The following is a 56377-nucleotide window of genomic DNA, read 5'->3' on the forward strand; positions in this document are numbered from 1 at the left end:
GGCGGAACGGGTAGGGCGCGTGCAGGCGTTTAGAGATGCGATTGAGCGTGAGGTGAAGCATGTGGTGGAGGCCATGGCCAAGCCGCTTGCGGAGGTAGGGGCGACGACGGGCAGGCCGATTGCGCATCCGCTTTATCTTTCTGAAATGTTGGTTAATTGCGCGTTTCAGGCGGGGGTTGAGAGCCTGTCCGCCAATACGGAAAAGCGCAATGAAATCATCGAACGCACAATTATTCAGGCGCGTATGGCTATTTATGGTTCGGAAGTCATGGCGAAAGGCGCTGTGACGTCAGTTTCTGCGGAGTAGTTCGCCGGCTTGCGGCAATGCCAGAAGAAAACTCTAACAATTGTTCGCATCGGCGTAATCCCTCTTTGAAGTGCAAAAATTGCGCACAAATTCAATATAAGGCCAAATTTAAGCGCATTTAATGTGTTTTTTGTGCCGAATATCTCGCTTGTGGACATATTTCTCATTCTTCTTCTTGTTTAAAAATTAACAAGTGTTAGTTTTATTTTTGTCGAACAAAGGCCATCAGATTGAGCGCGAGCGATAACCGCCTGTTCGACAGCAGTAGGCATAGTTGGAAGTGCAGTACTGAATGAATAAGAATAAAGAGGAACGGAGATGGACCTTATACCCCAAGGAACGTGGAGAACTCTGTTGTGTCTGCTGCCTGCGTTGGGCCATCCTGTCGCCCATAGTGAGCTGAAGCCGATGGCGGACCAGGAAATGGGCGAAATTTCCGCCCAATCCGCATTGGAGTTTTCCGCAACGGACATCAACTACAACTTGAGTCAGTTGACCGGCGTCGAGTTCATCAAGAATCCCGGTATTGGATTTACCCGGGTGGAACAGCGCACTCAAACTGAGTCTGTGGATGCTACGGTGTACCGGCTTCAGCTGAACGGTTCAGGTGAACTGCACGCCTTCGCAGAAGAGCTGACCCTCGGCGACTATGGCGGCGCCAATAACTCCATTTATAAAGACGAAAACGGTCAGGGCGTGCCCGATGTGGCGTTGAGGAACTTCGGTTTCGGCAAATCGGCGCAAGAGCCCTTTGTGTTTGAAGACCCTTATCTGGAGATCCAGAAGCAGCATCATGCCGACGGGACGGACACTATTCGCGGCATTCGCTTTGGCTTCGGCAGAGTCGATGGTTCGACGCCGGTGACTATCGATTCCATCTCCGGTTACATCCCGGCATTGAGCATCATGGCGGATCTGGGGGGGCTGGTGCGCTCACAGATCTATGGCAGCGGCACCAAAGACACCTTCGTCAACATTATCGGATACATGCCGGATGGCTCCGGCAACTATCCGCAGACGCCGGCGCCCGGCGAGTGGGTGTGTAATGGCGGCATGTGCGGTTTTACTCCGGACAATGTCGGCCTGACTGGTAACGCGGGGATTGGTTATAGCTATGGCGGGAAGGAGTTGAACCTTTCGAATGTGACCAGCCTCGACTATCACAACGTTAAAAACTTCTATATTTCCTTTGTGCAGGGCGCGGGTAATCTGATGTCGAATCAGAACGGTTCGATTAACGGAGCCATGTGGTCACAGCATCTTGAAGGGATTATTCCTGATTCCCGGCCGGATTTGCCCGGGTGGAACTTTGGCATTCCCTTCAACGACCCCAATAATCCGACAGACGGATATCTGGAGGCCCACACTGATGTTGGGCCGACGTTGCAGCAGATCTTTTTCGGCGTTGGAGATGACAATCCCCGCATGGGATATCAGAACAATAAGTTGTTTTAAAACAGCGATGAACTGTATCGGGAGGGAACCATGAAACATCCGCAACCTGTGCTGGCGCTCTGTTGTCTGACGCTCAGCGCCGCCGCCATGGCGATGGAGGCGATGACGGATGAGGAGCTGGGGCAAGTGGATGGCCGCAGCGGGTTCAGCTTTGCTTTCGATAACGTCAGGTTTAAAGGGATGGCGATAGACGGCGCGGAAGCGGGCAGCATCAATATCATTGCTGCGGATGGCTCCAGTTTGGGGTTGAAAGAGTTTCAGCTGTCCGCTGACGCGATCGGCACATTTGAATCGCCGTTGACCTTCAGTCTGGTGGAAATGGACGGCTCACTGGTGAATAACTCGAGCTCCGGCCTTCCCATGTTGCGCATAGGTCTGCCTGGAATGGAAGGCTGGCGCAATCTGGACGTGCGTTTCAATGAAGAGTTCGGCAACCCGGATGTTCCTAATCCCGATAACCCCAATATCCGCGCAGGCGGAACGCCATCGGAACACACCATGCTGGGAAGCGTGTCGATGAATGATATTTCCATTCTTGGCGGCGTTGCGTATAGCGGCATTCCCGAGGGCTATAAGATCGAAAGCGTCCGGGTTGATGACGGCAGCAGTGGCGCGGATTCGCGTCAGGGAATGTTGCTCAATGTGGACATCAATGAACTTTTGATTCCCGAGTGGCTGGTCGAATCTCAGGTAGGCGATGGCGTATTGAACCCCGCTACGGACTTTATTCTCTACAATTTCAGGCTGGAAAATCTGCACCTGCAGTCCGCCACGTTTGAAGCTGCGCCCAACGGCTTGCGCTTCGCTTATTCCGACCCACAGCCCTTTACGGAAGACGGCGGCATTATCCCTTCAGGAGGCGGGCTGCCGGATACGCAACACCCGGATTATGACCCCAACTTTCCCAAAATTGATTTGACGTTTCAGGCGCAGATGACGCAATCGAAATTGAATGAATCCCGCATTCATGGCGTCACCTTGGATCATCTTATATTCAACGTGCGTAACTGAGGGAAGGAGCGGATGAAAGGCGCAATAATTAGAAGTCCTTGGGGGCGCATACTATTGGCGGGCATGGCGATGTCTTTCTCTGGTGCGGTCGCGTCGGAAATGCGCGGTCTGGAAGAAGGGGAGCTGTCGCAAGTATCAGCGCAAAGCGGCTTGATCATTGAAATACCCCGGGTGCGCATCAACGCCCATGACGGCGGTCTGGACGACCCCGACACACCGCAGGATGAAAGCGACGGCCGCCGCACCCGAGGATTTCGCTACAACTACATCACCACTGAGCATGACGGCGGCGCCCAGACCTACTATTTCACTGACGAAATCTCCATCGCCATGGATATTGAAGGCCCTCTGAAACTGGATGTGGACGATGGCGGCCACATGGTTCTGCAATTGCCTGAGCGGGTCAATTTCGTCGGCGACGGGTACAGCATGAAGGGCATTTATCTCAACAATACTGGCGACCCGGCCAGCGGCGGCAAACTGCTCAACGAGATCAACATTCAGGGTAACTTTGAGACCGGCGGCCAGGTATTTGTGTGGGGTTATGACCCCTAGGCGGAGGCTCCGTTCCATTTAACCAGAGTGTGGTCTTCGCCTTGTAGCTCCTCTTTACTAGCTTGTCCCAGGCGTTTTTTCCATTTCAAGATCCGCCGTGCAAGCATCCAGAAACCTATTTCTGATTGTCAGAGCGCTCCCACGTCCCTTCTGACACTGACAATTGCAGCATGATTATTGGCATGAAAGTGACCGGCTTGCGCTAACGCCTGTAAGTCGCCTTCTACTATCTTCGTATTTTGTGAAAGCACGCTGGAATGATTGATTCTGTAGAATTCTCACTAGAACTAAAATTAGTATTTTTAGAAAATTTTGTTTTTTGTGTACAATGCTTTGATGTCTTTTCATTAAATAGTTTCTTATTGATGATCCCCCCTTTTAGGGAGGTATGTATTATGAATACTAAATACCGATGAGAAATAAAAAATATTATTTTTTTTGAATGTTTTTTGTACGTCGGCTACACGGAAGAGTGTATAAGAATGAAGATGATAGTGTTTGTTTTTTTACTGGTAGGGGGCTCGCAATACGCTCACTCTGAATGCTCTAACTACAAAGAAAAAAGATGCATAAAACTGTGTAATGATACTTATGAAACGGTTTATTGGGCAAAGGAGTATGATCATGTGGGGCCGGGGGAGAAGAAAATAGGAGTGTCTACTGGGTGGGAGGCGCTTCAACCTATGAGCTGTTATAACGATATTCCCATTGTTGATTTTTCTTGGCAAGGAGGGACTTTGCCAGGAAATAGGTTCATCTTCATGACAAAGGACAGAAAATGGGAGTGGTTTGAAGGAGATGGACGAGGATATGTGTGTGCTTGGCTTAGAAGTACCACTGAATTTAACCTGACCCATGAGCAGCATAGAGATAACTCACCTTATTATCCTGAGTGTAACCAAGTCGATGGTTATAAGGCTGTGCCAGGATACACAATTAACGCCGGCGGCATTTTTCGAGTGAGAGAGAGTAATGCTTCCAAAAAGCCGTCTCTAGAGAAAATACTTGACGGTGTTCGGGAGTATTATGTAGGCATCGGAAAAAAATATAGAAAAGAAGGTAGGAAATATGCCGAAGTTAGCAAGCTTGGCTATGATAAATACTATAATGTTGCGAAGGATTATAAGGAAGCTATGGATGCTATAGATATCGTCGCTAGAGCAGATAGACCTCTTAGGAAAATAGAAGGTGTGATAGAGGGGTATTATGGATATGCAGGCGAATCTGTTGATGTAAGAATAAAATTTGTCACACATAAAGTGGAAAGTTATATAAATGAAAAAATAAGAATACCGTCGGAGTATCTAGAGTCTACAATAGCAGGTCCTTCAGAAATTGATGGTGAAATAGCAACAAGGTCTTTTCTGCTCATTAGTATGGGAGGTCATAATGTTGCGACGCCTGATCCACTCGAAAAGCTGGTAGGCCTTCAAGAGCAACCTGATGGAGTATCTGTTTATTTACTTACCTCAGGAGGTTTCATTACGCTGGAAAATCTTGAAAAAGCTGTTAACGAGCTTTTATGTGAGAATCATAAGGACCGTGATTTACTTGCATTTAAGAGAAACTTGACCAGCGCCGGTTTGGTCGATTTTAGTAAAGATTACTCGTGTCGTTCAAGCTAGATGAAAGAAATAGGTTAACTGTAAATATGAATTGCGCCTTGGCGATGTCTGCAGCACGAAAGGCATTTTTCTCAAATGCCAGACCTGGCCAACGGCGGAAAATTACTCAACGAGATCAACATTCAGGGTAACTTTGAGACCGGCGGCCAGGTATTTGTGTGGGGTTATGACCCCTAGGCGGAGGCTCCGTTCCATTTAACCAGAGTGTGGTCTTCGCCTTGCAGCTCCTCGCCGATAATGGCGGCTATCCGCTCCCAGTTCCCACCCGCCAGGCCCGCGCCAATCAATGGATAGCCGATGCGTTTCCCGGAGAAGTCAGTCTTGATCTTTCTCATGACAGACCGAATCGCCTCATAGTCCGCCAGATCGCCCTCGCCACGCCAGTGGAACTGGGTATAGGCGTTCACAACGGTGAAAGACGCGTCATTGCTGGTGATCTCGGCGTAGGAGTAAGTCCCCAGCTTTTCTTGAGCGCCTTTCTTCGTTTTTAAATCCGCCTTGTAAGCATCAGGAAACGTATTCTTGATCGACAGAGCAATTCCCCGTCCCATTCGACACTGACAATTGCAGCCATGGATAATGACATCAAAGTGACCGGCTTGCGCCAGCGCCAGTAAATCGCCTTCTATTGTTTTCATGTGGCCTCAAATTAAAAAATTTCGGGTTTCGATAGAGTCAGCATTTAATTTGGTTATGCTCAATTAGAACAAATATTACGTGGGTGAAGCGACATGAGCGGAATGGTTTCCCGATTCAGTATCGTCGGCTTTGTCTACGTTGAAATGACGGTGGGACTCAAGGTCCAAAAAGGAGAGGGCGGAGATCTGGAGCGTGCGGAAAGGGAAAATGACAGGAAGTTGGCCGTGCTGCAGCAACAGGTCGATCATCTAGCTGACGTGCTTCATGACGCCATCCTGACAGCGCACGCAGAGTCTCAGTTTGAGCCCATTGCGGCGCAATATCGACTGTACCAGCCGGGTATGACGGGGTTTACGCAGTTCCCGACGCGCCGCTTCTACGATGAAACTCAACCAGGCGATGACGGTTACCTCCTGCTCCATGAAAACCCTGCCGTGGCGCTACGTTTTCACGCATTTCCTGGGCGGGAGGAGACGAAGGCGGTGCAGGATTTGATTGCCAGGCTCGTTGTTGAGGCGTCGGGAGAAGGTTCTCTTTTATAGAGCCTTCATTATTTCCTTCAGGCGCACGGTCTGATGAAGCGGAGAATAATTCGACGTCATATACGGGCCGAAAGCGTCGTGTTTCATTTTTCGATAATCAAGATCCCCGTTATTAACCAAGTCAAAGGTATGCGTGATCACGCCTTCCAGTGAGACTAACTCCACATTGCCCTGATCATCGTAGCGGGCGCTGAAGACTGGCGCGCCGGAATTTCCCCAGAAGGCGGGGCAGTCCGTATCGAATAACAGGCCGTCGTACCCTGGAGATTTGGGCGAGGGCAATAGCTTTCCTGATCGATGCTTGCGCTGGCATCTAGCGGAGCCGACCCTCAAGGTGTTCTGCGTTTTAACAATGGGGTAGCCAACTGAAAACAGCGGCGCGCCTGCTTCTGGAGCCGGACCGAAGTTTAGCGGGATATCCTTAAGCGTCAGCTTCCCCTCGGTATAACCCGGGTTATAATGCACGATCGCCAGGTCGTTGATACCTTCAACCGGGCTGTCATATTCGAACGAGGCGACGGGGATATAAAGGTCGTTTTGATCAATCGAGCCGTCCTCAGAGTAGGCGAGATAATAATTGCCTTTCTTGGAGTCGTCCCGGAAACAGTGCTTAGCTGTAATCACTAGTCCGTGTTTCAGAATAAGGCCAGTGCAGATGCGGAAATGATCCTCATCCAAAATCGGAACAATATAGTCAAAATCATCAACCAGACTTCTTTTCGGACCTTTGGATTGCCCAGCAACGCTTTCGCTCATCGAGGTGCAGGAAGCAACTAGCGTCGTCGTGAGTATGCAGGCGCCCATTTTGGCTAAGTGGGCTGTTAATTTTGATAGGACTAAGCGTTTACGCATCATTTCTCTACTTCTACGGAAAGGGGCGGTTGTGATTGCAGGGGCTTTCGCTTTTTAGGTCCCTTCAGGAAAACCAATCACCCTGTTTAGATCCCCAAGCGTTAGCTCGCGACTGAATTTTAAAAAACGTGGCGGATGATAACATGCCATGGTCGTTGTAATAGCGATGGTGAGGAAGCCAGTTTCGCATACGAAGGAGGTAAAGCTGGACTGGTTCATCTCTCATCATTTGGCTTTGTATTGCTATCGTGTATATTTTGAGAGCAAAGGCAATGCCCTAAATATCCATGCATAGGGCTTAGTAAGCGTTATATGGTAGTTTATCTTTTTCAAATGTGGTTGATATGAAATATAAGAATATAAAAGGTATGCTACACAACCTATATCACTCTTTTATGGAGAGTCTTCACCACTTAACTTGCGGAGAAGGCAGGGCGATTGATGAACTTTGTAACCTGCTTGATAGAAGTGAACATGACCTTATATCTTTTGACTTCCATAATGGCGTGTCGATTCCAGGAACGCACTCTGATGAAGTAATGAACTTATTTAGAGCTTATTCTGATGGATATGTGGATTTGTTGTTGGCGCATCGCTTGAAGAAAGAAAAGCTGCAGTACGTTATGTTTACAATAAGAAAGGGTAAGTCTGCGTATAAATTTAAAGTTGAAGCTTTGGATGATCGTGGTTTTTCTCATGAATACAGCTGATAAGTCGCTACTCTGATGAAAATCAGGTTGCTCCATTGTGATTGCCTGTTCTAACGTTAACATTGCCTGCAAAAGCATCCCGTCTCTGCTCTTTTCACTGGCTGATAAGTATGCGGTTATTATGTTGCTCCAGCTGGCAACTTCTTCTGTAGTTTACCGCTAGGCGCAGGAAGCTTAAGTTGTTTAGTACGGATTACTGACCGAATGACTGTTATTACAGATATCCCACGGGGTAACGATGATTAATTTTAGAGATCAAGATCAGAAGAAAGTATTTATACACTTCGCTAAAGTCCTAAACGATGACTTGGCGTTGGCTGTTGCGGAACATGAGAGAGAGATTGCCACCAAAGAAGAAGCTGAACGCTTCGCTAAGCTCTATTGGCGTATGGTTGATCTATCGGTTATCGCAGATAGGAACAAGCAGGAAATTGATGGTGTGCTTGGAATGCAGGCCATTATGGAGGACTTGATTAACATCATGGGTGGATATCTGGAGCGTAATGGATTTGCTGAGCAGTGGGAGGCTGAAGATGGGGATTAGTACCTTTTTTCTTGTACTATTGGCGACAGGTAATTTGGGTGCGACTCCTTCCTGAGAATATATGAGGGAGGAATACTCTCAGTCCCTTACGGCAGGCGGGAAAGGGCTGATGAGGCGCGAAGACAGGCCGCTGTGGCGAAAGTTACAGCGGCAGCGAGGTAGATATTATATTGAGTTCTGGATTCCTGTGAGAGGAACGACATGGAACTTCTAATGTTCCGTAGTTTAAAACGGACGGCTACGGCGTAGGCTCGCGCGGTTCATCCAGAGACTTTAGATATCCCCCTTTATTCTTCAAATGGAGGACTTCGCCATCCCAGCCAGAATACTGGGTTTTATCGGAAGGATCGAAAGCAATATCGCCAACCAGCTCTAAGCGCCCGTCGTACCAGATTGAGGAATCGTGCTCGAAATAAATTTTCCCAAGATAGATGCGGTCATTGGGATTGCTATCCTCTTTTACGCTTACAAAAACGCCGCCGTCCGCACCTCCTGCCCATACGGCGCCTGCAGGACCTTCTTTAACTGGCTCAGGCCCAAATTCTACAGAACATCCGGTAAGTGAAAGTAAAAGAGTTAAAAGTAAATATCTCATGCTTTTGTATGTGTCCTACGTAACAGGTATGCGTCAAACCAGGCTAAAATTTTCGCAGCTTTTTCTGACTCAGCGGCGGCTCGGAGCACCCTCGGGTGCTGATAGTGGCCGCATCTCCACAATGCGGCGGCAGACTCAAACGGCAATTCAAAAGCATCGTCGCTGAGTCGCTTGGCAAGTTCTACTACCGATGTCTCTTCTAGAGAGCCTAGAGCCCCCAAAGCTCTTGCGGCAGTAGGGTCTCCCATTTTTAACTCAGACAGAATATACGGCTCAAGGGGTTTGGCTGTGGGGCCTAATCGTATGGCCACTTCAAGCGCACACCGAAGCGGCAGGCCAATTGCGCGATATGGAACCCCCCCATTTATTCTTTGCATCCCCATTAAGCAATGACTCTATAACGGCAACCGCTGCCTCACCTTGCTCGAGTAACTCTAGCTCTGCCTCCATCATTGTGGCTGGGCTTGTAAAACGCTCGAATATAGACTCTGTCATACCAACTCCAATTCTGATTGCGATGGCTGGTCATTCTTTGTTCACAGTGATGTTGATGGGCTTATGCTCGTCAACGAGTGTGGCTATGATAACACCTGACAAAATAATCATAAGGATGCCAGGCAGCATCCCACAATGAGGCGTTAGCTGAAAAATACGGAGCATTGAATATGAAACACGAAGATCGAAAACCTATATTATTAGCGCCAGGCCAAGGCCGTTCGTACTCTATGGGGCCTATTTCAGCCATATTCAAAGCGGATGGCGAGGAGTCTGCTGGAGCTTATTCAATTTCCGAATGGTGGTTAGAGCCATACTCAAAAGGACCGGGGGCTCATAGCCACAATGAAGATGACATATTTTTTGTTATAGAAGGAACAATGAGCTTTCTCATTGGCGAAGCATGGACGGAAGCGCCAAAAGGAAGTTTTGTTCTCGCCCCCAGTGGCGTCACTCACGACTTTGAGAATCGAAGCGCGTCCCGCGCAGGCGTTTTAAACATATCAACTCCAGGCAACTTCGAACAGCATATGCCTCAAATTGTCTCCTGGTTTGAGCAACACCCTCCCGGTAAAACTGGCGGTAGTTGACCCATTGCCCCCACGACGCAATAGACTTCGCAGTTTACTGTGTAGGTACGACGTTATATGCACATATGAATGCAATAGAATTTAGAGAAAGTTTTAGAAAATTCCTAAAAAATGATGAGCGCTATAAGAAGTTTATCGCGATCATCAACCGTGGGAGAGAAGAGCGCCTTCTGTTTTGGCAAGAGCACGCCGTTGAACAATTTTGCGACAAGCATGCGCTGGATATACCTTCATTTGATGTGCTACAAGAAATCTTATGTGTATGTGAGTTACACGGTAATACACTGGAAGACGGAAAAGTTAAGGTGTTTTGTGGCCATGTTGATTATTCCCCGGATTACAAACAAGCGTGCGCGAAACTGTTTCCGAATAGTTATATATCAGCAGTGAATGGGCCAGAAGAAATGTATGGCGAGTACTCTGATATTCGCTTCTGCAAAGCATGCAGAGAAGCGGAACAGCAATGGAGAGATGAACATGCATAGCACGGCCAAACAGCATTAAAGAGTTAGTCGATCTGAAATAGAAATTATAGTAATAAGACGGTGCTCGTAGTTCTAGGCAGAAGTTTGCTTAAGGGAAAGGAGAGAAAAAGTGGACGATAAAATTAAAGGCTTGCTTGAAAGTTTGGTTATGCTTCTTGTCAACTCAAAGTTTTCTGAAATAGTCGCCAGGAACGAAAATGGCCGCCTTTCACAGTCTGAGATAGAAGCAGCATTAAGCGACTATCCTGGGGTAATAAGTTTGCCTCCAGAGTCCACTTATAGCTCAGCATATATTTACGATATATATGATGACGTTACGGAAGCTCGAAGGATTGAGTTTGATTTGTGGTATGACGGTGAAGTCAGTGATTTAACTTTATCTGCAGAAATTAAAAAGAATTCGTCAGGGAAGCTTGTAATCACCATAGATGATATTCATATTCTGTAGTTATTCAGGTGGCAATCACCACTTTTCATGTATAGAGAAAATTCTATGATAAAAGATAGAGATAAGATCATCGTAAACTTGCTACGGGCAATAGATAAAGATTGGGCGGTTTGCGATGATAGCGATGAAGATGACTTTATGGTTTTAGTAAACGAAAGCAGGGACGTACACAAGAGACTAAGGCCTCCAAAGGAGCTGGTTACTGAGCTGGAGGAAAAAGGTTTTATCAAAATTGATGAAAAACGCTCCAGTCCAAAAGGAAGCAATAGAGAGTACTGGGAAATAATGGGGGAGAAGAGACCGGTGCCTATTGTATATATGTACACTGTTACACCAAAAGGTCGAAACTTATTGGGCCCGCCAAAGATAGTAGCCCCTAGAAAACTGGTTAAGCGTGAGTGACCAAGCTTAGCCCAGCGCTGGAAATTTTGAGTAATGAGGCTGCCATCTAAGAGTGAGTGTGCTTTTGCGGGGCGCTGAATCAGAGTCGATTGAGGGCGCAGCCAAATCTGTGTTCATCATCGATAATACTGGAGTTGTAATGAGAGAAAGTTTGAGGAAGAAGATCATTTCTGTCTGTGATCAGAAAATTGCGGCTAAAGGAGTCAATGTCGGTGTGTCGTTTTATGCTTTTTTCGCCAATAAAAATGATGACCCTGAACTGTTAATGGAAGCCGCTGAATGGTGGATTTTAACCAATAAACTGGACCACTTCGAAAAGGCGGTAAAGATAAAGGAGATGGTTCAACAGGGGGCGTGAAATACATCGCCTCCCATTCCGATGGCTCGAAAGCGAGGCGGCTAACCTCTTCAATCATATTGTCTTCAAGTCAGTCACTCGACATGGGCGAAGAACGCGCCAATAAGGCCAGCCTGGTAAAAGGGAATGGGCATCGTAAAGCCGCCCGCTTTAATGATGGTCGCGACATTGTCTGCGGGCAGCACGGCGACATCCTGGCTATAGGCGGCTTTTATGCGCTGAATGTCCTCTTGCGATACCGCTGCGTTGGCCATCAGTCGCAGCCATAAATTTAACTGTTCCTCATAGACATCGCTGTGGATGTTCGCCACTAAGTCGGCGCTAATAAGTAGACCTCCTGGTTTTAGTCTGTCGGCGATATGGCGGAAAAACTCACTTCGGGCCTGTTGATCCAGTATGAACTGGGAAACCAGCAGACTGGTGGCGCCATCAAACTTTTCTTCACCGGGAAGTGTCTCCACATAGCCCTGATAAAAGTCGCACCTGGAAGTAAAACCCGCCAGCTCAACGGCTTTGCGGCACTGATTCAGCATTTCGCCAGATGGTTCAACGGCGGTAAAACGCCACTCAGGAAAATGCCGGGCTAAGTGCAGCAACTCTTTACCCGTGCCGGCGCCCACGCATAGGATGTGGGCTCTTTCTGGCAGGACGCCAAGAATGGTCTCCATGAAGAAATACAGCCCACTATTAATCGGAGACATTCGTCGCCACTGCGTGTCGTAGTTGGGCGCCTGTTGATCGAATAGCTGTGTCAGTTGCTGTTTATCCATTTTGGGGTCGCTCGCTTTGCTGAATGTGTGCTCTCATTTTTACGTAACTGTAAATGTTACATATATTGGGCGGGCGAGACAATTGATGTAACGTTAAAAGTTGCGTGATACGATTGGGCGTCTATTACACGAGATGCAAGATGAGAAAAGACAGTCGTTTATCCCGAGTGTTGCACGTGCTGATTCACCTGGCCGCCAGCGACAAACCTATGACCTCCGGGCAGATTGCTGAGATGCTGTCGACCAACCCGGTCGTGGTGCGCCGCACCATGGGTATGTTGCGAGTGCAGGGATATGTTGACTCCGCCAAAGGCCACAGCGGCGGCTGGACGTTGATTAAACCGCTGAACGAAATCACCTTACTTGACGTGCATAATGCGCTTGGCGGGCCGACCCTGTTTACGCTGGGTCTCACCGACGAACACTCAAATTGCTTTATTGAAAGGGCCATCAATGAAGCGCTAAAAACCGCCATGGACGACGCGGAAAAGAAACTACTGAGTCGATTTGGCGAGATTACGCTGGATATCCTGGCGAAGCGTTCTTGATGGAGAAATAGAGATTGAAGCATGTTAATAATCAGGCGCATTCATGCGCCTGCGCGACGGCTAGCCGCGGGAGGCAGGGTTGCAGACAAATAGAAGGAAGCTCTTTGCCTGCCTGATTAATAGTTAAAAAATAACTTGGCCTTCTGAGCATCCTCTATTCGTTTTCCGCCTCTAATTATAGTGGCGTCTAAATAATCCTCGAAAACCCCTGCTGCGCCTGTGCCCGGTAGCGATCGAACACTTTGCAGACGCCGCGGATCAGTAGTCTTCCTGTTGGATTGACGTGCATGCCGTTGCGGGTGAAGGTGACCAGTCCGTCTTCCTCCATGTCCTGCAAGATGTTTAATTCTCCGTGGAAATACTGGGCGAAATCGATATTGAACAGGGCTTCGATACGGCGGTAGTCGATTTTGAAGTTGCAGATCAGTTCGACAATGACTTTGCGGCGGATGACGTCGTCATCATTCAATTGTACGCCTTTGATGATCGGAAGCCGGTTCTCGGCCATGGCCGTTTCGTAGCTTTCCTGATCATAGCAGTTCTGGTAATAGCAACGATCCAGCATGCTGATGCTGGAGGCGCCCATCGCGATGAGGTCGCAGTCGCCATGAGTGGTGTAGCCTTGGAAGTTGCGATGCAGCTCTCCCTTCTCTTGGGCGATGGATAGCTCATCGCCTGGCTTGGCGAAGTGGTCCATACCGATAAACCGGTAGTCCGCCGCGATCAGCTGGTCGACGGATTGCTGCAAGATAGTGAGTTTATCTTCCGGGCGCGGCAGATCTTCATCGCGAATGCGTCGCTGCGGCATAAAGCGTTGCGGCATGTGGGCGTAGTTGAACACCGACAGTCGGTCCGGGGCGAAATCGATGATGGTGTCTACGGTTTTTCTGAACGAGTCTGGCGTTTGCAGGGGCAGACCGTAGATCAAATCAATGTTAATGGAACGGAAACCCAGCTCCCGGGCCTTGTGTAGTACGCCCAGAGTCAGTTCCTCGCTTTGAATCCGGTTCACTGCTTTCTGTACGGCGGGATTGAAGTCCTGCACGCCAAGGCTGATTCGGTTAAAACCGATCTCACGCAGTGTGGTCAGCGTTTCGTCGTCAGCTTCCCGAGGGTCGATTTCAATGGAATAGTCGCCTTGATCATTGTCCATAAAGCGAAAGTGAGTGCGCAGTTCATTCATCAGGTCCCGCATCTGCTGCGGCGCCAGAAACGTCGGCGTGCCGCCGCCCCAATGCAGTTGCTCCACCAGCCGGTCCGCGCCGAAAAGCTCGCTTTGCAGGGCGATTTCGCGATACAGGGCGTTGAGATAGGGGATCGCTTTTTCCCGTCGTTTGGTGATGATTTTGTTACAGGCGCAGTAGTAACAAAGGCGCGCGCAGAAGGGGATGTGCAGATACAGTGATAAAGAGCGGTTTGTCGCCCGGCTGGCCGCGGCCGCTTCATGAACGGCGGTAATGGGGAAATCGTTCTGGAACTCTACGGCGGTGGGGTAGGAGGTGTACCGAGGGCCCTGCAAATCGTATTTGCGGATGAGATTCTCGTTCCAGTAAATATTTTTCACAACGGCGCTCACACTTCTACCAAGGATAAGAAGCCGTCATTGTATATCCGAGCCATTTAGTCGGGCTTGATATGGGTCAAGGCCCGCTGTGGTGTGTGGACGAGGAGGCGTCGTGCTGATGCTCCATGCCTTGTCCTCCGAAGAGACCGGCGAAATGTACCGGCAGCGTCCAGAGGCCGAACAGAATAAGCAAGGCGCCGAACACGCGTCTGACTGATAAGTTACTCAGCCAGCGCCTGAGGTGATAAGCGAATAGTCCGGCGGCCAGCATGCTGGGGAGTGTGCCGAGGCCAAAGCAGAACATCAGCAACGCTGATAGCGAAGCGTCCGCATTTGACATCGACCAGGCGAGGGCGCTGTAAACCAGTCCGCAGGGCAGCCAGCCCCAGAGCAGTCCCAGCGCGAAACTGATATGCGGCCCCTGGCGTTCGCCAAGAGACTTACTTAAGGGGGAAATTCGGCTCCAGAGCCGCCCTCCGAGACGTTCGATATGGGTCAGGCCCATCCACCACTGGCCTACGTAAAGTCCCATCAGGATGATCATGACAGCTGCAAGGGTGCGTAACGCCACCAGCAATGTGTCGCTCAATGCCAGCGCTTCGCCCAGCAAGCCGGCGAATAGCCCGATCAGCGCATAACTACTGAGGCGTCCGAAATTGAACAGGAACAGCCAGGAAGCTCGTGGCGAGCCGTCTCCGCCCTGGGCGAAGGACTGCGCGCCGGCGATGCCGCCGCACATGGCGATGCAGTGACCGCTGCCGAAAAGGCCGATCAGAAACGCGTTAGCGATCAGCAGAAGCTCATGCATCGTGGTTGCGTGGGGAGTCCTCGGAAGGCTTGGCGGACGTTTCCGGCTCGTCTTTCTTGTCTGTTTTGGCGCCGGGAATCATCTTTTCGTCGTCATCGAACAGGATGCTGTGCGCCGGACCTTCCAGGTCATCGTACTGGCCGGAGCGCACGGCCCAACGAAATATAATGACGGCGACGGTGATGAGCGCGATAGAGAGAGGAATCAGGACGAACAGTATCTGCATAGCGGGGCCCTATGGCTTTTGGACGCCGGACAGTCTAAGAGCGTTGAGCACAACAATCAATGAACTGACCGACATGCCGATAGCGGCGGCGTAGGGGGGCACATAACCGGCGGCGGCCAGCGGCAGGGCGAGCAGGTTATAACTGACCGCCCAGGACAGGTTCTGACGGATAATGCGATAAGCGTCCCGCGCTTTCTTGACGCCGAATGCGAAAGTGCGCAGATCGCCGTTGAGGATAACCGCATCGGCGCGCACCTGGGTAAGGTCCGTCGCATTGTTCATCGCCACCGCCAGGTGCGCTCCCGCCATAACGGGGACATCATTCACGCCGTCTCCGACCATGACAACAGTATCGCCTTCTTGCTGCCACTGCTTCACACGCTCCAGCTTGCCTTCCGGCGAACAGGATTTTTCGGTATCGGTCACCGCCAGCGCCGACGCAATGGTCTCGACGGCGGCGGAACTGTCGCCGGATAAAATGGCGGTGCGCAAACCCTGTTCCTGCTGCAACTGTCGCAGTGCTTCTTTCGCGGACGGGCGCAGACTGTCGGTAAGATAGAACAGCGCCAGAAGCTGTTTCTCATCCGCCAACGCCACAGTCTGGTAATTCTCTGGCGCCACGTTCTGGGATTGCGGCAATTTTTCGATGGCGAACTTCAAGCTGCCCAAGCGGAAACGGGAACCGTTATGCTCTCCCTCAACACCTTGCCCGGTATGGTTGCGAATCTGTTGCGCCGGTTCCTGAGCATATCCCTGGAAGGCTTTGGCGATGGGGTGAGGGTTATCCCATTCCAGTGATCCGGCGAGGGCGAGAAGTTCCGCGTCGGAATAGCTTGAGCGGTTATCAATTTTCACCAGATTCAGTTCGCCCTGGGTCAGGGTGCCGGTTTTGTCGAACACGATTCGTGAAGCGCGAGCCAAAGTCTCCAGCGCATGGCCCCGGGTGATGATCAATCCGGACTGCCGTAACGCCGTGGTGGCGGTGGTGAGCGCTGTGGGCGTCGCCAGCGACAATGCGCAGGGGCAGGTGACGACCAGCACCGACAGCGTAATGGCGAAAGCGTGAGCGGGATCAATGCGCCACCAGATGAAACCGACAATCGCCGCTGTTAGCAGCACCCCGGCGACAAAGTAACTGGCGACTTTGTCCGCCATGGCGCTGAGCTGCGGGCGTTCCTGCAAAGCCCTTTCCACCAGTCTATTAATGGTGGAAAGGTGGGAGTCCTGATCGAGGGCGGTGACCCGCACCACCAGCGAGTTGTCAATGTTGACGCTGCCGCTGAGCACTGCGTCTCCTGTGCAACGGGGGCGCGGCATGAACTCTCCGGTCAATGCGGCTTCATTGACGGAGGACTCGCCTTGCACGATCTCTCCGTCAACCGGGATCAGGTCGCCCGCTTTAAACAATATCAGGTCGCCGACGCGAATATCCCGTAATGGCGTCAGTTGCGCTCTTGTCAGATCGATTTGACTACCCTGCGCGCCCTGACTGGGCAGTAAATCCACAAACTGCGGCGCCTTTTGCTTGAGGCGGGCGTTGGATTGGGCGGCGGACATGCGCGCGCGGCTTTCCAAATACCGGCCCAGCAGCAGGAAGAAGGTAAACATACAGACTGAGTCGAAGTAGACCTCCGGCCCACCGCGGAAAGTGATCCAGGCGCTGGCGGCGAAGGCGCCGCCGATCGCCAGGGAGACCGGAACGTCCATGGTCAGGTGGCGTAATCTGATGTCCCGCAACGCCGCTTTAAAAAACGGGCGCGCTGAATACAGAATCACCGGCATGGCGACAATCAGGCTGATGAAGCGGAACAAGTCGACGTATTCCGGAGTATCTTGCAGCAGGCCAAAATACATCGGCACCGCCAGCATCATATTTTGCATCATGCCTATGCCGGCGACGCCCAGGCGCACCAGCATGGTTTTTTGTTCGTCGGCGAGCCGCTTTTCCTCTTCCGTGGCGGAAAAGGGATAGCCGCGAAAGCCGATGGACTGCAATTGCAATAACACTTCGCTGAGTGGCGTTGCGTCCTGTTTCCAGGTCAGAGCGGCGCGATGGTTACTTAGATTCACCCAGAACTCGTCAACGCCAGGCAACTTGCGCACGAACTGCTCCACCAGCCAGACGCAGGCGGCGCAGGTAATACCTTCGAGAGACAGGGACAGGCTGCGTTTACCGTCGGAAGTGGGTTGCGTGGCGACAGAGGAAAGCACGTCGTCTCTGTCGTACAACGCGTACTTGGAGCGATCCAGACTGGAGATGGGCTCTGGCGCTTCCAGTCGGTTGTCCCGGAAGCGGTAAAACTGTTGCAGCCCGTCATTGTGGATCAGGTTAGCGACCGCCTGGCAGCCGCGGCAGCACACTGCATACTCTTCGCCGCCTACATTGATATTCAGATTGAGAGAGGCGGGAACCGGGTTACTGCAGTGATAGCACTTTTCGGCTTCACTCATTCTCAGTCGGCACAGCCGGGCTCAGCGTGATTTTGGCGTCAGTGGGAAGCCAGCTTTCACCTTTCAGGCGCCAGGTTCCGTCAGCGTCGGACAGTTGAATGTAACGTCTACCTTCGATTGGGCTGGGCATAATGCCGTAATAACCGTCTTCCTGTGCAATCAGGGCGACTTTGTAGTCATGCTCCGCCAAAGTAGGGTGAATGAACTGAATGTTCAGACGCTCAGCTTTCTTGATGGGAATTCCAGACGTCAACATCAGCTTTATGCGGCCTTCTTCATCAATGCGGGTCTGCGCGGAAAGGCCATAGTTTTGCGCGATGCGATCCTTGGCCAACTCCTGGTTGATCGCCAGACCGTCCTTGTAATAATCGTCTTTAACCAGCGTATCTTTGCCCTGTACGGCGAGGGTGACCATTAAAATACTGAACAAGACGGAGGAGGCGGGCAGGCCGATCAGCAACCATACCCACTTTTCTTTGTACCAAGGCAAACTAATACCAGCCGACATAGTAGAACCACTCATTAGAATTTAACCGGCGCCGGGCCAAGGAAACGACTTTCGGATTCGATCTTCACGGAAGCGTCGTCAACGGCCTGGGCTTTAAATACGATATCATGATTACGCTCTGTCAGCGCACTGGGTTTAGCCTCAACCGCCATAGGGATGGAGCGTACTTCAGATGGCTCCAGCGTAAATTCGCTATTGCCGGAGATGCTGACGCCGTCCATTCCCGCTACAGTGATGACGAACGTGCGCACCTGGTCGGACATATTCATCAGTTGCAGGGTGTAGGCGTTTTCTATGTAGCCTTTGGCGTTGGTCTGGAACAGCGCGCCCCGGTCGCGAATGACATCCAGCTCAACGGGAAGGCGCGTTCCCAGTTTGAAGGCGAACGCAGACATCATGATAACCAGGGCCAGACCATAACCGAAGGTGCGTGGACGCAGCAATTTAGAGTCTTTGCCTTCCAGTTTTTGTTCTGTGGTATAGCTGATCAGGCCTTTGGGGTATTCCATTTTTTCCATGACGGAATCACAGGCGTCAATACATAGAGCGCAACCTATGCACTCATACTGGAGACCGTCCCGGATATCGATGCCGGTCGGGCATACCTGCACGCACATGCCGCAATCCACGCAATCGCCGAGGCCGATTTCCTTCGGGTCCGCAGAGCGCTTACGGCTTCCGCGAGGCTCGCCGCGATTGGGGTCATAGGAGACAACCAGGGTGTCCCTGTCAAACATGACCGATTGGAAACGAGCGTAGGGGCACATATACAGGCATACCTGCTCACGCATCCAGCCAGCGTTGATGTAGGTGGCCAGGGTAAAGAAACCAATCCAGAAATACGCCCAGCCGGAGCTGATATCAAAGGTGAAGAAGTCAGGAACCAGCTCGCGGATAGGGTAGAAATACCCCACGAAGGTCAGACCTGTGGCGAAGGCTACGAATAACCAGGAGGCGTGTTTGGCCGCCTTTTTCAGCGCCTTTTGCTTGTTCATGGCGGCCTGATCCAGCTTCATGCGCTGATTTCTGCTGCCTTCAATGCGTTCTTCCAGCCACATGAAGATGAACGTCCAGACTGTTTGCGGGCAGGTATAGCCGCACCAGACCCGTCCGAACAGAGTGGTGATGAAGAATAGCCCGAAGGCGCAGATAATCAGCAACCAGGACAGCAGCACAAAGTCCTGGGGCCAGAAGATGGCGCCGAATATGTGGAACTTGCGGTTCGGCAAATCGAACAGCACCAGTTGCTGCCCGTCTACGCTGATCCAGCAAAACAGGAAGTACATTCCCATCAGGAACCAGAGTGAAAAGGAGCGCACTTTCTGGAAGACGCCGGTAATTTCCTTGACGTAAATCTTTTTGCGGGCTTCGTAAAGTTCGACCGTTTTGACTTTCGCGGTGGAGGGGTCTTGCGGGTCGATGTTTTGGACCGGGATCTTAGTACTCATGATGCTGTCCAAGGTTTAATCACTTTAGCTTTGTTCAAACGACAGATGAGCAAAGCTAATGAGACTAAAACCGCCGGAGCCCCGTAGCGCGGGCTCCGGCATCGCAACACTTACTGATGAGACAGGGAATAGATGTATGCGGCCAGCAGGTGAATACGCTCTTCACCCAATTGATCCTTGAATGCTGGCATGACGCCGCCTCTACCGTTGCGCACGGTGGCCTCTATGACCGACTGCGTGCCGCCATATAACCAAATGCCGTCAGTCAGGTTGGGCGCGCCCATATCATGGCTGCCTTTACCGCCTTCACCGTGGCAAACAACGCAGTTCGCAGTAAAGATTTCAGCGCCTTTAGCCGACATTGCCGCATCAACATCTTCTTGACCGCTCAGAGAGCGAACATAATGGGCGACTTGTTTAACGCCTTCTTCGCCAATCTCGTCTTTCCATGCGCGCATGGCTGAGCCGTTGCGACCGCCAGTGATAGTCTCTTTGATCTTCTCTGGCGAGCCGCCGTACAGCCAGTCGTTGTCCGTCAGGTTAGGGAAGCCCGTTGCGCCGTGTGCGGTGCTGCCGTGACAGACGGCGCAATTGTTGGCGAACAGGCGCTGACCGATTTTCATGGCGTTTTCATCTTTCGCCAATTCCTCGATGGGCGTGGCCGCCAGCTTGGCGAAAATAGGGGCGTAAGTTTCTTCCGCCTTTTTCACTTCCGCTTCCCACTGGTTTACGGAGGTCCAGCCAAAAAGGCCTTTGTAGCCGCCCAGACCAGGATAAACAACCAGATAAGCCAGCCCGAAGAAAATGGTTCCCATAAACAGAACCAGCCACCAGCGGGGCAGGGGATTATCATACTCTTCGATGCCGTCAAACGAGTGACCCATGGTCTGCTCGGTTTCGGTATCGAACTTCTGGCTTTTGCGGGTGATCCACAGCAACCAGGCGCAACCAAATATTGATCCCAGGACGATAAAAGATATCCATCCGGTCCAGAAACTAGTCATGTTTTTTAGTCTCCGCTTCGCGTACTGACTTAGCGTCCGCTTCGTCATCTTCAAAGGGCAGGTTCGCAGCTTCGTCAAACGTCTTCTTCTGTTTGGAGCTGTAAGCCCATACCACTAGGCCGATGAACGCCGCCATGATGAACAGGGTGGCTAACCCGCGGACAGTATTAATATCCATTGAACTTACCGTTTGATTGCTGTGCCCAGTTGCTGCAGGTAGGCAACCAGGGCTTCAATCTCATACTTGCCTTCAACCATTTCCGCTGCGCCGTCGATGTCCTCTTGGGTATAAGGTACGCCGACTTTGCTGAGAGCGTTCAGTTTGGCTGCAGTCTTTGATGGGTCCACCTTGGTGGTGAACAGCCATGGGAAGGCAGGCATGTTGGATTCCGGAACCACGTCGCGGGGGTCATACAGGTGGGCCCGATGCCAGGCGTCGCTGTATTTTTCTCCTACGCGGGCCAAGTCTGGACCAGTACGCTTGGAGCCCCACAGGAAGGGGTGCTCATAAACGGATTCACCAGCGACAGAGTAGTGGCCATAGCGCTCGGTTTCCGCACGGAACGGACGAATCATCTGTGTATGGCAGACGGTGCAGCCTTCACGAATATAAATGTCGCGTCCTTCCAACTGTAATGCGTTCAGCGGCTTGAGGCCTTTAACCGGTGTCGTCACTTCTTTGGTGAAGAACAATGGTACGACTTCTACGAGTACACCGAAGCTGATTGCGACCACAATCAGAGGGATCATCAAGCCAAGGTTTTTCTCGACGACTTCATGATTCATCGAATTCTCTCCCTCTCAGTTAAACAGCTTGTGGAACGGAGTCAGCTTGCGGCAGCGCATCAATCGCTTTGGCGTCGCGTTGTCTGACGGTTTTCCAGGTGTTGTAGGCCATGACCAGCATACCGGTCAGGAATATAGCGCCGCCCAGGACACGTACTGCATAGCCAGGGTAGCTGGCGTTCAGCGCTTGCACGAAGCTGTAGGTCAGGGTGCCGTCTTCGTTAACTGCGCGCCACATCAGGCCTTGCATGATGCCGTTGACCCACATTGCCGCGATGTAAAGTACGGTGCCAATGGTCGCCAGCCAGAAGTGAACGTTGACCAGCTGCACGCTGTACATTTCTTTCAGGCCGTACAGACGGGGAATCAGATGGTAAAGCGCGCCAATAGAGATCATCGCAACCCAGCCCAGAGCGCCGGAGTGAACGTGGCCGATAGTCCAGTCAGTATTGTGGGAAAGCGCGTTGACGGTCTTGATGGACATCATCGGGCCTTCGAACGTGGACATGCCGTAGAAAGACAGAGAGACAACAAGGAAGCGCAGAACCGGGTCAGTGCGCAGCTTATGCCAGGCGCCGGACAGGGTCATCATGCCGTTGATCATACCGCCCCAGGAGGGCGCCAGCAGGATCAGAGACATAACCATACCCGCGCTTTGCGCCCAGTCAGGCAGTGCGCTGTAGTGCAAGTGGTGCGCGCCGGCCCATACGTAGATGCTGATCAACGCCCAGAAATGAACGATGGACAGACGATAAGAATAAACAGGACGCTCTGCTTGCTTGGGAACGAAGTAGTACATGATGCCCAGGAAACCGGCGGTCAGGAAGAAACCTACTGCGTTGTGGCCCCACCACCACTGTACCATCGCGTCGATAGCGCCAGCGTATACAGAGTAAGACTTCATGGCGGAAACTGGGATCGCCATGCTGTTGCCGATGTGCAGAACGGCGACAGTAATAATGAATGCGCCAAAGAACCAGTTGGCGACATATATATGTTTGCTTTTACGTTTGGCGACAGTTCCAAAAAAAACAATAGCGTACGCCACCCAGACAACCGCGATCAAAATGTCGATCGGCCATTCCAGTTCTGCGTATTCTTTGGAAGTGGTGTAACCCAGAGGCAGCGTAATCGCGGCCAATACGATGATTGCTTGCCAGCCCCAGAAGGTGAAGCTGGCCAGACCGTTGGAAAACAGAGAAGCCTGACTGGTGCGTTGGACGACATAGTAGGAAGTTGCGAAAAGCGCGCAGCCGCCGAAAGCGAAGATAACGGCGTTAGTGTGCAGTGGTCTTAAACGACCGAAATGGAACCATGGATAGTGAGTATTTAGCTCCGGCCAGACCAGCTGTGCTGCGATAAGCACGCCGACAGCCATGCCCACTATACCCCAAACAACTGTCATGATGGCGAACTGACGCACCACCTTGTAGTTGTAGGTTTCGTTAGCACTTACTGTATTCATTAGTGACTATTCCTACCCTGAGTTGATTAATACGGCGCAAACCTGCTGGCGAGTTCGTTATGCTTTTGCAATTTTGAGTTGTCGCCCAGTTCGAATGTCAGGCTTTCAGGATCCAGAAACCAGGGGCCTCTTTTTCCTCCCCCTCGACAGCGGGCCGAAGCATAAGAGTTGCACAATAGGGCTGTCAACTTAATATGCTTGGCCAAGTCATTATCTCCACGTATTTTTTCCCCTGCTTGATATGCATCAAACGCGTTATAAACCGGAGGGCGGATGCGTTAGTTCAGAAGGGGAGCGTCTGTCTTCGACTTTACTGCAAGGGAAGTCTTAGGGCATGTGAAACAATGACCAAAGGACAGGAAATCCCTCTCACCCAATACCTAAATAATTACTAGAAATAATAGATGATTTTCGGCTGATTTCTGGTCAATTTCATATGGAATGACTCCTTCCTTTAATAAAGGAGGCGAGATCGTGATAATGGCGGCCTTCGCGCAAAGATGAATATTTTGTCAGATCACAGTTTACGCGTTGTTTATTGGTTGATGGTTGATGGTTGATGGTTGATGGAGGGCGCATGCGCTTTATGGTCGACGGTCCGGAACAGGCCGGGAAGGTTCTTTTATTCGCTCATGGCGCCGGCGCGCCGATGGACTCCGATTTCATGTCCTTTATCGCACAGGAGATCAGCATTGGCGGCGTCAAAGTCGTGCGCTTTGAGTTTCCCTATATGCAAGAACGTCGCGACTCAGGAAAGAAACGTCCGCCAGACCGGCAGGACAAGCTGCTGAATTGCTTCGCGGAGGCGCTGGAAAATTGCTCTCCTGATGCGGAAGTCTTTCTGGCGGGCAAATCCATGGGCGGGCGCATGGCCAGCATGCTGGCGGCGGACCTGCCGGAAGGGGAGGGGCGAGTGCGAGGCTGGCTGGCGTTTGGTTATCCCTTTCACCCTCCAGGTAAACTGGACAAACTCCGGACGGAGCATCTTGCCGGAATTCAAGTCCCGGGATTGATACTGCAAGGAGCGCGCGACCCCTTTGGCGGCAGAGCTGAAAATATGGCGCAGTATATGGGAGAGCGGTGCGTAATCGAGTGGCTTCCCGATGGCGACCATGATCTGGCCCCGCGCAAAGCGTCAGGCTTCTCTAAAGAAGAGAATTGGCGGACTGCGGCGCAGGCGGCGTTGACCTTTATGCTGCGCTGATTTGCCCAGGGCGAGCGGATAGACGACAATAGCGGCCTTTACCCAGCCGCGCATTGGCGCGTCGATGAATTGATGATTGGAAATGCCCGGATGTCGCAAAAATACCCTACCAGCTCCTCCCGTAAACGTTCTCCTTTAAGTTCCGGCAAATACTCCGCGATCGGACTGCTCGCCTATTGCCGACCTGGATTTGAAGCAGAGTGCGCGCAGGAGCTGCAGAACATCGCCTCGCTGCAGTTCGTTTACGGATACTCGAAAATAGATAAGGGGACGGGCGTTGTATTCTGGCGTTGCTCTCAGGGCAACCCGCTGGATGTCTATAAAGAGATAGAGGTGAGCCGCTGTATTTTTGCGCGGCAAGTATTTTGCGCGTTGCATGATATCGAGATCGAAGATACTACTGACCGTGTCTCGCCGGTGGTCGAAGCGCTGCGCCCCGGCGGCGCATTTGGATTCCTGCATATAGAAACGCCGCTGGAGGATGAAGCCGGATCTCTGCAGAAATTAGCCAAGAAGCTGACGGCGCCGATGAGCGCGGCATTGCGCAACGCGGGCGTGCTAAGCAAGGCAAAAACGGATGAGCTGCCTCAGTTGCACTTAGTATGTCTGTCTGGCCAACACATCATCGCCGCCTTGGCGGTGCATCCCAATAGCAGCGCCTTACCGTTGGGCATTCCCCGGCTGCGGTTTCGCAATGAAGCTCCAAGCCGTTCGGCTTTAAAAATAGAAGAAGCGTTTCTGACCATGCTGACCCCGGCTGAGCGGGAGTTCGTTCTTAAACGCGGACAGCGGGGCGTGGATCTGGGCGCGGCGCCGGGGGGCTGGACCTGGTATATGGTCACCCAGGGCGTGAAGATGACGGCGGTCGATCATGGCGCTTTGCAGCAAGAGCTACTTGAAGATCCGGCGGTGACTTACGTCAGCGACGACGGATATGTCTATAAGCCGCAGCGAAAAGTCGATTGGGTGGTGTGCGATATCGTGGATAAGCCAAAACGGACAATGGAGCGAATGGCGGATTGGTTGTGTTACGACTGGACCACCTATGCGCTGTTCAATCTGAAGCTGCCTATGAAGACGCGGATGGATGAAGTGGAAGCCTGCCTGCAACGCCTGCAGGAGCGCCTTCTCGGCGCTGACATTGAGTCGGAGGTGCGCGTGAAGCAGTTATACCATGATCGCGAAGAAGTCACCGTATTGGCGCTCACAGGACATTTTCTGACCGCTTTCCAGAAGCACTAGGGGGCTCGGAGCGCATCCGGGCTGGTTGAGCTTGGGCTTTTAGACTCAAGCTCTTTTGTCCCGTCTCAGCCCGGCGATTGCCTCAGGAATGCTCCAGGATGGTGACTTTCTCCTCTCTGTCCATCATTGGAATCAGCTCCGCCATCAACCCTCTGCGTTGCTCTGAAGATTGCCAGGATTGCCAGTCCTGGACCGAACGCCAGGTTGACCAGATCACCCGGTAATTGGGTTCGTTGGCGTTGCGCAGTGATTCGCCAGAGAGAAATCCTGGCGCCTGCACTGCCGCTTGCAAGATCTTTTTCGCGGTATATTCGTAATTGGTTTCCAGGGTCTTGGCGATGTGGCGTTCGATCAACACGCGGATCATGAGGCTCCCCTCCGGTTTTGTAGTATTTATTGGTATGAGTATAACAAGCAATCCCAAGCAATTGAGGCTCGTGCTGCATTGAGAGTGTATAATCGCCGCCACGTAATGGAGAGGTTGCAATGAACGACAGCAAGAACGAAAACACAGAATACTCAATCGACAGTGTCATGGATGTGTGCGGCTTGTTTTGCCCTGAGCCGGTCATGATGCTGCACAACCGCATCAATGATGTAGAAGTGGGATGCGTTATCGAGGTATTGGCGACAGATCCCTCCACCCAGAGAGATATCCCCAAGTTCTGTCAGTTTCTGGGTCATGAATTGCTGGCTTCAGGTGAGCGGGACAAGCAGTTTTTTTATCATATCCGTAAAGCCGGGGGCTGAAGCGTCAGTCTTGGGCGGTCGCAATCTCCGGCTTTCTGGGCCGACTATAGAAGAAGGTCAGTGCGCCAGCCAGGACAATCAGGCCGCTTCCGATCCAGAGCTCCAAATATAGCTCTTCACTCCAGATCAACCATCCCAGCAGACCTGCAATCGGTAGCGAGGCGTAGCTGTACAAACCTATTTTGCCTGGCGACGCCAGTGTATAGGCGTGGGTGGTTGATAGCTGACCTATTGTCGCCAGTATGGCGAATAGAAGAAGCCAAACCAGGGTGATGGGCTCCAGCGCCCGCCAATACCAGAGCATGGGAATGCAGGACAGTATGGTGCTGAACAGGTTGAAATAGAAAACGATACGGACGCTGGGCTCGGTAGCGCCCAAGCGTCCGATAACCACTTTGGCGCCGGCGGCGAATAAAGCGCCCCACAATCCGGCGAGAATGGCTAGGCGCGCTGCGGCGGCAAGGCTGTCCGGTTGCAGAATAATAATGACGCCGAGAAATCCCAGGCCCAGTGAAAACGCCAAAATCGGCGTCGGGCGCTCGCGTAGCCAGGCCCAGGCGATGACCGGAATAAATAGCGGCAGCATCAGTTTCAGCATGGTGGATTCCGCCAGGCGAATGGACGCGAAAGTGTAGATCAAACAGGAAAAGGCGGCGACGCCAAGGGCGGCGCGGAGAAAATGAAGCGGCAATCGCTGGGTCTTGAAAGCGCTACGCCCTGAGCGGAGTAGCAGGGGAGTAAGAAACGCCAGGCCGAAGAGATTGCGGAAAAACACCATCTGCCAGACATGGGCCTCCACGCTGATATGTTTCACCACCATGCCGGTAAGCACGAAAAAGCACTCGCCGAGAATGATGAACGCCACTCCCCGCAGAAAGCGATCTTGCGGCATGCGCTGACAACCCCTGATGATGGATGATTGCGACGCCGCGCAGTTTATATGTCTTTAACGTGATTAAGAAGCGCGTTTTTGGAGATTTCGCCCAGGAAGCGTTTGGACTCTAACTCTTTCCCTTGAGCGTTGAAGAAGACAAAGGCGGGTGGGCCGAATATGCCGTAACGCTTGAGTAGCGCCTGGTTGCCTTGGTCGTTGTCAGTGACGTCCGCTTTAACAAGGTGAAAGCGGCTAAGTCCGGACTGTACTTCCGGCAGGACAAAAGTCTCCCGCTCCATGATCTTGCAGCTGATGCACCAGTCCGCATAAAAATCCACCATGACCGGCTTGCCGGTGGCGGCGGCCTGGGCGACCTCCCGGTCAAGCTGTTCCGGTGATGTGACTTTTACGAACGTTAACGCCTGCGCAGCCGGGCCGCCGTTTGCGGCCACCGCGGATTTGATGGCGTAAGGCGCAAGGGGGCGGAGTGGATCGTTGGCGCCCGCCGCTGCGCCCAGCATCAGGGTGACGGCGTATACGAAGAACACCAGTCCCAAACCTTTGTTGAGTTTCTGCCAGCCGCTCCAGCCGGATTCGACATTGGTGAAGGCGCCCATGTAAACCGCTGAAACACCGATCAATACCGCCCACAGCGTCAGAGTCGCTTCCGGCGGCAGGATGCGCTCCAGCATCCAGATGGCCACACCCAGCAGGGCGACGCCGAACACATGCTTCACATGCTCCATCCAGGCGCCGGCGCGGGGCAATAGTTTGGCGCCGCCCGTGCCAAGAATGAGTAATGGCAAACCGATGCCCAGGCTGAGTCCGAACAGTGCGACGCCGCCTTTGAACGCCGAGCCCAGATAGGCGGCGTAGCCCAACGCCGCGATCAAGGGCGCTGATACGCAGGGGGACACCACCAGTGCGGACAGCAAGCCCATAATGAATACGCTGAAGATTTCGCCGCCTTGTTGTTTGGTGTTCATACCGCTGAGCTTGTCACGCAAAAACGAAGGCATCTGAAGCTCATAGAAGCCGAACATGGACAGGGCTAGCAGTACGAACAAACCGCTGAACGTGATCAAGATCCAGGGTTTCTGCACCTGCGCCTGAATGTTGGCGTCCTGACCTAGTTCACCGAAGTGGCCCGCCACCGCGCCCAATGCGGTGTAGACCGCCGCCATGCCCATGATGTAGCTCAGGGACAGCACGAAAGAGTGAAGCATAGTGACTTCTTTTTGCCCGACAATAATGCTGGACAGGATTGGCACCATGGGGAACACGCAGGGCGTAAATGCTAAACCTATACCCACCGCCATCAGGATGAAAAAGCTGAACAGCAAGCCCTGAGCGACGAGGTAGTCCGTAATCGATGTGGAGGAAGTGAAATCGACATCTGCGGCCTTGCTCGGACCCGGGACGCTGGAGCTGGTTGAAGAGCCGCTTTGACCCGTTGAGGGAGAGGGGGATTGAGTCGAGTCGTTTGTGGTTGCGGCAGGGGAAATGCTGTCTGAATCCGTTCCGGTGAACAGCGCCGTTTCCGTTTGCGGCGGATAACACAGGCCAGCTTCCGCGCACCCTTGGTAGCGTACTTTGAACTCGACTTCGGCTCCTTCCTCCGCCGCCACCGGCACGCGGATCGTAAGCTCATCGTGGTAGACATAGACCATGCCGAAGTAGGGATCTTCCTTCTCCTCGCCAGGAGATGAGTAAGTCCAGCGCCCTTGCGCTACGCCCTCTGCGTCTGTCGTCACTGAGGTACGGTCTTTGTAAAGATAATAGCCGTCGGCGATCGCCCAATGCAGGACTAGCTCGTCTCCCTCTACCGATGACGTGAACCGGTAGGCTTCCTCTACGGGCAGGAATTCCGGTTCGGCCAGAAAGCCGTTGTTGTCGCCGAACAGGTTGCTTTCCGCTCTGACCGTGGCGCAGCAAAACAGCGTCAGTATGAATAGGGCTCTGAGTAGTTGGGGCATGTTTCTCGCTACAGGTGCTTAAAATTTAAATTGGCGCTATCCAGCGCGCCTGTTCCCCGGGCGTCCCTTCGGTGCGCGGGTATGGATTGGTTCAATATGACAATTTACTGGGTCGAAGGTTCAAAAAACTTGAACTTCTCGTTGAAATTACAATTGATTACCTTATTCATAAAATCGATAATCGGCCATCATAATCCAAGGCCCCTGTCTGCGCGACTTTCTGCGGCTAAGTTAAACTATTTTTAAGATCCGCCTGAATGTGTCGCAACGCCTATACTCTAAGTGCTTCGCACAGGCGATGGGGCGTTCATGAGACGGGCATGCCGGCGGCCACGTCCCTTCTCCGTCATGCACTGCGTTCATTGTATGCAGCTGCTTTATAACTTCGGCGATTCAGGGGCCTCCTGGAATTTCAATAATTATTGATTGTGGCTTAATTGATCAGGCTATTAGCCTATGGGCCAGCTGTACTCAGGGTTTCATTAATGGTTGTTGGTGATGATGAGCGTTGTCAATATTTGATCGACGCATTTTCAGGTATTTTCCCCGGCCTAAAAATAATAGGAGGGGCGGAAGAGCCGTTTTACGTGGCGTCTAAGGAAAATGTAAGTGCAATAATTTACTTTAGGAGTAACTATCCGAGAAGTTTATTGCACGAGATCTCGCATTATTGTTTAGCCGGCGATAGGCGACGAAATATCGATGACTTTGGTTTTTGGTATTCCCCTTGCGGAAGGACTTCTGAAGAGCAAGCAATGTTTGAATCTGTTGAAGCCAGACCTCAGGGATTGGAAAAGGCCATGTGCGAGATTGTCGGTATCAAGTTCTCACCCAGCCTGGACGACTTTTCAGGGCGCCCCCCCTCACAAGGCTTTTTGGAAGACTTGGATACTGCGTATCGAGAAATGCTGACCAGCCCACCTCCTACAGCGGCGAAAGCGCTATGCGGATTAAAAACCTATAGTGAAGCTAACGGCCGTTTATTGGTTGTTTGAGGAAAGTGCGCTTCCCAGCCGCCCGAGACAAGACGGCTGCTTTCCAGACAAAACGGCGCGATCCAGATAGCCAGCGATTCTGAATAGTGGAACGGCGGCAGTGGTTCGGTAAACGCCGGGTGTTTAGGATAAATAAGCATCATATGCCCGCGCCCGTGCTGATATTTATGGCCATAGGCGAACATCTGGTACAGGTCGCTTTGAGCAATGTTGTACTTTTTATCGGATGTCCAGGCGCACTGATCCAGCAACTTCCATTTTGTATCCAGCACCTGATCTCCCAATGGCGTTCTTAGCAACAGGTCCGGTTTTAACTGGAACATAGTCGTGGATATGTCGCTGCCTTGCGGTTTGTGCCGCAGCAAATATTGGGAGCTTGCCTGTGCTTTCAGTTGAATGCCTGCTGGTAATTCGTGACGCAAAGACACTTCAACGTATTTTTCAAATAACTGCTCCATTGGAAATAACAAAGCAATGCCGCGATGCTGACCTTGCTGGAAATTGGGGTTTAGCTTTGCCAATATCAGCTCGCACCAAGGGCGGATTGCATCATAATCCTGCATTAGTTTGTTGCTTCGCCAGTTGTTCATCGCACGCAATGGCTCTTGTTCGGGGGGAATATCCGCCATTCTGTGCGTTAGCTCATTCGCCCGTCGCCAGTTTTCGCCGCTTTTGCAATTGGCCAGCACATAACTGAGAGTGGTTTTAAGCAAGCGATTTTCCAGGCGGTCGGGCGTGTAAATATCGTGGCTGATCTGAAAGAGATGCCGCCGCCCAAGAGGTTGGCGCTGTTGCTGACTCAAGCGAAGCTGACCGCGGATGAAGCGGCTCTCTTCGTCAACGCGCTGGTAATCGAAGCGCAGCCCCCTGCCAACCAACCGTTGCAACTCTGTCAGAAACTGCCTGAATATCCATTCGTGCAATGGCTGGCGCATGCGCCTCAGTTTGGCGTCGCCAGCAGTGCGTGGCCGCACATCGAGCGATGTCATTAACATGCGTTGCAGAATACGCCGGGCGGCTTGAGGATCTTCGGCGCCAAGGCCTGTTTTCGGCAAAATTTCGATAGCTTCCCCCGTAGGGCTTTGCAGGTAACCCACGTAGCTGCCGAGTCTTAATGAGCCATGGCCGTCAATCAGAGCAATCGGCTCACTCTTATTCCATCTGGACGCAAGATCCTGCAACCAGGCGAAAGTAGATGAGTTTACAATACCGCAATCCAGCGAAGGCGTTGCGTTGGCGTCGGTCGTCAGGCGGGCGTATTCACGTACCTGAATCATCAGGCGGCCGCTCCGGCTTTTGGCAGAATGCCGCGATAGGCCTCAGGATTACCGAATGCAGTTTGGTTAAGCCGGTACCTGCGGTCGGTTAATTCGCTGGCGATATCACCTGGAAACAGGCCTTCTAATGAATGGCCGATTTTGCCTGCCTGAATAAAACGGACCGAGGGCTCTTTTGCCGGATCATTCAATACCCAGCTGATGCGTTCCCAGTCAGCAAAAAAATACTCCTGCAGCAAGGGAACAATGCGCCTGGCGAAAATATCGGCCAACAGGCTTTCTCTCTCGTCGTCCGAATTCGCGTCTCTGAGAGGCCAAAAATAGGCGTGTCCCAGCATGTGGTCTCGGTCAAGCAGCGCCTCTATGCGCTGGTTCATCACGTCCAGCAGCTCTCCCATATCTACATCGTGCACGGAGATACCCGTCAGCAGTTCCGGTTGCGGCATTAACTCCACGAACTCAAAACGGCGACGCAAGGCCAGATCCAGCTGGGCCAGCGACTTATCGGCGGTATTCATCGTGCCCAGCACATACAAATTATCGGGTACAGTAATGGGCTCTTTGGAATAGGGGAGCGTCACCGAACGCTCATCCTCTCCGCCTTTGCGTTTATCCGGTTCCAACAGCGTGATCAGCTCGCCGAAGATACGGGAGATATTGCCCCGGTTGATTTCATCAATAATCAACACATAGTTGCGCTTTTTGGCTCTGCTATTGTCCGTACCCGAAAATAAATGCGGTGCAATGTTCTGTCGTTTCAGCTCGGCCAGCAGTGAATGCCAACTGATGCGAGACAATAGATAAACGGTTTGTTGAACCATCCGCCGATCACTGTTTAGAGGAAGAATGTTCAGTTCGATATCTTTTAGCAGCCAGTTCACTTTGCGAACATGCGCGTATTCATTTGGCTCATCGACCACCGTTTCATCAAATATATAGTCTGATGTCACAACGCCAATCGCCTGAACCGCTTCAGCGTTTTTCAGGCATAACAGGATGTCGCCGACTTTTATTTCCTCCGAAAAGCAGTTAAGGGCCGCATGGTTGCGGCCTGACAGAGAATCCCAGTACTGTTGTTGCTCCGGTGTGCGGTCATCAGGCTCCTGCGACAGATCCCCCGTTTCATTCCAGCCAATACGGGCTTCACCGGCCTGAATGTAGCGATCACGCATTTCTTTCTCAACTCGGCGACCAATAGAAATTTTCCAGATATTGGGAGATTCCGACAGGCCCAGAGGCTGCTCACCCACAACCGCTTTCTCGGCTCGATCGGCAATTTCCTTAAAAACGCCTGGTTCGACGCGGTAAGTGATGTGGCTGTTGTCGCCATCCGTTACAGCCCGGATGCCTTCAATGAAGTCCTCATAGGAGAAACTTTGGTGGAAGGTGGTAAATGCAATACGTTTATCGGCAACCAGTTGATCATAGCGCTCTTTAACCTGGACCCTCTCTGCGTTGGCATTTAAGCCCTGTTGCTGTAAGGCGATAATCCAGTCTGGTTCCGCCAGTGACACAGCGCGCAGGGTTGTGTCATACGTCTTGCCTGTGCCTGGCGGGCCATAAAGGATTTGGTTTAAGAAATGACGCTGGCGATCTGCTCGCTTATCACTGCTTGCTGTGTACTGACGAGGTCTGCGCTCTTGAACCGCCGGCTGATTGGTTGGCGTTGCTGAGCTGTTTTGTTGATTGACGCGCCAAGCCTCATAGGAAATCTCATAAAACGGCTTATCGGTATTAGTCTTCAACCAGTCTAATAATTCCTTATAGCTGGCCCAGTTTTCTTTGGGTAGTTCACGCCCGTTTGCTTTTATCCAGGGTTTGGTCTGGGCGTCCACAGGAAAATAGGTGTCCGGCGCAAAGTAAAACATGCACTCCGTCAGTTTGGCGAACCCGGTATGAGGAATGCGTAAGATCCGATTAAACAATTCGCCGTCAATGCTTCCCGCCAATACTTGTTGGAAAAGCTTCCACAGGCTTGGAACCATATCCTCCTTGCGTTCCTTTGCGTAAGGAAATAACCAGACCTTCAGTGGCTGGGCGCTGGGAACGCCGTTAAAATCCATTGGCGGAGCCACAGGCAAGTCGATGCGTCGCAGCAAGGCGGCGAATAGCTCCCTTCGTTTATCGACCCCGTACTTCATAAAAGTGGCGAAAAAAGTGAAGGGGTCAATCACTGTTAATGGCGTCTTACCGCCATCAGCCAGCTCATCCTCCAGTCCTCTATCAACGCCAATTTCCCGCAGAATCTGAATCAGATCCGGCTGGCGATCTTCATAGTTGTTTATCCATTCGCCAATGGCTTTAAAAACCGGAACCCAAGTGTAATTTGGCATCGGCAACCTCCTTATTATCAATTTTTACCCGGCGCTTTCCGGTTTGACCTGTTCATAGTCAACGTTGCTGAAATAATACTTGAAGGTAGCTTGAAGCAAAAATATATTCTGCAACATTGGCAATGATGTTATTCGCCATAAAGGCATGCGCTTATGGCGGGTATTTATTGTTGGTGAAATAACACCCTGTGCGAGCCTTGCTTGGTCTCATTTTTATGTTGTTTCTTCTGAGCGTGTTTCCTTTAATGCTCATCATTGGATCTTATATTGATCTGTAAGCTTTCTAATTAACGCCATAGACTTATGGCGGTGGATCATAAAGATGTACAATGGCGCACTTTGCGCGGGTTGAAGTCAAACGGCAGGCGTTGGAGTGGCTTCTGGCGGATGCCTGTGGCGTAAAGTTCTTTATCAGTTTCGACCATCTCGACGGTCAAGGCGCCGCCGGGGAAGAGGCCTTCAAGGCCGCCGTCCATGAACAGGCGCGACGCTATTTGCAAGAAGGTGCGCCGCCGCGCGACCAGCAACTTCTGGACTGTTTTTTGGACGCATGCATAGGGCGGGAAAATTTCGGACTGTCTCTGTTTACACTGGATAAACTATGAATGTTTGCGGAGATCCCGGAATAACCCAAATAAGCGGTGCGCGATGGAGCGTCTGCGGATAAGCTTCTCAATATCCCATTCACCGGTCCTTTCGCTAAGAGCGGGCGGCTGGCGAATGAGGCGTTGGCGGGCTTGTTTTAAACAACTTATTGCAAACATTGCAGGTCCAGTCGCTCATCGCATAAAGTATGGGGTTTGGACTACGTCGGTTTGCCGGGAATATCTTCAAAAATCATGACAGTTAGTGATCAAACGACGGATAACGCCGTCCTCTTTTCTTCTCTGAACTTACATCCAAAACTTGAGCAGGCTATTCGCGATCTGAATTTTGAGCGCTGCACTCCGATTCAGGGGCAGACGCTGCCGCACACGCTGCAAGGCGCGGACCTGATCGGTCAGGCGCAGACAGGCACCGGCAAGACCGCCGCGTTTCTGATTACCATTCTGCAGCGACTGGTTTCCAATCCCATCCTAACGGAAGAACGCTTCTCCAGCGAGCCGAGAGCCCTGGTGGTGGCGCCGACCCGGGAACTGGCGCTACAGATCGAGAAAGACGCCTGCGCGCTCGCCAAACACTTGAAACTGAATATTATTTCCGTCATTGGCGGCACCCAGCTTGACCGTCAACGCAGAAAGCTGCGGGACGAAGCCGTAGATCTGCTGATCGCAACTCCGGGCCGTCTGCTCGATCATCTCACTAGCGCTGATATCTATCTGGATCAGGTGGAAGTGCTGGTGCTGGATGAGGCGGACCGCATGTTGGACATGGGCTTCATCCCCGACGTCAAGCGTATTGTCCGGGCGACGCCGAGAGAGCGGCAGACTCTGTTGTTCAGCGCCACATTCAGTGAGGACATCAAGAATCTGGCGCGGCGCTGGACCGAAGAGCCCGTAGAGGTCATGCTGGCAGTGGATCATCTTCCCGCCAAAACCGTGGATCAGCGTGTTTATATGGTGGAAAGCAGCGCCAAGCGCAAGCTGTTGGTGAATCTGTTGAAGGACAGCGAAACCCGCCGTGTGATCGTATTTTGTAACCGCCGCGACGAAACCCGCAGTCTGTCGGAGGCTTTGAATCGTCATTCCATCAAGAATGAGCTGATATCCGGTGAATTACCCCAGCAAAAACGCTTGAAAACACTGGAGCGCTTCCGTAGAGGCGACTTCCGCGTGCTGGTCGCCACCGATGTCGCCGGCCGTGGGCTGCATATTGATGGGGTGACTCACGTGGTCAATTACAATCTTCCCGACGACCCGGAAGACTACGTTCACCGTATCGGGCGCACCGGTCGCGCAGGCGCGACAGGAGTCTCCATCAGTTTCGCCTGTGAGGACGATTCCTTCCTCATTCCGGAACTGGAGAAATACCTGGGTCATGAGCTGGCTCTGATCCACCCGGATGATGATTTACTGCAGTAGCCGAGCACACCGACCAAGAGGAAAGGGAAGATGAAAATAGTTGCAGATGAGAATATTCCGCTACTGCAGCCGTTTTTCGGATCAATGGGAGAAATTCATACACTTCCGGGGCGTGAGATCAGCAACCAGCACCTGCGTGACGCGGATGTTTTGTTGGTGCGTTCCGTGACCAAGGTGGACGAACGCCTGCTGGAGAACACTGGCGTTAAGTTTGTCGGTTCCGCCACTATCGGCTGTAACCATGTCGACCTGGATTATCTCACTTCACGGGGAATAGGGTTCAGTAATGCGCCGGGCTGCAACGCCAGCGCTGTGGTCGAGTATGTGGTGAGCTGCCTGTCCGTACTGAGTGAGCAGTTGGGCTTCGAGCTGGAAGACAAGACCGTGGGCATTATTGGGCGCGGTGAAATTGGCGGGCGTCTTGAGCGCGCGCTGACCTTGTTGGGCCTGGAAGTGAAATCTAATGATCCGCCCAAAGAGGCCGCCGGAGAGCAGAACCTGTTTTCTCTGGAGGAGGTGTTGCAGTGCGACATCATCACGCTGCACACGCCATTGACGGACTCAGGCTCCTATCCGACGCGGGAACTATTGAACGCGACAATAATAGAGAACCTGCGCCCGGACCAGATACTGATCAACACCTGTCGCGGCGAAGTGATTGACGAAGCGGCGCTTAAGGGCCGTCTGCAAAAAGGGGATGGTCTGACTGTCGCGCTTGACGTCTGGAACAACGAGCCCGCTATTGACGTTGAGTTGGCGATGCTTTGCCACTTCGCCACGCCGCATATTGCGGGCTATACCCTGGATGGCCGCACGGCGGGAACGGAGATCATCTATCAGCACCTGAGCCGTTATCTCGGCTTGCCGGTAAGGCATAAACTGGGGCAGTTTTTGCCCGAGCCGCCTTTGCGTAGAATGGCCTTCTCTTCTGGAGTTGATCCGGACTGGGCGTTGCATACGGCGATCAGAGCAAGCTACGACGTGCGCCACGACGACAGCCAGCTAAAGCGCACATTGCGTTTGGATGCGCCCATGCGGGCTCAGGAGTTTGATCGTTTGCGCAGAGAATATCGCGTGCGCAGAGGGTTTGATCGGATCAAGATTGAACTCAAGGGCGGCAAAGCGGATCTCCTGGCCACCCTGAGTGCGGTAGGGTTTAACCTCAGCTCGAAATAACTCAGCCCTTTTGCCGCTGGCGCATGCTCATGTGCTGGCGGCTCCACGGATTCCAGTTCTCTTCCATCGCTTTTAGCGCTTGCTGAATCATTGCTTCGGTAATGGGGATCTCCTCACCGTTCTCTGTAATGATGGCGGCGCCGTTCATCGCTTCGTCGTCGCCGGTTTCGCTTGCTGATTTACGCCAGTTGTTCGCTTGCATTTGCCCGGACCTCCAGAGTTTTCACCAGCCTAAACTTGTCTCATGACGATCCTGTGACACGAGATAGACGCCTGTTTTCGGGACAGGTTTGTCCATTGCAGACGCCTTTATCTCTAAAGCTAGCCTATGGCGTCAGGTTGGGCCATCGCCCTCCAGAGGGCGAGCCCAATGAATTATCTGTCAAAAATGCGAAAAAGCTCGAAAAGTGGACGATAATGTATTGAAAGGACAACCAACCTGAATTGGCGTTAATTTGTGAATTATTGCAAAAAATGTCTTTCCGGGCTCACAAGCAGCGTCAGGCGGCCGATACTAAACTGTCGAAAATATCGTCACAGAATAATGAGGCGATCAATCCATCCGGCTTGAGCAATGGCGTTACAATATAGACGTCGTCGGATACTAGTCATGGAGAAATGGCTGAGTGGGTGATAAAGCAGCGGTGTATTCTCCCAAGGATGTGGAAATACCATTCGAAAAGCTGGGACTGCAAATTGGCGATCCATTGCATCTGGAGAGCATGGATCAGAGTGCGCGCTATCATGTGCGCTTGATTGGTTTTGCGCCAGGGCAAAGTGTGATGGTCACCGCGCCTGTTGTGGACGGCAAACAGTTGATTTTGAAAAAGGATCGGCCGTTCACTGTACGTTCTGTGGCGAAAAACAAGGTGTGCGCCTTCACCAGTCAGGTTAAACACATGGCGCTACAGCCCTTCGCACACGTCCACTTGGAATATCCCAAGGAGCTTCTGGCGTTGCAGGTGCGCAACGCAGAGCGGCTTAAAGTCGAGATTATCACTCAGGTCAACAGTGATTTCGACAGCGGTTTGGGCGACTGGCCTAAAGAGGCGGTGATTATCGATATCAGTAAAACCGGGGCTGGGGTAAAGTCCGTCGTCAAGCTGGGTGACGCCGGGGAAGAAGTGATTCTGCGCTTCGCACTGACGGTGGCGGATATCACCAAAACCTTCAACGTCAATGGCATCATCCGCAACCGCACTATCATGGATCAGGATGAGGCGCCCTTCAGGTATCTATATGGCGTGCAGTTTACCGGGTTGTCTGATGCGGCGAAAATCGTCATCAGCGGCTTTGTGCACGAGCTGCAATTGTCCAAGTAATCAATCCAGAGTCGCATAGATACATAGAGTGAAACGAGAAAGCCCGGCGTCTAAACCGGGCTTTTTTGATGGGGCTGAGCCTTTTTAGATTCTTAGCGGTTGGCGGCGAGAGCGGCGATGCGCTCATCCAGGGGAGGGTGACTGGAGAACAGTGCTTTAAACCCCTGTTTGACACCCTCTGTTATGCCGAAAGCGGTCAGCGTGTCCGGCATTTCGTTCGGCATCTGAGTTTCTGCCTTCAGACGTTGTAGCGCGGCGATCATGGCTCCGGAACCTGCCAGTTTGGCGCCCATTGCGTCGGCGCGGAATTCGCGTTTGCGGGAGAACCACATGACAATAATGGAGGCGAGGATGCCCAGCACGATTTCGGCGAAAATGGTGGTGATAAAAAATCCAATGCCGTGACCGTTTTCGTTCTTGAAGACGGCCTTGTCCACGATGTTGCCGATTATGCGGGCGAAGAACATGACGAAGGTGTTGATAACGCCTTGAATCAGCGCCAGGGTGACCATGTCTCCATTGGCGACATGCCCGATTTCATGGGCCAGTACGGCGCGAATTTCATCTTTGCTGAAACGGCGCAACAGTCCTTCGCTGACCGCCACCAGGGCGTCATTCTTGTTCCAGCCCGTTGCGAAGGCATTGGATTGGTGGGCGGGGAAAATCCCCACTTCCGGCATCTTGATGCCCGCTTCACTGGAAAGCTCTCTCACCGTATCCAACAACCAGCTCTCCACCGCGTCCCGTGGCTGCTCGATCACCTGGGTGCGGGTGGACATTTTCGCTATCCATTTGGACAGGAATAGCGAAATCATGGCGCCGCTCATACCGAAGACAGCGCAGAAGATAAGAAGCGAGGTGAGATTCAGTCCGCTGCCCTGCAGATAGGGTTCGACCCCCAAAAGCCGCAACGTCACGCTCGCCACAAGCACTACAGCAATGTTGGTTGCCAGAAACAGTAGAATCCTGAACATAGTCGCCTCAAACTAAAGGGATAAGCCTACTGGGAAAATATGTTTCAGGTGGGGGAAAATCAATAAATCCGGGATTAAAGATTATTAACCGATCAGGGTGCGGAACAGGCTTTTAAAAGGTGAAACTCTAAACTTGGCTGAGTGTTAGTGAGAGGCGTTTTTCATCAGGTTCTCACTAACATGATGCGTATATATTTTACGCTCGGTATCATTCATCTGTTTTCGTTGCGCTCATGGGACTAAGTAATTTATTTGATCCCTTGCGCTGCCAGTACTTCTGAAGATAGTCCGCAGGCATAAAATGCTTTGCCATGTTCTTGCGCTTTATGAATGGCGCGCTCTATTTCGTTGGGGTCTTCGTTAGCTAGGCCATAGTCATTTGCGTTGTGCTTAATGCATTTCCAAAGGTCCAGTAACTCCATATGATTGCTTTTCAGAAGTTCGTGAAATCTCACCAGGGCGTCTTGCAGATCTTTGCCAGGCGCAGCAATGATGCCTACCGCATAGGTCGAGCCATCCATGTTCATGGGGGTGTTAGGGTTTAGGGACGCCTTATGGTAAATAAGCCAGATCTCTTTAGTGTCCATTTGATGTCTCCAGCGTGTAAGCCAAGGGCTTCTCTTTGGTTATTTGGTCGCAAGCTTTTGTCTCGGTGCGAAAGGTGTTACTTACTGCTTAATTTATTAAAAATAAATATCGCAAGACTGGCGCGAGTGATGATATTCATGGCGAGTCCAGTCGGTTTATATTGAATTTATTTCGCGATCCTCAGGCTCTCCGCCTCCACTCGTTGTAACATCCAACCTTGAAACGCGTCCATTGCTGGCGTTGGCGCTCGGGACTTCAGTCGCGTCAGCCAGTACCCGCCTTCGGAAATGAAGCAGGAAAATGGCTGTTGAATGGCGCCTGAGGCGAGATGGCGTGAGAACATGAGCGGTGGGGCCAGAGCGACGCCTACGCCTTGGAGGGCGGCTTCCATCATGGCGATGGAGGAGTCGAAAACAATGCCCTTTATCAGGTTGGCCGGTTGCGCCATACCGGCCGCGGCGAACCAGTTGCTCCATTCGTTGGCGCGATAGGATCGCAATAGCGTGTGTCCGCTCAAATTCTCCGGCGTACACAACGTTTCCGCCAGGGCGGGGATGCATAAAGGCGTTAATGGCGCTTCGAAAAGCGGTGCGGCGTCGACGCCATGCCAGGCGCCGTCCCCAAACCGGATGGCGTAATCCAGGCCTTCCGCAGCGATATCCACACGGTTGTTATTCGTCGACAGGCGTATTTCCACAAAGGGATGTTGCTGCTGGAAGTCCGCCAGCCTCGGCAGCAGCCATCCCACCGCGAAGGTTCCCACTACGCCCAACGACAGCACCTCGCGAACTTGACCTCCTTCAAGTCGTGACAACGCCTCGGACATGCGGTCAAACGCCTGATTGACGGTTGGCAGCAGCGCTTCGCCTTCCGGCGTGATCATCAGCCCGCGGGGCAGGCGTTTGAACAATTTCACGTTGAGCCTTTCCTCCAGCACCTTGACCTGATGGCTGACGGCGGCCTGGGTGACGCAGAGTTCAATGGCCGCCTGGGTGAAACTCAAGTGCCGCGCTGCGGCTTCAAATGCGCGAATGGCGTTTAGAGGGAGATGAGGTCTGGCCATGGATGCCCAAATTTAATTTATATCTAATGCAAAAATTGGTCGTTTGTTATCACGACATGCGAATCATAAGCTAACCATCCCTGAGCGTTAAGGGCTTCGTCGATAGTCTGGCATAAAAATAATTTGTGCTTTTCAGGCAGGGTCAGTATCGGCGTGTATAGGTCCGACGCTTATTACTTACATTCAACATGGTTAGTTTTTGGGAGATACCTATGAGTTTTATGGTGACGCGTCGTCGTCTGACGGCGTTGCTGGGTTCGGCGTGTGTGGGCGGTCTGCTGTTATTTTCCGGCGTCAGTGGCGCAGCGGATAAGCCCGTTCAATTGGAAAAAGTTTTCGCCAAGCTTGAGGAACGTCTGGATGCGCGTATGGGAGTGATGGTGCTGGATACGCAGACTGGTCGGACCTGGGGGCAACGTGGACAGGAGCGCTTTCCTTTATGTAGTACTTTCAAGGTGCTGGCTTGTGCGGCGTTGCTGGCGAAAGTGGACGCTGGCGAGGAAAATCTGGAGCGCCGCGTGCCGATTCACGCCAGGGATATTGTGACCTATTCCCCTGTTACCAAAGACCGTATCGGCGGTGAGGGAATGACGCTGAGAGAACTGTGTCAGGCGGCCATGACTAAAAGCGATAACACCGCGGCCAATCTGGTGCTGAAAGCAGTGGGCGGTCCGCCCAGATTGACGGAATATCTGCGTGGTCTGGGAGATGAAACCACCCGTCTGGATCGCTGGGAAACCGAATTGAACGAGGCGACGCCGGGCGACCCACGCGACACGACCTCGCCAGCGGCGATGGCGTCCACGTTGCAAACGCTTTTTTTGAACTCTCCACTGTCGCGGGCGTCCCGTCAGCAACTGACGGCCTGGTTTCTCGCGAACGAAACTGGCGACGCCAAGTTGCGCGCAGGTCTGCCGCAAGACTGGCGCATTGGCGATCGTACTGGCGGCGGCGCCTATGGCTCCACCAATGACGTGGCGGTGATCTGGCCGCCGGGGCGTGAGCCTCTAATCGTAACGGTGTACATCACGGAGACGGAAGCGGCTTTTGATGATCGCAACAAAGCGATTGCCGATGTTGGCCGCGCGGTGGGAGCGGCGTTTCAGCCCTGAAGCCGGAATCGTTAAGGCGAACATCCAAAACAAGGGTAAACCAGGTTTACCCTTGATGTGTCTGACGGGGGCAACGGAGATGGAGCGAGACTTCTGTCAATGTTGCGCAGGCGGGAACAGGATGCTTTGCATAAGTTCCGCCAATTGCGTAGAAGTGGCTTTATGCAGCGCTTTCTTGATGAGCTGAATGTTGCTCATCGCAGTATTGGGCGTCGCGTCGCCGCTTTCTTCCAAGGCTGTGATAAAGCGTTGCAGAGTGGGCGACACAGCCTGATTAACGGCCAGACTGTTGAGCTTCAAAAAGGCCGGTTGCGTCAACACCGCCTGATCGATGGCTTCCTGTCTAATGGTGTCCACGAAGCGAATCAACCCTTCTTCTGACAGCCAGATCATGGCGGCGAAACAGGCCTGATGCCGCACGCTGTGCAGTCCGAACTCGTCCGGCGTGTCTGCGCCGGAGATATCCTCCACAAAGACGGCGCTTTTGCGGGGGAATGAGTTATAGAGCTGAATCAGGACCTTGGCTGCGTCCTTGTAGAACTCTTCTATGTGTATTTCTGGCACGATTCAATTCTCGGTTAGTTCGCTATAAAGGCGGACGCAATACCGGGCTGCGTCCGCCGCGAAGGCGACGAATTACTGTTCGTAGCCTTGCAGGAAGTGGCCGATGCGGCCGACTGCGCCCTCCAGTTCGTCCACTCTCGGCAAAAACACCAGGCGGAAGTGTTGGGTGTCCGGCTGATTAAAGGCGGAGCCCTGAACGATCAGGATGCGTTCCTGGCGCAGCAGATCCAGCACCATCTTCTCATCATTGTGGATGGTCAACACCTTGGGATCAATTTTAGGGAAGAGGTACATGGCGCCGCGAGGTTTCACGCAACTAACGCCCGGAATCTGCGAAATCAGGTTGTAGGCGGTGTCGCGCTGTTCCCGCAGGCGTCCGCCCGGCGCCACCAGGTCGTTGATGCTCTGATAGCCGCCCAGCGCAGTCTGGATGCCAAGCTGCGCCGGCACGTTGGAGCACAGGCGCATGGAACTGAGCATGGTCAGACCTTCAATGTAATCGTAGGCGCGCAGTTTGGCGCCGCTGACGATCAGCCAGCCGGCGCGATATCCCGCCGCCCGGTAGTTTTTCGACAGGCCGTTGAAGGTCAGGAACAACAGGTCGTCCGCCAATGAGGCGATGCAGGTGTGCTCCGCTTCGTCATAAAGAATTTTGTCGTAAATCTCGTCCGCCAGAACGATCAGGCGATGGCGGCGCGCCAACTCCACGATTTGCTGCAGCAACTCACGTGAGTACACTGCGCCGGTGGGGTTGTTGGGGTTAATGATGACGATCGCTTTGGTGCGCTCGGTGATCTTGCTTTCGATATCCGCAATATCCGGGAACCAGTCCGACTGCTCATCACAGCGGTAATGCACGGCGCGGCCGCTGGACAAGGTGACGGCGGCGGTCCACAGAGGGTAATCCGGCGCCGGGATCAATACTTCGTCATTGGTGTTCAACAACGCCTGCATGGCCATGACGATCAGCTCGCTGACGCCGTTGCCCAGGTATATATCCTCGATGTCCACGTTGGCGATGCCGCACTGCTGGGTGTAATGCTGCACCGCCTTGCGCGCGGCGAACAAACCTTTAGAGTCCGCATAACCTTGCGCATGGCTGAGGTTGTAAATAACGTCTTGCTGGATCTCTTCCGGAACTTCAAACCCGAATGGGGCGGGGTTGCCGATATTGAGTTTCAGGATTCGATGGCCTTCTTCTTCCAGGCGTTTTGCTTCCTGGAGCACCTGTCCGCGAATTTCATAACAGACATGGAGCAACTTATTTGATTTCTTTATTTCATGCATACTTAAACCGCTGCCGGGAACTGGCCTGTAAGAAACATATATAGAACATAAAAGGGGGCTGCGTATTATTCAATTGATGTTCCCATAATTACAAGCGGGATGCGGAAAGTCGCATATCGCAGCCTTATGCTGATGCAGGGGGATGGAACAATTTTGTCACGCCTGCGTCAAAGTAAATGGAATATTGTTTAAGCGAGCAGAGAGAATTTGAGTCGGAGGTCTTATGGATAAAGTAAAGAAAAGCGACCAGGAGTGGCGCCAGCAACTAACGGACGAACAATACCGGGTGACCCGGGGGAAGGGCACAGAGCGTCCTTTCACTGGCGAATATTACGACACCAAAGAGGCGGGCGTGTATGTCTGCGTCTGCTGCGGCGAGCCGCTGTTCACATCAGAGAATAAATACGATTCCGGCTGCGGCTGGCCCAGTTTTTGGGCGCCGATGGACAAAGAAAAAATCACCGAAGAGATAGATATGAGCCATATGATGGTGCGTACGGAAATCCTGTGCAGCAAGTGCGATGCGCACCTGGGGCATGTTTTTGACGATGGCCCGCAACCCACAGGGCAGCGCTACTGTGTGAACTCCGCCTCACTGCGATTTCATTCCGCTGACGGCGACGCCAAACAGGAAGACGAATAACCGGCGCGCCGCGTCTCAGGAGGATTATTGTGAAATTTGCAGATCGGCTGGCGGCGGTGCGGGACCGCTTCGGCTCCGATGAGGCCATGCGCGCTGCGTTATCGGTGGCGGCGGATGCGGAGGAGCTGTCCCAGCGGTCCGACGCTTACTATCTTTCCAATATCAGTCGGCGGATATTTCGCGCGGGATTGAAGCACAGTTTCGTCGACTCCCGTTGGCCGGCTTTTGAAGAAGCGTTTTTCGGCTTTGAGCCGGAAAAAGCGGAGCTGTTGTCGGAGTCCGACCTGGATGAGCGCATGAAAGACGCCCGGCTCATCCGGCATTGGGGCAAGATGTGCTCGATTCCTTATAACGCCGCGATGGTGAGAGAAGTCTCCCGCGTTCATGGTGGTTTCGGTCGCTTTCTGGCGCAATGGCCGGAAACGGATATTGTCGGGTTGTGGCGTTATCTCGCCAAACAGGGCAAGCAAATGGGCGGGCAATCGGGAGCGCGTTTCTTGCGAATGGTCGGCAAGGACACTTTTTTGCTGACGGACGATGTGGTCGCCGCGCTGAAAGCGATGGGCGTAGTGGAAAAAATCCCGACTTCACAGAAGCAATTGCAGCACACCCAGGCGTTTTTCAATGAGTTGGCGCACACCTACTCATTGCAGCTCTGTCAGCTGAGCCAGATCCTTGCTTACAGCGTCGGCTAGGCGTTGAATAAATGGGTAGTAACTGAGTACAAAGCGATCGCCGCTTGAAGCTCATCCTGCGGCGATGTTTGTGACCTCGAACGCAAAAAATCTCAGGAGAGATTGAAAATATATGTTGTGCACAATATTATTTTTCGAAATACAAAGGAGGAGCATATGAGCGTTTATGACTATCAGGTAGAGGACATCAAGGGCGCGAAGCGGGACATGTCGGAGTTCAAGGGAAAAGTGCTGTTGATCGTCAACACCGCCAGCAAATGCGGCTTTACGCCACAGTTTTCCGGTCTGGAGTCCTTGTATGAGAAATACAAAGAGCAGGGGCTGGAAGTTTTGGGGTTTCCCTGCAACCAATTCATGCAGCAGGACCCCGGAGAAAACGCTGAGATCGCGGAATTCTGCCAGCTTAACTATGGCGTCAGCTTCCCGATGTTCGCCAAGATCGATGTCAACGGCGATAGCGCGCATCCCCTTTATAAGTTTCTGAAGAGCCAATCCAAAGGGCTGCTGGGGACGGAGGCGATCAAATGGAACTTCACCAAATTCCTGGTGGATAAGAACGGTAAAGTTCTCGAACGCTTTCCGCCTACCGCTACGCCGGAGAAGCTGGAAAAGCCGATCAAGGAACTGTTGGCGTGACGCTACCCGCTTGTCAGGAAGGACGGGAAGATCAGTTGTTGGCGTTGGATAACCAGATTTGTTTTCTGCTGTACTCCTGCTCTCGCAGCATGACGTCCCTCTACCGCCCTCTGCTCAATGAGCTGGGGCTGACCTATCCACAGTATCTGGCCATGCTGGTGCTGTGGGAGGGGGGCAAGTCCGGTGAGGCGCTGACCATCAAGCATATCTGCGAACGCCTGCTGCTGGATACCGGTACGGTGACGCCATTGCTGAAGCGCTTGCAACAACAGGGGCTGATTACCCGTCAACGCTCTGCAGAAGACGAGCGTAGCGTATTGCTTGGTCTGACTGAAGCGGGCAGAGAGCTGAAGGCGCAAGCGGCGAAGGTGCCGATGCAGTTGTTATGCAAGGCGGATGTGGCGATTGAGGAACTTGAGCGCTTGAAAGGCGATTTGCGCGGCTTTCTCGACCGCATTCAGCAGCTGAGTTGAGGCGCGCTCAAGCGAACTTGCTGCTGGCGGCCGCTGCGACAGGGTCTTCCAGCCACTTCGCCAGCATTTGAGTGAGCGCTTTTTTCTCGTAAGGCTTGGTGAGGTAGTCATTCATACCGCAACTGAGACAGCGCTCCTTGTCGCCCTGCATGACGTTGGCGGTGACGGCGATGATGGGCAAAGCGTCATACTTGGAGTTCTGACGAATCAGTCGAGTCGCTTCGTAACCGTCCATGACCGGCATATGGCAGTCCATCAGGATAATGTCGTAATGGTCGTTGCCCACCAGATCCAGTGCGTCTTGTCCATTGTTGGCGATGCTGACTTCGTAACCCAGCTTACGCAGGATGGTTTTCGCCACCAACTGATTGACCTGATTATCTTCCACCAGCAGCACATGTTTCTTGCCTACCGGCGCTTCCGGCAAATCCGTCCCTTCTGTAATCAAAGAGGCTCCGCCAGGGTTGGCGGCTTTGTACAAGGTGTCGTAGAGCCTGTCGCGACTGACCGGCGCACTGATCATCTGCTCAATGCGCATGGCTTTGAAAGCGTCGTTGTCTGAAGGAATATTTTGTCGCGCCACCAGAATCATATGCACGTTATCGATATCCTGATGCTCCACCAATAGCGGGGAGAGAGATCGGGAATCGAACAAAATAATAGTATTGGGCTCAAAGCGCTGTTCTTTTAGCTGAACGTCCTGCGGATGTTCATAAGGATAGGAGGCGCAGGGTAGTTTCCAGTTCTGCAGCTCGGCGCTGATGCATTCAAAGGTGCGGTTCTCTATCTGATGCAGCAGCACGAAATGATGTTTGAACAGGCTTTCGTCCACCTTCGGACTGGGCGTGTTATGGTCCGCCAGCAAGGGCAGGGTGACCATGAAACTGCTGCCGCGCCCGCGCTCTGAAACTACTTCGATCTTGCCGCCCATGTGAGTGACCAGCTGGCGACACAGGGTCAGGCCAAGGCCGGTGCCGCCGTATTTTCGGGTAATATCGGCGTCGCCCTGGGAGAAGGGAGAGAAAATGAACTCTAACCGGTCCGCCTCGATGCCTATGCCGGTGTCGGATACGCAGATTTCCACGCTCTGGTTCTTCAGAAGGCTCAGGCTGACGGTGACGCTGCCAGTCTCTGTAAACTTGATGGCGTTACCGGTCAGATTGCTGACAATCTGGCGAATACGGGTGGGGTCGCCGTAGACCCGTTCAGGAAAGGCGGGGTCGATGTTGGTGTACAGGGCCACATTCTTGGCGTGTGCGTTCTGCGCCAGCAGTCGTGACACGTCTTCGACAGTTTTGCGAAGATCGAAGGCGATGTTCTCCAAGGTAAGCTTGCCGGCTTCCACTTTGGAGATATCCAGGATGTCGTTGAGCAGCTCCAGCAAGGCGACGCCGGAGCTGTAGGCGACATTAAGCTGTTCTTTTTGTTTCTCTGACAGCGGCTCTTCCAGCGTCAGGCTGATCATGCCCAGCACGCCGTTGAACGGGGTGCGGATTTCGTGGCTCATATTGGCGAGGAAGTCCGCCCGCGCTTTGGCGCGGCTGACTGCTTCCTCTTTGGCGACGCGCAGGTCGTGGTTGCTCTTGATGAGCTGTTTGTTCTTCTCGGACAGTTCTTTGGTGCGGCTGTCGACAATCTGCTCCAGTTGCTCCGAATAGGTCTTCAGGCGGGATTCCGCTTTTTTCAGCTTGTTCAGGTTTTCATCAATGGCCTGCAGTTGGTTGTTGGTGGAATTGACCAGAACGCCGATCTCATCCATCTCATGGCCCTTGGGCACTGGCAGACGTATTTTCTCGGGAGTTTCCGGGTCGACTTCACTGACCGCGGAGATAACTTTCACCAGCGGCTGGGTCAGCATGATATAGAACAGAATCAGCAGCACCGCGGAGAGGATCAAGCTGCGTAGAAAGCCGGACACCAGGGTAAATGCCGCCCGTTTAAGGAATTCTGCGCCGCTGGGATAGGTGTCCACGACGACATTCAGGTCCCCCAGAACAAAGTCGTTCAGCTGTGGTACGAATAGCGTCTCGGTGTAGGTGCGGCTGGGTTGGAACAACAGGTCGCTGAGCCAGCGGTAGGCGGAGGTCTGTGGCTCACGTTCTTTGCTGGCCAGCAGCCGATTGTCTGTGTCGATAATTTCCGCATGAATGATCGACGGGTGCTCAAGTAGCCCGTCCAGCAACTCTGCGGCGAGTCTGGCGTCGATGTTATAGGCGATTTGCGAGGCGGGCGCATGGCTGATGGCGACGACCGCGCGAATCTCTGCATCCAGTGAGTTTTTTTCGTTGAGAAAGTCGATGATGACCTGGATCAGGCTCAGCACCATGCCCAGCAGCAACGCTACGGCGACGGTGTTGCGCGCCAGTCGGAAGGACAGTCGGTTGTTGATGCTAATTTTCAAGGGTTATTCCCATGAACGCCAAGCGGGCGGCGGAGACAGGATAAGCTGTTCGGCGCTCCGCCGATCAGGAAAGCATAAGCGCTGTCCAAGCCGTCCGCTCTAATCATAAGACTGCTTTTTCTTCCATTTTTCTTCTTCTGTCACCATCTTGTCCAACTGCGCGCTAAGCCTGTCGCTTCCTTCCGCAATGGCTTCAGATTTGCTCTGCGCCGCTTCGGTGGCAAGTTTTTCCAGATCTTTGATGCGTTGACGATAAATAAGCATGCTTTTCTGCGCAAGGGGATTCTTCTCTATTTTGCCCAAAGCCTCGATGGCGTCATGATAATGATGAATGGCGACGCGTAGTCGGTTGGCGGCCTGGGCCTGCTTGGCTTTGTTGACATGGGAATCCGCAAGGGAGCGAGCAATCAGGAATTGGGTGTTGAGGAGATGTTTGACGCCGGTTTTCTTTTCGATGCGGCCTTTCTGAATCTGTGTTTCGATAAACTTGTAGAGCCCCTTGAGCAGTTTGCGCACTTCCTGCATCACGGCCTGGTTCTGCAGGTCGAGCTGAGGAAAGTCCGCCTGACTCTTTATATTCTCCTTTATTACTTCCCACTCTTCGGACTGGCTTTCGTGATCGCCCCGATGGCCGAGATTGGCGAGTTCTTTGATAATTTCCTGGGCGCGCGCCACCACCAACAGACGAATGTCTTTGGCGGCGTATTGGGGCGGCAACCCGGTGGCCAGCGCTTTAAGCAGACGCAAACGGTCGAGCAAAGCATTGAGCTGACGTTGCCGGGCGTCCTTCGCCTTTTCGCGCCACTGTCCCAAGTAAATCAGAAGCAACACCAAAATAATGACGCCGCCTATCAAGGCGGTAATATTCGTTGCAGACATCTGGGTCGTATATTTTCTATATAAATTTAGAACTTACGGAAAGTATAGATGAAACTGGGAAAGTCTACGGATTTCTGCAAAAAAATGTCTGTCCGGGGGATGAGAACGACTTATCGGCGGGCCTATGCCGATAGAGACTTGGGCGTTACAAAAAGCTGCAAAATTCCCCGTGTTTGCGACACATCGGACCAGCGCTCCATATCAAATCGGATCTGAGCGACGCTGCAGGTGGGGAGGTTGGCGATACGGCTGTCGGAAATGGCGTTCAGCAGGTCTGTAAAACCGGGATTGTGTCCAATAATTGTGAGATTGGCTTGCGTTTGCTGTTTGATCAGAGCCAGGAGTATGGTGTAATCCGCCTCGTAAATTTTGGCGTCCTCCTGCGCTACTTTTAATAGTGCAGGATTGTCCTGGCCCAGTAATTGCAGAGTTTGCCGGGTTCTGCGTGAAGGACTCAGCAGGCATACATCGGTGGAGAATTTCATATTCTTCAGGAAACCGCCAATCCTGGGCGCGTCCCGTAATCCCCGTTTTCCCAGCGGCCTTTCCAAATCAGGCAGTTGTGAATTTTCCCAAGAGGATTTTGCGTGACGGATCAAGGTCAGGGTATGCATGAGGGGCCGCCGGAGTTTGCGCGAACTCGTATTTATAACGTGAAAATTATTCTGCCATCAATTAATTCTGACGTGCGTCAACATTGTGCGTCGATGGAGAATTGTAATAGCATCCGCACTGTAATGATAAAAAGATCGTTCAGTCCTAGATCTACCAAGGATAATTATATGAAAAAAACTATAATTGCTGCTTGTATGGGGTTAACTTTGGTTCAGCCGGCGATCGCCGCGGACTTCAAACCGGCCGTTGTTTACGACAAAGCCGGCAAGTTCGACAAATCATTCAATGAAGCGGTTTTTCGAGGAGCGGAAAAGTTTAAAAAGGACACCGGCGTTGAAGTGAAAGAGGTGGAGCCTACTAATGAGGCTCAGGTTGAGCAAGGTCTCGAGAAGTTGGCTCGTCGCGGCTCCAGCCCGATTGTAGCGGTTGGTTTCAGCCAGGCGAATGCGGTGTCTTCAGTCTCCGCAAAATATCCGGACGTTCAGTTCACCTTGATCGATATGGTGGTGGATAACCCTAACGTTCACTCCATCGTCTTCAAAGAGCATGAAGGCTCATTTTTGGTCGGCGCATTGGCGGCGATGAAGTCCGCAACCGGTAAAGTCGGTTTTATCGGCGGCATGGACATCCCTTTGATTCGTAAGTTTGGCTGCGGCTTCGAGCAAGGCGCCAAGTACGAAAATCCGAAAGCGGAAGTTTTCACTAACATGATCGGCTCCACCGGCGCGGCGTTCAATAATCCGGGCAAAGCGGCGGAACTCGCCAAGAGCCAGTTTGACAGCGGTGCGGACGTTATCTTCGCAGCGGCTGGCAGCAGCGGCAGCGGCGTATACCAGGCGGCCAAAGACGTGGGCAAATACGCTATCGGTGTAGACAGCAACCAGAACCACCTGCATCCAGGCACCATGCTGACTTCCATGGTCAAGCGTGTTGACGTAGCGGCGTACAGCAACTGGATGGCGGCCAAAGACGGCAAGTGGGAGCCAGGCGTTCAAGCGTTGGGGTTGGCGGAGAACGGCGTTGATTGGGCGCTGGACGAACACAACCGCGCGTTGGTGACCAAGGAAATGGAAGAAAAGGTCAATCAGATCAAGGCGGACATTATTTCCGGCAAGATCAAAGTACACGACTACATGTCTGACAACAGCTGCAAATACTAAGCGGGTTGTGAATTTAACGACGGCGTTGTAAGCGCCGCCACGAAAGAAATATCGCCGGGCGTGAAGGGCCCGAAGCCGGGTCTTTAGTCACCCCGGGACAAGTTTTTTCTTGCCCGGGTCTGTCATTTATCTTGACTACTTGGTCAGAAAAATGAGAAAAAACCCTGCGCGGGTGCTTAAGCCCGGCGGATTTCCGAGTAAACTAACAACCGATAAACCAATTCGGGATTTCCCATTTCCATGACTAGTAACGCATTGCAGCTTGAGAGTATCAGCAAGCGGTTCGGCGCTGTATTGGCTAATTCAGACGTTAGCCTTGCTGTCGAACAGGGAACTATACACGGCGTCATTGGTGAAAACGGCGCCGGTAAGTCGACCCTGATGAGCATACTCTACGGCTTTTACCAGGCGGACAGCGGTTCCATCAAAGTTTTCGGCAAGGAAGCAAAAATCCACGATTCTCAGGACGCCATCGACGTCGGCATCGGCATGGTGCATCAGCACTTCATGCTGGTGGATACCTTCACTGTGCTGGAGAATATTACTCTGGGTTGCGAAGGCAGCATGTTGCTGAGCAAGGGCCAGGCGCAAGCGCGCGAGGCTTTGAGTAAACTGTCCCGGGAGTACAACCTTAAAGTTGACCCTGACGCCCTGGTTGGCGAGCTGCCGGTCGGCGTACAGCAGCGGGTGGAAATCCTGAAGGCGCTGTACAAAGGCGCAAAAATTCTGATCCTGGACGAACCTACCGGCGTGCTGACGCCACAGGAAACTGACGACCTGTTCAAGATTCTGCTGTCGCTGAAAGAGCAGGGCGTAACCGTCCTTCTGATCACACACAAACTGAAAGAAATCATGCACGTGACGGATAATGTGTCCGTTATGCGCCAAGGCAAGATGGTGGCCCATCGCCATACAGCGGAAACCAACCCCGAAGAGCTTGCGGAGCTGATGGTCGGGCGCAAGGTTGTTCTGCAATTGGAGAAGCCAGCGACGGATGCTGGCTCCAAGGCGCTCACCGTCTCCAACCTGAAAGTACGCGACGCCCAAGGCATTGAGCGGGTGAAAGGGGTTTCCTTTGAAGTTGCGGCTGGCGAAATAGTCGGTATCGCAGGAGTGTCCGGCAACGGACAGACCGAGTTGATGGAGGCGCTGGCGGGTATGGTCTCGCCGGAATCCGGGGAAATTCGCTACGGCGACCTGTTAATTTCCGCTGACCATAAAGTCTGCCCGTCAGAGATGCGTAAAGCTGGCGTGGCCCACGTGCCGGAAGACCGTCATCGGGTCGGCCTGGTGACCTCCTTCAGCGCCAGTGAAAACGCCATTTTGGGCTATCACCGCAGCGCCGCCTGGAATAGTAAGGGCATATTAAGCGGCGCAACCGTTGGCAAACACTGCGCGGAATTGATGGCCGATTTCGACGTACGTCCCCAGGACCCCACCCTCAAATGCGCCAACTTCTCCGGCGGCAACCAGCAGAAACTTATCCTCGCCCGTGAACTCGATCAGACTCCCAAAGTGTTGCTGGTAGGCCAGCCAACTCGTGGCGTGGATATCGGCGCGATCGAGTTTATTCATCAGCGCCTATTGGATATGCGCAACCGTGGCGGCGCTATTCTTCTGGTGTCCGTAGAGCTGGATGAGATTCTTTCTCTGAGCGACCGCATCATCGTCATGTGCGACGGCCGCGTCACTGGAGAGTTAGCCGCCTCGGAGGCGGATGAATGTACGCTGGGGCTGATGATGTCGTCGTCCCGGGATATCAACGCCAGCGAAGAGAAAGAATAATGAAAGGTCTGGATCGTAATTTGCCCACTTGGGTTAATGTCGGCTTGTTGCCGCTGTTGAACGTCGTCACCGCATTATTGGTGTCCGCTGTGGTGTTCTGGCTGATTGACGTTAATCCGCTGGAAGCCGCTGAAATTCTGTTGTACGGCGCTTTCGGCTATCAGGAAGGCATCGGTTTTACGCTGTACTACACCACCAACTTCATTTTCACAGGACTGGCCGTGGCGATTGCGTTCCACGTCGGTCTCTTCAATATCGGCGGCGAAGGCCAGGCCTATATAGGCGGCCTTGGCGTCGGCTTGTTGTGTCTGGCGTTGGACGCCTCGGTGCCTGGACCCGTGTTGCTATTGTTGAGCGCATTGTCCGCCGCTTTGTTCGGAGCAGCCTGGGCGTTTATTCCAGGCTGGTTGCAGGCCTATCGCGGCAGCCACATCGTTATTACCACAATCATGTTCAACTTCCTGGCGTCATCGTTGATGGTGTACCTGATGGTGAACGTACTGCGTGAACCCGGGCAGATGGCGCCGCAAAGCCGCGCGTTGGCGGAAACGGCCTGGCTGCCTTATATACATGATCTGTTTGCGGCGATTGGCGTTGAGTTTGAGCGTTCACCGTTGAATATTTCCCTGTTTCTGGCTTTGCTGTGCGCGTTCGGAGCCTGGGTGTTCGTCTGGAAAACCAAGTGGGGGTATGAAATCCGCACTGTGGGCAGCAACCAGCAAGCGGCGGTGTATGCAGGCATCAAACCTGCGCGCGTCATGCTGTTGGCCATGGCTATTTCCGGCGCTTTGGCGGGTTTCGTGGGCGTTAACGAAATCAACGGCGTGCAGCATCGCTTGTTGCTGGATTTTCATTATGGATACGGCTTCGCCGGGATCGCGGTGGCGCTGATGGGACGCAACCATCCGATCGGCATCGTACTGGCGGCGTTGCTGTTTGGCGCACTGTATCAGGGCGGCGCTGAGCTCGCCTTTGAAATGTCTAACGTGAACCGGGACATCGTCGTGGTCATGCAGGGTCTGGTTATTTTGTTCTGTGGCGCCTTGGAGTTTTTATATAAGCCCTTGATCGCCAATATGTTCAAGGAGAAAACGGCATGATCGATACCTTGATTCTGACTCTGGACGCCACCATGCGGGTGTCCACGCCATTGATCTTCGCCGCTCTTGCGGGGATGTTTTCGGAGCGCTCCGGCGTTGTCGATATCAGTCTGGAAGGAAAAATGCTGGCGGCGGCCTTTACCGCTGCGGCGGTGGCTTATCTGACCAACTCCGCCTGGCTGGGCCTGAGCGCAGCCATCATGGTGTCTGTATGTCTGGCGATGCTGCATGGCGTCGCCTGCGTTACATTCCGCGGCAATCAGGTTGTGAGCGGTGTGGCGATTAACATTCTGGCGGCCGGCTTGACCATGACCTTGGGATTGAGCTGGTTCAAGCAGGGCGGACAGACACCGCAGCTGACTGACGCCGCGCGTTTCTCCACCATCGAGTTTCCCGGCGCTGAAATGATGCGGGAAGTACCGGTGATCGGCGGGATCTACTCGGAAATGCTCAGTGGCCACAATATCTTTGTCTATCTGGCTTTCCTGGCGGTGCCCTTTACTTGGTGGCTATTGTTCCGCACCCGCTTTGGGTTGCGTTTGAGAGCCGTTGGCGAGAATCCCAAGGCGGTGGACACGGCGGGTATTTCCGTGCATCGCATGCGTTTCGCCGCGCTATTGTGCGCAGGCATTCTGTGTGGATTCGCCGGCGCTTATATCTCTTCCGCCCAGAATGCGCAGTTCGTGCGCGACATGACCGCGGGTCAGGGTTTTATCGCACTGGCGGCGTTGATCTTTGGCAAGTGGCGTCCTCTGCCGGTTTTGGGCGCCTGTCTGTTGTTCGGATTCCTCGACGCTGTCGCCGTGCGCTTGCAGGGCGTGGAAATTCCCGGATTGGGCAAGGCTCCGATTCAGTTGATTGAGGCGTTGCCTTACATCCTGACGGTTGTTTTGCTGGCGGGCTTCTTCGGCAAAGCGGTGGCGCCCAAGGCGATCGGCTTGCCCTATGTGAAAGAGCGTTAAGTCATAACACTGACAAAGACATATCTGCGTCGCCAGGGGCTCTGTAAGCATCTGGCCTCGGCGGCGACCTAAGGAAGACTATGAAAGTTCTGAATTTCGGTTCTATTAATATTGATTATGTCTACCGGGTGCCTCACTTTGTGCGCCCGGGGGAAACACTGGCCAGCGACTCGCTGTCGACAGTTTTAGGCGGCAAAGGCGCTAATCAATCCATCGCATTGGCCCGCGCCGGCGTTAAAACTGCGCATTTGGGACGGGTGTCCGCGGCGGATGCCTGGGCGGTTGACCTGATGCGCGAGAGCGGCGTGGACGTCGCCACCGTTTCTCAAATTGCTGAGCCTAGCGGTCACGCCATTATCCAGGTGGATGACGCGGGTGAGAACGCCATCGTGTTGTTTGGCGGCGCTAATCGCAGTTTTTCCCAACAGGAAGTGGTCTCCGCCGTATCCGCTCTGGACGCAGGCGATTGGCTGCTGATGCAAAATGAGTGTAATGGCGTGGAGTGGGCGATCGCCGCAGCGGCGGAGCGTAAGGTGAAAATTGCGTTCAATCCTGCGCCGATGACGAAAGAGGTCAAAAAACTGCCTTTGGAGCAGGTTGACCTGTTAATTCTCAACGCTATGGAAGCCTGCGACCTGGCGGAAACTGCGGATGCGGACGCCGCATTTCAGGCCCTGGCGAGCAAGTACCCGAACACCACTGTTGTGGTGACATTAGGCGGCGAAGGCGCTTTGGTCATGAGCGGCGGAGAGACGGTTACGCGTCCTGCTGACAAAGTGACGCCTGTGGACACTACCGGCGCCGGCGACACCTTTGTCGGGTATTTCCTGGCCTCGCTTATTTCCGGTTATGAATATTCCACCGCTCTGGCGAGAGCGGTCAAAGCGGCCGGCATTGCGGTGACCCGCCCTGGCGCTTCCCCCAGTATTCCAACCGCCCAGGAGGTGGATTGATTTATGTACCCGATTATTATCGATACGGACCCCGGTGTAGATGATGCGATGGCGATCGCCTTCGCTCTGGCTCATCCTGAGATTGAATTGGTGGGCCTCACTACAGTTTTCGGTAATGTCCCGGTG

61 protein-coding genes (2 of these 61 cut by a window edge) are annotated in these 56377 nt (G+C 52.8%); 33 read left to right on the forward strand and 28 right to left on the reverse strand.

Annotation, left to right across the window (positions count from 1 at the left end):
- The 5 genes from fabR to HCH_RS10265 form a co-directional block, all read left to right on the forward strand.
- A protein-coding gene (gene fabR / locus HCH_RS10245; protein WP_011396142.1) for an HTH-type transcriptional repressor FabR crosses the window boundary here: on the forward strand, positions 1–307 show its 3' end. It extends 326 nt beyond the left edge of the window; 307 of the gene's 633 nt are visible here — the last part of the coding sequence; its start codon lies off the left edge, out of view; it ends in the stop codon at positions 305–307.
- Between the two features lie 318 nt (positions 308–625).
- On the forward strand, positions 626–1762 hold the full coding sequence (locus HCH_RS10250; protein ID WP_011396143.1) for a hypothetical protein: 1137 nt from the start codon (positions 626–628) through the stop codon (positions 1760–1762).
- Between the two features lie 30 nt (positions 1763–1792).
- Positions 1793–2773, forward strand: a complete 981-nt coding sequence (locus HCH_RS10255; protein ID WP_011396144.1) for a hypothetical protein — start codon at positions 1793–1795, stop codon at positions 2771–2773.
- A gap of 12 nt (positions 2774–2785) precedes the next feature.
- Positions 2786–3328 (forward strand): hypothetical protein, encoded by a 543-nt coding sequence (locus HCH_RS10260; protein ID WP_011396145.1) that lies wholly within the window; start codon positions 2786–2788, stop codon positions 3326–3328.
- Positions 3329–3810: 482 nt separating this feature from the next.
- Positions 3811–4953 carry a hypothetical protein gene (locus HCH_RS10265; RefSeq protein ID WP_011396147.1) on the forward strand — a complete coding sequence of 381 codons (1143 nt, stop codon included), beginning with the start codon at positions 3811–3813 and terminating at the stop codon, positions 4951–4953.
- 173 nt (positions 4954–5126) lie between these two features.
- Here the strand turns inward: HCH_RS10265 and HCH_RS10270 are convergent, their stop codons facing one another.
- Positions 5127–5591, reverse strand: a complete 465-nt coding sequence (locus HCH_RS10270) for a macro domain-containing protein (protein WP_011396149.1) — start codon at positions 5589–5591, stop codon at positions 5127–5129.
- Positions 5592–5684: 93 nt separating this feature from the next.
- Here HCH_RS10270 and HCH_RS10275 point away from each other — a divergent pair, with 93 nt between their 5' ends.
- Positions 5685–6134, forward strand: a complete 450-nt coding sequence (locus HCH_RS10275) for a hypothetical protein (protein ID WP_011396150.1) — start codon at positions 5685–5687, stop codon at positions 6132–6134.
- Here the strand turns inward: HCH_RS10275 and HCH_RS10280 are convergent.
- A complete protein-coding gene (locus HCH_RS10280) occupies positions 6129–6989 on the reverse strand; it encodes a S1 family peptidase (protein ID WP_011396151.1) in 861 nt (286 codons plus the stop codon). The genes HCH_RS10275 and HCH_RS10280 overlap by 6 nt on opposite strands.
- A 341-nt stretch (positions 6990–7330) precedes the next feature.
- Here HCH_RS10280 and HCH_RS33640 point away from each other — a divergent pair, with 341 nt between their 5' ends.
- Positions 7331–7696, forward strand: a complete 366-nt coding sequence (locus HCH_RS33640) for a hypothetical protein (RefSeq protein ID WP_148212533.1) — start codon at positions 7331–7333, stop codon at positions 7694–7696.
- Between the two features lie 238 nt (positions 7697–7934).
- Positions 7935–8240 carry a hypothetical protein gene (locus HCH_RS10290; protein WP_011396153.1) on the forward strand — a complete coding sequence of 102 codons (306 nt, stop codon included), beginning with the start codon at positions 7935–7937 and terminating at the stop codon, positions 8238–8240.
- Between the two features lie 238 nt (positions 8241–8478).
- On the opposite strand, the gene HCH_RS10295 is transcribed toward HCH_RS10290, so the two are convergent.
- Complete coding sequence (locus tag HCH_RS10295) at positions 8479–8835, reverse strand: hypothetical protein (protein ID WP_011396154.1); 357 nt, start codon at positions 8833–8835, stop codon at positions 8479–8481.
- A 665-nt stretch (positions 8836–9500) separates the two neighbouring features.
- Between HCH_RS10295 and HCH_RS10305 the strand changes: the two genes are divergently transcribed.
- From HCH_RS10305 to HCH_RS10325, 5 genes are all read left to right on the forward strand, one after another.
- Positions 9501–9920: a cupin domain-containing protein gene (locus HCH_RS10305; RefSeq protein WP_011396155.1), complete on the forward strand. Its 420-nt coding sequence runs from the start codon at positions 9501–9503 to the stop codon at positions 9918–9920.
- Positions 9921–9985: 65 nt separating this feature from the next.
- Entirely contained in the window at positions 9986–10405 is a 420-nt protein-coding gene (locus HCH_RS10310) for a hypothetical protein (protein ID WP_041598566.1), read from the forward strand.
- Positions 10406–10514: 109 nt separating this feature from the next.
- Entirely contained in the window at positions 10515–10853 is a 339-nt protein-coding gene (locus tag HCH_RS10315) for a DUF7668 domain-containing protein (protein ID WP_011396157.1), read from the forward strand.
- Positions 10854–10898: 45 nt separating this feature from the next.
- The gene (locus HCH_RS10320; protein ID WP_041598567.1) at positions 10899–11255 is read left to right on the forward strand and encodes a hypothetical protein; all 357 of its coding nucleotides are present in this window, start codon (positions 10899–10901) and stop codon (positions 11253–11255) included.
- A 58-nt stretch (positions 11256–11313) separates the two neighbouring features.
- The gene (locus HCH_RS10325; RefSeq protein ID WP_011396158.1) at positions 11314–11613 is read left to right on the forward strand and encodes a DUF6500 family protein; all 300 of its coding nucleotides are present in this window, start codon (positions 11314–11316) and stop codon (positions 11611–11613) included.
- A 74-nt stretch (positions 11614–11687) separates the two neighbouring features.
- On the opposite strand, the gene HCH_RS10330 is transcribed toward HCH_RS10325, so the two are convergent.
- Positions 11688–12383 (reverse strand): class I SAM-dependent methyltransferase, encoded by a 696-nt coding sequence (locus tag HCH_RS10330; protein WP_011396159.1) that lies wholly within the window; start codon positions 12381–12383, stop codon positions 11688–11690.
- 140 nt (positions 12384–12523) lie between these two features.
- Here HCH_RS10330 and HCH_RS10335 point away from each other — a divergent pair, with 140 nt between their 5' ends.
- On the forward strand, positions 12524–12931 hold the full coding sequence (locus HCH_RS10335) for an Rrf2 family transcriptional regulator (protein ID WP_011396160.1): 408 nt from the start codon (positions 12524–12526) through the stop codon (positions 12929–12931).
- Positions 12932–13118: 187 nt separating this feature from the next.
- Here HCH_RS10335 and hemN read toward each other — a convergent pair whose 3' ends face one another.
- From hemN to ccoN, 10 genes are all read right to left on the reverse strand, one after another.
- Positions 13119–14495, reverse strand: a complete 1377-nt coding sequence (hemN, locus tag HCH_RS10340) for an oxygen-independent coproporphyrinogen III oxidase (RefSeq protein ID WP_011396161.1) — start codon at positions 14493–14495, stop codon at positions 13119–13121.
- A gap of 76 nt (positions 14496–14571) precedes the next feature.
- A complete protein-coding gene (locus tag HCH_RS10345) occupies positions 14572–15303 on the reverse strand; it encodes a sulfite exporter TauE/SafE family protein (protein WP_011396162.1) in 732 nt (243 codons plus the stop codon).
- Positions 15296–15529, reverse strand: coding sequence for a cbb3-type cytochrome oxidase assembly protein CcoS (gene ccoS, locus HCH_RS10350; RefSeq protein WP_011396163.1), 234 nt, complete (start codon positions 15527–15529; stop codon positions 15296–15298). The genes HCH_RS10345 and ccoS overlap by 8 nt, the downstream gene beginning before the upstream one ends.
- 9 nt (positions 15530–15538) lie before the next feature.
- Positions 15539–17980, reverse strand: a complete 2442-nt coding sequence (locus HCH_RS10355) for a heavy metal translocating P-type ATPase (RefSeq protein ID WP_011396164.1) — start codon at positions 17978–17980, stop codon at positions 15539–15541.
- The gene (locus HCH_RS10360) at positions 17973–18488 is read right to left on the reverse strand and encodes a FixH family protein (protein ID WP_158304946.1); all 516 of its coding nucleotides are present in this window, start codon (positions 18486–18488) and stop codon (positions 17973–17975) included. Before HCH_RS10360 ends, HCH_RS10355 begins: the two co-directional genes overlap by 8 nt.
- A gap of 14 nt (positions 18489–18502) precedes the next feature.
- Positions 18503–19936, reverse strand: coding sequence for a cytochrome c oxidase accessory protein CcoG (gene ccoG, locus HCH_RS10365; protein WP_011396166.1), 1434 nt, complete (start codon positions 19934–19936; stop codon positions 18503–18505).
- Between the two features lie 110 nt (positions 19937–20046).
- Positions 20047–20940 carry a cytochrome-c oxidase, cbb3-type subunit III gene (ccoP, locus tag HCH_RS10370; protein ID WP_011396167.1) on the reverse strand — a complete coding sequence of 298 codons (894 nt, stop codon included), beginning with the start codon at positions 20938–20940 and terminating at the stop codon, positions 20047–20049.
- Positions 20933–21118 (reverse strand): CcoQ/FixQ family Cbb3-type cytochrome c oxidase assembly chaperone, encoded by a 186-nt coding sequence (locus tag HCH_RS10375; RefSeq protein ID WP_011396168.1) that lies wholly within the window; start codon positions 21116–21118, stop codon positions 20933–20935. The genes ccoP and HCH_RS10375 overlap by 8 nt, the downstream gene beginning before the upstream one ends.
- 5 nt (positions 21119–21123) lie before the next feature.
- The gene (gene ccoO / locus HCH_RS10380; RefSeq protein WP_011396169.1) at positions 21124–21726 is read right to left on the reverse strand and encodes a cytochrome-c oxidase, cbb3-type subunit II; all 603 of its coding nucleotides are present in this window, start codon (positions 21724–21726) and stop codon (positions 21124–21126) included.
- Positions 21727–21745: 19 nt separating this feature from the next.
- Positions 21746–23191, reverse strand: a complete 1446-nt coding sequence (gene ccoN / locus HCH_RS10385) for a cytochrome-c oxidase, cbb3-type subunit I (protein ID WP_011396170.1) — start codon at positions 23189–23191, stop codon at positions 21746–21748.
- Positions 23192–23768: 577 nt separating this feature from the next.
- Here ccoN and HCH_RS10390 point away from each other — a divergent pair.
- On the forward strand, positions 23769–24395 hold the full coding sequence (locus HCH_RS10390) for an alpha/beta family hydrolase (RefSeq protein WP_011396171.1): 627 nt from the start codon (positions 23769–23771) through the stop codon (positions 24393–24395).
- 90 nt (positions 24396–24485) lie between these two features.
- Entirely contained in the window at positions 24486–25637 is a 1152-nt protein-coding gene (rlmM, locus tag HCH_RS10395; protein ID WP_238384988.1) for a 23S rRNA (cytidine(2498)-2'-O)-methyltransferase RlmM, read from the forward strand.
- Positions 25638–25719: 82 nt separating this feature from the next.
- Here the strand turns inward: rlmM and HCH_RS10400 are convergent, their stop codons facing one another.
- On the reverse strand, positions 25720–26004 hold the full coding sequence (locus HCH_RS10400; RefSeq protein ID WP_011396173.1) for an antibiotic biosynthesis monooxygenase family protein: 285 nt from the start codon (positions 26002–26004) through the stop codon (positions 25720–25722).
- Positions 26005–26123: 119 nt separating this feature from the next.
- On the opposite strand from HCH_RS10400, the gene tusA reads away from it, so the two are divergent.
- Positions 26124–26387, forward strand: coding sequence for a sulfurtransferase TusA (gene tusA / locus HCH_RS10405; RefSeq protein WP_011396174.1), 264 nt, complete (start codon positions 26124–26126; stop codon positions 26385–26387).
- A 4-nt stretch (positions 26388–26391) separates the two neighbouring features.
- Here tusA and HCH_RS10410 read toward each other — a convergent pair whose 3' ends face one another.
- Positions 26392–27279 (reverse strand): DMT family transporter, encoded by an 888-nt coding sequence (locus HCH_RS10410; protein WP_011396175.1) that lies wholly within the window; start codon positions 27277–27279, stop codon positions 26392–26394.
- A gap of 44 nt (positions 27280–27323) precedes the next feature.
- Positions 27324–29237, reverse strand: a complete 1914-nt coding sequence (gene dsbD, locus HCH_RS10415; RefSeq protein WP_011396176.1) for a protein-disulfide reductase DsbD — start codon at positions 29235–29237, stop codon at positions 27324–27326.
- 485 nt (positions 29238–29722) lie between these two features.
- Between dsbD and HCH_RS33035 the strand changes: the two genes are divergently transcribed.
- On the forward strand, positions 29723–30232 hold the full coding sequence (locus HCH_RS33035) for an elongation factor P hydroxylase (protein ID WP_148212534.1): 510 nt from the start codon (positions 29723–29725) through the stop codon (positions 30230–30232).
- Here HCH_RS33035 and HCH_RS10420 read toward each other — a convergent pair.
- On the reverse strand, positions 30196–31509 hold the full coding sequence (locus HCH_RS10420) for an McrC family protein (protein ID WP_011396178.1): 1314 nt from the start codon (positions 31507–31509) through the stop codon (positions 30196–30198). The two genes, HCH_RS33035 and HCH_RS10420, sit on opposite strands and share 37 nt — an antisense overlap.
- The gene (locus HCH_RS34720; RefSeq protein ID WP_238384989.1) at positions 31509–33608 is read right to left on the reverse strand and encodes an AAA family ATPase; all 2100 of its coding nucleotides are present in this window, start codon (positions 33606–33608) and stop codon (positions 31509–31511) included. Before HCH_RS34720 ends, HCH_RS10420 begins: the two co-directional genes overlap by 1 nt.
- Before the next feature lie 563 nt (positions 33609–34171).
- On the opposite strand from HCH_RS34720, the gene HCH_RS10430 reads away from it, so the two are divergent.
- The 3 genes from HCH_RS10430 to pdxB all read left to right on the forward strand — a co-directional run bounded on the left by HCH_RS10430 (position 34172) and on the right by pdxB (position 37039).
- Positions 34172–34447 (forward strand): elongation factor P hydroxylase, encoded by a 276-nt coding sequence (locus HCH_RS10430; RefSeq protein ID WP_011396181.1) that lies wholly within the window; start codon positions 34172–34174, stop codon positions 34445–34447.
- A 234-nt stretch (positions 34448–34681) separates the two neighbouring features.
- Positions 34682–35863, forward strand: coding sequence for a DEAD/DEAH box helicase (locus HCH_RS10435; protein ID WP_011396183.1), 1182 nt, complete (start codon positions 34682–34684; stop codon positions 35861–35863).
- 30 nt (positions 35864–35893) lie between these two features.
- A complete protein-coding gene (gene pdxB / locus HCH_RS10440) occupies positions 35894–37039 on the forward strand; it encodes a 4-phosphoerythronate dehydrogenase PdxB (RefSeq protein WP_011396184.1) in 1146 nt (381 codons plus the stop codon).
- Between the two features lies 1 nt (position 37040).
- On the opposite strand, the gene HCH_RS10445 is transcribed toward pdxB, so the two are convergent.
- Complete coding sequence (locus tag HCH_RS10445; protein ID WP_011396185.1) at positions 37041–37241, reverse strand: PA1571 family protein; 201 nt, start codon at positions 37239–37241, stop codon at positions 37041–37043.
- A gap of 424 nt (positions 37242–37665) precedes the next feature.
- Here HCH_RS10445 and HCH_RS10450 point away from each other — a divergent pair, with 424 nt between their 5' ends.
- Positions 37666–38361 carry a flagellar brake protein gene (locus HCH_RS10450; protein WP_011396187.1) on the forward strand — a complete coding sequence of 232 codons (696 nt, stop codon included), beginning with the start codon at positions 37666–37668 and terminating at the stop codon, positions 38359–38361.
- 92 nt (positions 38362–38453) lie between these two features.
- Here HCH_RS10450 and htpX read toward each other — a convergent pair whose 3' ends face one another.
- From htpX to HCH_RS10465, 3 genes are all read right to left on the reverse strand, one after another.
- Positions 38454–39335: a protease HtpX gene (htpX, locus tag HCH_RS10455; protein WP_011396188.1), complete on the reverse strand. Its 882-nt coding sequence runs from the start codon at positions 39333–39335 to the stop codon at positions 38454–38456.
- A 248-nt stretch (positions 39336–39583) separates the two neighbouring features.
- A complete protein-coding gene (locus tag HCH_RS10460; protein ID WP_011396189.1) occupies positions 39584–39922 on the reverse strand; it encodes a hypothetical protein in 339 nt (112 codons plus the stop codon).
- Positions 39923–40089: 167 nt separating this feature from the next.
- Complete coding sequence (locus HCH_RS10465; protein ID WP_011396190.1) at positions 40090–40986, reverse strand: LysR family transcriptional regulator; 897 nt, start codon at positions 40984–40986, stop codon at positions 40090–40092.
- A 212-nt stretch (positions 40987–41198) separates the two neighbouring features.
- Here HCH_RS10465 and bla point away from each other — a divergent pair, with 212 nt between their 5' ends.
- A complete protein-coding gene (bla, locus tag HCH_RS10470; RefSeq protein ID WP_011396191.1) occupies positions 41199–42098 on the forward strand; it encodes a class A beta-lactamase in 900 nt (299 codons plus the stop codon).
- Between the two features lie 96 nt (positions 42099–42194).
- Here bla and HCH_RS10475 read toward each other — a convergent pair whose 3' ends face one another.
- Positions 42195–42662, reverse strand: coding sequence for a hypothetical protein (locus HCH_RS10475; protein ID WP_011396192.1), 468 nt, complete (start codon positions 42660–42662; stop codon positions 42195–42197).
- Positions 42663–42734: 72 nt separating this feature from the next.
- A complete protein-coding gene (locus tag HCH_RS10480) occupies positions 42735–43949 on the reverse strand; it encodes a pyridoxal phosphate-dependent aminotransferase (RefSeq protein ID WP_011396193.1) in 1215 nt (404 codons plus the stop codon).
- Between the two features lie 223 nt (positions 43950–44172).
- On the opposite strand from HCH_RS10480, the gene msrB reads away from it, so the two are divergent.
- From msrB to HCH_RS10500, 4 genes are all read left to right on the forward strand, one after another.
- On the forward strand, positions 44173–44592 hold the full coding sequence (msrB, locus tag HCH_RS10485; protein ID WP_011396194.1) for a peptide-methionine (R)-S-oxide reductase MsrB: 420 nt from the start codon (positions 44173–44175) through the stop codon (positions 44590–44592).
- A gap of 29 nt (positions 44593–44621) precedes the next feature.
- Entirely contained in the window at positions 44622–45287 is a 666-nt protein-coding gene (locus HCH_RS10490; protein WP_011396195.1) for a DNA-3-methyladenine glycosylase I, read from the forward strand.
- Positions 45288–45443: 156 nt separating this feature from the next.
- On the forward strand, positions 45444–45923 hold the full coding sequence (locus HCH_RS10495; protein ID WP_011396196.1) for a glutathione peroxidase: 480 nt from the start codon (positions 45444–45446) through the stop codon (positions 45921–45923).
- Entirely contained in the window at positions 45920–46396 is a 477-nt protein-coding gene (locus HCH_RS10500) for a MarR family winged helix-turn-helix transcriptional regulator (RefSeq protein ID WP_011396197.1), read from the forward strand. Before HCH_RS10495 ends, HCH_RS10500 begins: the two co-directional genes overlap by 4 nt.
- A 7-nt stretch (positions 46397–46403) precedes the next feature.
- On the opposite strand, the gene HCH_RS10505 is transcribed toward HCH_RS10500, so the two are convergent.
- The 3 genes from HCH_RS10505 to HCH_RS10515 form a co-directional block, all read right to left on the reverse strand.
- Complete coding sequence (locus tag HCH_RS10505; protein ID WP_011396198.1) at positions 46404–48797, reverse strand: ATP-binding protein; 2394 nt, start codon at positions 48795–48797, stop codon at positions 46404–46406.
- A 99-nt stretch (positions 48798–48896) separates the two neighbouring features.
- Positions 48897–49676: a hypothetical protein gene (locus HCH_RS10510; protein WP_011396199.1), complete on the reverse strand. Its 780-nt coding sequence runs from the start codon at positions 49674–49676 to the stop codon at positions 48897–48899.
- A gap of 122 nt (positions 49677–49798) precedes the next feature.
- Entirely contained in the window at positions 49799–50290 is a 492-nt protein-coding gene (locus HCH_RS10515) for a SixA phosphatase family protein (RefSeq protein WP_011396200.1), read from the reverse strand.
- A 168-nt stretch (positions 50291–50458) separates the two neighbouring features.
- Here HCH_RS10515 and HCH_RS10520 point away from each other — a divergent pair, with 168 nt between their 5' ends.
- From HCH_RS10520 to HCH_RS10545, 6 genes are all read left to right on the forward strand, one after another.
- Positions 50459–51451: a BMP family lipoprotein gene (locus HCH_RS10520; protein WP_011396201.1), complete on the forward strand. Its 993-nt coding sequence runs from the start codon at positions 50459–50461 to the stop codon at positions 51449–51451.
- A 240-nt stretch (positions 51452–51691) separates the two neighbouring features.
- Positions 51692–53236 carry an ABC transporter ATP-binding protein gene (locus HCH_RS10525; protein WP_011396202.1) on the forward strand — a complete coding sequence of 515 codons (1545 nt, stop codon included), beginning with the start codon at positions 51692–51694 and terminating at the stop codon, positions 53234–53236.
- Positions 53236–54336: an ABC transporter permease gene (locus HCH_RS10530; RefSeq protein WP_011396203.1), complete on the forward strand. Its 1101-nt coding sequence runs from the start codon at positions 53236–53238 to the stop codon at positions 54334–54336. Before HCH_RS10525 ends, HCH_RS10530 begins: the two co-directional genes overlap by 1 nt.
- A complete protein-coding gene (locus tag HCH_RS10535) occupies positions 54333–55298 on the forward strand; it encodes an ABC transporter permease (RefSeq protein ID WP_011396204.1) in 966 nt (321 codons plus the stop codon). Before HCH_RS10530 ends, HCH_RS10535 begins: the two co-directional genes overlap by 4 nt.
- Before the next feature lie 80 nt (positions 55299–55378).
- Entirely contained in the window at positions 55379–56251 is an 873-nt protein-coding gene (locus HCH_RS10540; protein WP_011396205.1) for a ribokinase, read from the forward strand.
- A gap of 3 nt (positions 56252–56254) precedes the next feature.
- Positions 56255–56377, forward strand: the beginning of a protein-coding gene (locus HCH_RS10545; RefSeq protein WP_011396206.1) for a nucleoside hydrolase. 849 nt of this gene lie beyond the right edge of the window; only the first 123 of its 972 coding nucleotides appear in the window; its start codon is at positions 56255–56257; the stop codon falls past the right edge of the window.

It is taken from the genome of Hahella chejuensis KCTC 2396 (assembly GCF_000012985.1).
Classification (GTDB): Bacteria; Pseudomonadota; Gammaproteobacteria; order Pseudomonadales; family Oleiphilaceae; genus Hahella; species Hahella chejuensis.

Coding starts and splice junctions, on each gene's coding strand:
- HCH_RS10355 (WP_011396164.1), bottom strand. CDS start 17,980: ATGAGTGAAGCCGAAAAGTGCTATCACTGCAGTAACCCGGTTCCCGCC.
- ccoO (WP_011396169.1), bottom strand. CDS start 21,726: ATGAATCATGAAGTCGTCGAGAAAAACCTTGGCTTGATGATCCCTCTG.
- HCH_RS10265 (WP_011396147.1), top strand. CDS start 3,811: ATGAAGATGATAGTGTTTGTTTTTTTACTGGTAGGGGGCTCGCAATAC.
- HCH_RS10345 (WP_011396162.1), bottom strand. CDS start 15,303: ATGCATGAGCTTCTGCTGATCGCTAACGCGTTTCTGATCGGCCTTTTC.
- bla (WP_011396191.1), top strand. CDS start 41,199: ATGAGTTTTATGGTGACGCGTCGTCGTCTGACGGCGTTGCTGGGTTCG.
- HCH_RS10250 (WP_011396143.1), top strand. CDS start 626: ATGGACCTTATACCCCAAGGAACGTGGAGAACTCTGTTGTGTCTGCTG.
- ccoN (WP_011396170.1), bottom strand. CDS start 23,191: ATGAATACAGTAAGTGCTAACGAAACCTACAACTACAAGGTGGTGCGT.
- HCH_RS10460 (WP_011396189.1), bottom strand. CDS start 39,922: ATGGACACTAAAGAGATCTGGCTTATTTACCATAAGGCGTCCCTAAAC.
- HCH_RS10360 (WP_158304946.1), bottom strand. CDS start 18,488: ATGTCGGCTGGTATTAGTTTGCCTTGGTACAAAGAAAAGTGGGTATGG.
- htpX (WP_011396188.1), bottom strand. CDS start 39,335: ATGTTCAGGATTCTACTGTTTCTGGCAACCAACATTGCTGTAGTGCTT.
- HCH_RS10535 (WP_011396204.1), top strand. CDS start 54,333: ATGATCGATACCTTGATTCTGACTCTGGACGCCACCATGCGGGTGTCC.
- tusA (WP_011396174.1), top strand. CDS start 26,124: ATGAACGACAGCAAGAACGAAAACACAGAATACTCAATCGACAGTGTC.
- HCH_RS10295 (WP_011396154.1), bottom strand. CDS start 8,835: ATGAGATATTTACTTTTAACTCTTTTACTTTCACTTACCGGATGTTCT.
- HCH_RS10330 (WP_011396159.1), bottom strand. CDS start 12,383: ATGGATAAACAGCAACTGACACAGCTATTCGATCAACAGGCGCCCAAC.
- HCH_RS10435 (WP_011396183.1), top strand. CDS start 34,682: ATGACAGTTAGTGATCAAACGACGGATAACGCCGTCCTCTTTTCTTCT.
- HCH_RS10465 (WP_011396190.1), bottom strand. CDS start 40,986: ATGGCCAGACCTCATCTCCCTCTAAACGCCATTCGCGCATTTGAAGCC.
- HCH_RS10270 (WP_011396149.1), bottom strand. CDS start 5,591: ATGAAAACAATAGAAGGCGATTTACTGGCGCTGGCGCAAGCCGGTCAC.
- msrB (WP_011396194.1), top strand. CDS start 44,173: ATGGATAAAGTAAAGAAAAGCGACCAGGAGTGGCGCCAGCAACTAACG.
- pdxB (WP_011396184.1), top strand. CDS start 35,894: ATGAAAATAGTTGCAGATGAGAATATTCCGCTACTGCAGCCGTTTTTC.
- HCH_RS10400 (WP_011396173.1), bottom strand. CDS start 26,004: ATGATCCGCGTGTTGATCGAACGCCACATCGCCAAGACCCTGGAAACC.
- HCH_RS10510 (WP_011396199.1), bottom strand. CDS start 49,676: ATGTCTGCAACGAATATTACCGCCTTGATAGGCGGCGTCATTATTTTG.
- HCH_RS10280 (WP_011396151.1), bottom strand. CDS start 6,989: ATGATGCGTAAACGCTTAGTCCTATCAAAATTAACAGCCCACTTAGCC.
- HCH_RS10310 (WP_041598566.1), top strand. CDS start 9,986: ATGAATGCAATAGAATTTAGAGAAAGTTTTAGAAAATTCCTAAAAAAT.
- HCH_RS10260 (WP_011396145.1), top strand. CDS start 2,786: ATGAAAGGCGCAATAATTAGAAGTCCTTGGGGGCGCATACTATTGGCG.
- ccoP (WP_011396167.1), bottom strand. CDS start 20,940: ATGACTAGTTTCTGGACCGGATGGATATCTTTTATCGTCCTGGGATCA.
- HCH_RS10320 (WP_041598567.1), top strand. CDS start 10,899: ATGATAAAAGATAGAGATAAGATCATCGTAAACTTGCTACGGGCAATA.
- HCH_RS33640 (WP_148212533.1), top strand. CDS start 7,331: ATGAAATATAAGAATATAAAAGGTATGCTACACAACCTATATCACTCT.
- HCH_RS10420 (WP_011396178.1), bottom strand. CDS start 31,509: ATGATTCAGGTACGTGAATACGCCCGCCTGACGACCGACGCCAACGCA.
- HCH_RS10445 (WP_011396185.1), bottom strand. CDS start 37,241: ATGCAAGCGAACAACTGGCGTAAATCAGCAAGCGAAACCGGCGACGAC.
- HCH_RS10410 (WP_011396175.1), bottom strand. CDS start 27,279: ATGCCGCAAGATCGCTTTCTGCGGGGAGTGGCGTTCATCATTCTCGGC.
- HCH_RS10530 (WP_011396203.1), top strand. CDS start 53,236: ATGAAAGGTCTGGATCGTAATTTGCCCACTTGGGTTAATGTCGGCTTG.
- HCH_RS10430 (WP_011396181.1), top strand. CDS start 34,172: ATGGCGCACTTTGCGCGGGTTGAAGTCAAACGGCAGGCGTTGGAGTGG.
- dsbD (WP_011396176.1), bottom strand. CDS start 29,237: ATGCCCCAACTACTCAGAGCCCTATTCATACTGACGCTGTTTTGCTGC.
- HCH_RS10495 (WP_011396196.1), top strand. CDS start 45,444: ATGAGCGTTTATGACTATCAGGTAGAGGACATCAAGGGCGCGAAGCGG.
- HCH_RS10515 (WP_011396200.1), bottom strand. CDS start 50,290: ATGCATACCCTGACCTTGATCCGTCACGCAAAATCCTCTTGGGAAAAT.
- HCH_RS10480 (WP_011396193.1), bottom strand. CDS start 43,949: ATGCATGAAATAAAGAAATCAAATAAGTTGCTCCATGTCTGTTATGAA.
- HCH_RS10390 (WP_011396171.1), top strand. CDS start 23,769: ATGCGCTTTATGGTCGACGGTCCGGAACAGGCCGGGAAGGTTCTTTTA.
- HCH_RS10335 (WP_011396160.1), top strand. CDS start 12,524: ATGAGAAAAGACAGTCGTTTATCCCGAGTGTTGCACGTGCTGATTCAC.
- HCH_RS10540 (WP_011396205.1), top strand. CDS start 55,379: ATGAAAGTTCTGAATTTCGGTTCTATTAATATTGATTATGTCTACCGG.
- HCH_RS10375 (WP_011396168.1), bottom strand. CDS start 21,118: ATGGATATTAATACTGTCCGCGGGTTAGCCACCCTGTTCATCATGGCG.
- HCH_RS10255 (WP_011396144.1), top strand. CDS start 1,793: ATGAAACATCCGCAACCTGTGCTGGCGCTCTGTTGTCTGACGCTCAGC.
- HCH_RS10525 (WP_011396202.1), top strand. CDS start 51,692: ATGACTAGTAACGCATTGCAGCTTGAGAGTATCAGCAAGCGGTTCGGC.
- HCH_RS10520 (WP_011396201.1), top strand. CDS start 50,459: ATGAAAAAAACTATAATTGCTGCTTGTATGGGGTTAACTTTGGTTCAG.
- HCH_RS10305 (WP_011396155.1), top strand. CDS start 9,501: ATGAAACACGAAGATCGAAAACCTATATTATTAGCGCCAGGCCAAGGC.
- HCH_RS33035 (WP_148212534.1), top strand. CDS start 29,723: ATGGTTGTTGGTGATGATGAGCGTTGTCAATATTTGATCGACGCATTT.
- HCH_RS10290 (WP_011396153.1), top strand. CDS start 7,935: ATGATTAATTTTAGAGATCAAGATCAGAAGAAAGTATTTATACACTTC.
- ccoS (WP_011396163.1), bottom strand. CDS start 15,529: ATGCAGATACTGTTCGTCCTGATTCCTCTCTCTATCGCGCTCATCACC.
- rlmM (WP_238384988.1), top strand. CDS start 24,486: ATGTCGCAAAAATACCCTACCAGCTCCTCCCGTAAACGTTCTCCTTTA.
- ccoG (WP_011396166.1), bottom strand. CDS start 19,936: ATGAGTACTAAGATCCCGGTCCAAAACATCGACCCGCAAGACCCCTCC.
- HCH_RS10275 (WP_011396150.1), top strand. CDS start 5,685: ATGAGCGGAATGGTTTCCCGATTCAGTATCGTCGGCTTTGTCTACGTT.